The 57671-nt window shown below is 58.0% G+C and carries 50 protein-coding genes (2 of these 50 only partly in view); 12 read left to right on the top strand and 38 right to left on the bottom strand.

The annotated features are described in order from the left end of the window. Together DKW72_RS10380 and DKW72_RS10375 are read left to right on the top strand one after the other, a co-directional pair. Positions 1 to 308, top strand: the final stretch of a protein-coding gene (locus DKW72_RS10380) for a DUF432 domain-containing protein (RefSeq protein ID WP_111642283.1). 499 nt of this gene lie to the left of the window's left edge; 308 of the gene's 807 nt are visible here — the last part of the coding sequence; its start codon lies off the left edge, out of view; the stop codon is at positions 306 to 308. A 21-nt stretch (positions 309 to 329) separates the two neighbouring features. Next, positions 330 to 1214: a mechanosensitive ion channel family protein gene (locus tag DKW72_RS10375; RefSeq protein ID WP_111642282.1), complete on the top strand. Its 885-nt coding sequence runs from the start codon at positions 330 to 332 to the stop codon at positions 1212 to 1214. Here the strand turns inward: DKW72_RS10375 and DKW72_RS10370 are convergent, their stop codons facing one another. The 6 genes from DKW72_RS10370 to DKW72_RS10345 all read right to left on the bottom strand — a co-directional run bounded on the left by DKW72_RS10370 (position 1215) and on the right by DKW72_RS10345 (position 8084). After that, positions 1215 to 3956 (bottom strand): bifunctional diguanylate cyclase/phosphodiesterase, encoded by a 2742-nt coding sequence (locus DKW72_RS10370; protein WP_111642281.1) that lies wholly within the window; start codon positions 3954 to 3956, stop codon positions 1215 to 1217. 241 nt (positions 3957 to 4197) lie between these two features. Further along, positions 4198 to 5514 (bottom strand): outer membrane beta-barrel protein, encoded by a 1317-nt coding sequence (locus DKW72_RS10365; RefSeq protein WP_111642280.1) that lies wholly within the window; start codon positions 5512 to 5514, stop codon positions 4198 to 4200. Between the two features lie 33 nt (positions 5515 to 5547). Further along, positions 5548 to 5967, bottom strand: coding sequence for a hypothetical protein (locus tag DKW72_RS10360; protein ID WP_111642279.1), 420 nt, complete (start codon positions 5965 to 5967; stop codon positions 5548 to 5550). A gap of 67 nt (positions 5968 to 6034) precedes the next feature. Further along, complete coding sequence (locus DKW72_RS10355; protein ID WP_111642278.1) at positions 6035 to 6784, bottom strand: hypothetical protein; 750 nt, start codon at positions 6782 to 6784, stop codon at positions 6035 to 6037. Positions 6785 to 6805: 21 nt separating this feature from the next. Continuing rightward, positions 6806 to 7483, bottom strand: a complete 678-nt coding sequence (locus DKW72_RS10350) for a hypothetical protein (RefSeq protein WP_111642277.1) — start codon at positions 7481 to 7483, stop codon at positions 6806 to 6808. Between the two features lie 37 nt (positions 7484 to 7520). Next, complete coding sequence (locus tag DKW72_RS10345) at positions 7521 to 8084, bottom strand: RNA polymerase sigma factor (protein ID WP_111642276.1); 564 nt, start codon at positions 8082 to 8084, stop codon at positions 7521 to 7523. Between the two features lie 138 nt (positions 8085 to 8222). Between DKW72_RS10345 and DKW72_RS10340 the strand changes: the two genes are divergently transcribed. After that, positions 8223 to 8882: a DsbA family oxidoreductase gene (locus DKW72_RS10340; RefSeq protein ID WP_111642275.1), complete on the top strand. Its 660-nt coding sequence runs from the start codon at positions 8223 to 8225 to the stop codon at positions 8880 to 8882. Here DKW72_RS10340 and DKW72_RS10335 read toward each other — a convergent pair whose 3' ends face one another. From DKW72_RS10335 to DKW72_RS10325, 3 genes are all read right to left on the bottom strand, one after another. Beyond that, on the bottom strand, positions 8883 to 9419 hold the full coding sequence (locus DKW72_RS10335) for a GNAT family N-acetyltransferase (protein WP_157960458.1): 537 nt from the start codon (positions 9417 to 9419) through the stop codon (positions 8883 to 8885). Continuing rightward, on the bottom strand, positions 9416 to 10876 hold the full coding sequence (locus DKW72_RS10330; RefSeq protein ID WP_157960457.1) for an exonuclease domain-containing protein: 1461 nt from the start codon (positions 10874 to 10876) through the stop codon (positions 9416 to 9418). Before DKW72_RS10330 ends, DKW72_RS10335 begins: the two co-directional genes overlap by 4 nt. A gap of 98 nt (positions 10877 to 10974) precedes the next feature. Beyond that, entirely contained in the window at positions 10975 to 11877 is a 903-nt protein-coding gene (locus DKW72_RS10325; RefSeq protein ID WP_111642272.1) for a LysR family transcriptional regulator, read from the bottom strand. 144 nt (positions 11878 to 12021) lie between these two features. On the opposite strand from DKW72_RS10325, the gene DKW72_RS10320 reads away from it, so the two are divergent. Both DKW72_RS10320 and DKW72_RS10315 read left to right on the top strand, forming a co-directional pair. After that, positions 12022 to 12465, top strand: coding sequence for a DoxX family protein (locus DKW72_RS10320; RefSeq protein WP_111642271.1), 444 nt, complete (start codon positions 12022 to 12024; stop codon positions 12463 to 12465). 22 nt (positions 12466 to 12487) lie between these two features. Beyond that, the gene (locus DKW72_RS10315) at positions 12488 to 13300 is read left to right on the top strand and encodes a DODA-type extradiol aromatic ring-opening family dioxygenase (protein ID WP_111642270.1); all 813 of its coding nucleotides are present in this window, start codon (positions 12488 to 12490) and stop codon (positions 13298 to 13300) included. Here the strand turns inward: DKW72_RS10315 and DKW72_RS10310 are convergent. Next, a complete protein-coding gene (locus DKW72_RS10310) occupies positions 13297 to 14790 on the bottom strand; it encodes an FAD-binding domain-containing protein (protein ID WP_111642269.1) in 1494 nt (497 codons plus the stop codon). The genes DKW72_RS10315 and DKW72_RS10310 overlap by 4 nt on opposite strands. 148 nt (positions 14791 to 14938) lie before the next feature. Between DKW72_RS10310 and uvrA the strand changes: the two genes are divergently transcribed. Next, entirely contained in the window at positions 14939 to 20611 is a 5673-nt protein-coding gene (uvrA, locus tag DKW72_RS16710; protein ID WP_111642268.1) for an excinuclease ABC subunit UvrA, read from the top strand. Positions 20612 to 21044: 433 nt separating this feature from the next. Here the strand turns inward: uvrA and DKW72_RS10300 are convergent, their stop codons facing one another. Further along, positions 21045 to 21485: a hypothetical protein gene (locus DKW72_RS10300; protein WP_111642267.1), complete on the bottom strand. Its 441-nt coding sequence runs from the start codon at positions 21483 to 21485 to the stop codon at positions 21045 to 21047. A gap of 537 nt (positions 21486 to 22022) precedes the next feature. Here DKW72_RS10300 and DKW72_RS10295 point away from each other — a divergent pair. Next, a complete protein-coding gene (locus DKW72_RS10295; protein WP_232522372.1) occupies positions 22023 to 24041 on the top strand; it encodes a DUF2075 domain-containing protein in 2019 nt (672 codons plus the stop codon). A 65-nt stretch (positions 24042 to 24106) separates the two neighbouring features. On the opposite strand, the gene DKW72_RS10290 is transcribed toward DKW72_RS10295, so the two are convergent. The 5 genes from DKW72_RS10290 to DKW72_RS10270 all read right to left on the bottom strand — a co-directional run bounded on the left by DKW72_RS10290 (position 24107) and on the right by DKW72_RS10270 (position 27590). Further along, a complete protein-coding gene (locus tag DKW72_RS10290) occupies positions 24107 to 24670 on the bottom strand; it encodes a hypothetical protein (protein WP_111642266.1) in 564 nt (187 codons plus the stop codon). A 183-nt stretch (positions 24671 to 24853) separates the two neighbouring features. Beyond that, entirely contained in the window at positions 24854 to 25417 is a 564-nt protein-coding gene (locus tag DKW72_RS10285; protein ID WP_111642265.1) for a DUF6933 domain-containing protein, read from the bottom strand. 95 nt (positions 25418 to 25512) lie between these two features. Further along, a complete protein-coding gene (locus DKW72_RS10280) occupies positions 25513 to 26130 on the bottom strand; it encodes a virulence RhuM family protein (RefSeq protein WP_198411306.1) in 618 nt (205 codons plus the stop codon). A 22-nt stretch (positions 26131 to 26152) separates the two neighbouring features. Beyond that, positions 26153 to 26521 carry a DUF423 domain-containing protein gene (locus DKW72_RS10275; RefSeq protein ID WP_111642264.1) on the bottom strand — a complete coding sequence of 123 codons (369 nt, stop codon included), beginning with the start codon at positions 26519 to 26521 and terminating at the stop codon, positions 26153 to 26155. 163 nt (positions 26522 to 26684) lie between these two features. Then, positions 26685 to 27590, bottom strand: coding sequence for a LysR family transcriptional regulator (locus DKW72_RS10270; protein ID WP_111642263.1), 906 nt, complete (start codon positions 27588 to 27590; stop codon positions 26685 to 26687). 131 nt (positions 27591 to 27721) lie between these two features. Here DKW72_RS10270 and DKW72_RS10265 point away from each other — a divergent pair, with 131 nt between their 5' ends. Together DKW72_RS10265 and DKW72_RS10260 are read left to right on the top strand one after the other, a co-directional pair. Further along, a complete protein-coding gene (locus tag DKW72_RS10265) occupies positions 27722 to 28588 on the top strand; it encodes a pirin family protein (RefSeq protein WP_111642262.1) in 867 nt (288 codons plus the stop codon). A gap of 112 nt (positions 28589 to 28700) precedes the next feature. Continuing rightward, positions 28701 to 29603, top strand: coding sequence for a bestrophin family protein (locus tag DKW72_RS10260; protein WP_111642261.1), 903 nt, complete (start codon positions 28701 to 28703; stop codon positions 29601 to 29603). A gap of 134 nt (positions 29604 to 29737) precedes the next feature. Here the strand turns inward: DKW72_RS10260 and DKW72_RS10255 are convergent, their stop codons facing one another. Together DKW72_RS10255 and DKW72_RS10250 are read right to left on the bottom strand one after the other, a co-directional pair. Then, entirely contained in the window at positions 29738 to 32161 is a 2424-nt protein-coding gene (locus DKW72_RS10255) for an efflux RND transporter permease subunit (protein WP_198411305.1), read from the bottom strand. Then, positions 32139 to 32939, bottom strand: a complete 801-nt coding sequence (locus DKW72_RS10250; protein WP_232522371.1) for an MlaA family lipoprotein — start codon at positions 32937 to 32939, stop codon at positions 32139 to 32141. The genes DKW72_RS10255 and DKW72_RS10250 overlap by 23 nt, the downstream gene beginning before the upstream one ends. Before the next feature lie 138 nt (positions 32940 to 33077). Between DKW72_RS10250 and DKW72_RS10245 the strand changes: the two genes are divergently transcribed. Continuing rightward, positions 33078 to 33689, top strand: coding sequence for an exopolysaccharide biosynthesis protein (locus DKW72_RS10245; RefSeq protein ID WP_111642259.1), 612 nt, complete (start codon positions 33078 to 33080; stop codon positions 33687 to 33689). Between the two features lie 189 nt (positions 33690 to 33878). On the opposite strand, the gene DKW72_RS10240 is transcribed toward DKW72_RS10245, so the two are convergent. Continuing rightward, positions 33879 to 34901, bottom strand: coding sequence for an alpha/beta hydrolase (locus DKW72_RS10240; RefSeq protein WP_111642258.1), 1023 nt, complete (start codon positions 34899 to 34901; stop codon positions 33879 to 33881). Positions 34902 to 35117: 216 nt separating this feature from the next. Between DKW72_RS10240 and DKW72_RS10235 the strand changes: the two genes are divergently transcribed. After that, the gene (locus tag DKW72_RS10235; protein ID WP_111642257.1) at positions 35118 to 35711 is read left to right on the top strand and encodes a hypothetical protein; all 594 of its coding nucleotides are present in this window, start codon (positions 35118 to 35120) and stop codon (positions 35709 to 35711) included. A 133-nt stretch (positions 35712 to 35844) separates the two neighbouring features. On the opposite strand, the gene DKW72_RS10230 is transcribed toward DKW72_RS10235, so the two are convergent. The 9 genes from DKW72_RS10230 to DKW72_RS10190 all read right to left on the bottom strand — a co-directional run bounded on the left by DKW72_RS10230 (position 35845) and on the right by DKW72_RS10190 (position 48041). Continuing rightward, positions 35845 to 36615 (bottom strand): sulfite exporter TauE/SafE family protein, encoded by a 771-nt coding sequence (locus DKW72_RS10230; protein WP_111642256.1) that lies wholly within the window; start codon positions 36613 to 36615, stop codon positions 35845 to 35847. Between the two features lie 39 nt (positions 36616 to 36654). After that, positions 36655 to 37407 carry an META domain-containing protein gene (locus DKW72_RS10225; RefSeq protein WP_111642255.1) on the bottom strand — a complete coding sequence of 251 codons (753 nt, stop codon included), beginning with the start codon at positions 37405 to 37407 and terminating at the stop codon, positions 36655 to 36657. Positions 37408 to 37508: 101 nt separating this feature from the next. After that, positions 37509 to 38471, bottom strand: coding sequence for a DoxX family membrane protein (locus tag DKW72_RS10220; protein WP_111642254.1), 963 nt, complete (start codon positions 38469 to 38471; stop codon positions 37509 to 37511). Between the two features lie 167 nt (positions 38472 to 38638). After that, positions 38639 to 39169, bottom strand: coding sequence for a cytochrome b (locus tag DKW72_RS10215; RefSeq protein ID WP_111642253.1), 531 nt, complete (start codon positions 39167 to 39169; stop codon positions 38639 to 38641). A gap of 188 nt (positions 39170 to 39357) precedes the next feature. Continuing rightward, positions 39358 to 40185, bottom strand: a complete 828-nt coding sequence (locus DKW72_RS10210; protein WP_111642252.1) for a MipA/OmpV family protein — start codon at positions 40183 to 40185, stop codon at positions 39358 to 39360. Positions 40186 to 40667: 482 nt separating this feature from the next. Beyond that, complete coding sequence (locus DKW72_RS10205; protein ID WP_111642251.1) at positions 40668 to 42500, bottom strand: glycoside hydrolase family 9 protein; 1833 nt, start codon at positions 42498 to 42500, stop codon at positions 40668 to 40670. A 511-nt stretch (positions 42501 to 43011) separates the two neighbouring features. After that, positions 43012 to 44841 (bottom strand): glutamine--fructose-6-phosphate transaminase (isomerizing), encoded by a 1830-nt coding sequence (glmS, locus tag DKW72_RS10200; RefSeq protein ID WP_111642250.1) that lies wholly within the window; start codon positions 44839 to 44841, stop codon positions 43012 to 43014. 306 nt (positions 44842 to 45147) lie between these two features. Beyond that, complete coding sequence (locus tag DKW72_RS10195) at positions 45148 to 45912, bottom strand: DeoR/GlpR family DNA-binding transcription regulator (protein ID WP_111642359.1); 765 nt, start codon at positions 45910 to 45912, stop codon at positions 45148 to 45150. Between the two features lie 128 nt (positions 45913 to 46040). Continuing rightward, positions 46041 to 48041, bottom strand: a complete 2001-nt coding sequence (locus DKW72_RS10190) for a glycoside hydrolase family 9 protein (protein ID WP_111642249.1) — start codon at positions 48039 to 48041, stop codon at positions 46041 to 46043. Between the two features lie 216 nt (positions 48042 to 48257). On the opposite strand from DKW72_RS10190, the gene DKW72_RS10185 reads away from it, so the two are divergent. Then, positions 48258 to 49043 carry a GIN domain-containing protein gene (locus DKW72_RS10185; RefSeq protein ID WP_111642248.1) on the top strand — a complete coding sequence of 262 codons (786 nt, stop codon included), beginning with the start codon at positions 48258 to 48260 and terminating at the stop codon, positions 49041 to 49043. A gap of 17 nt (positions 49044 to 49060) precedes the next feature. Here DKW72_RS10185 and glmU read toward each other — a convergent pair whose 3' ends face one another. From glmU to DKW72_RS10135, 10 genes are all read right to left on the bottom strand, one after another. After that, positions 49061 to 50431: a bifunctional UDP-N-acetylglucosamine diphosphorylase/glucosamine-1-phosphate N-acetyltransferase GlmU gene (gene glmU / locus DKW72_RS10180; RefSeq protein ID WP_111642247.1), complete on the bottom strand. Its 1371-nt coding sequence runs from the start codon at positions 50429 to 50431 to the stop codon at positions 49061 to 49063. A 248-nt stretch (positions 50432 to 50679) separates the two neighbouring features. Continuing rightward, positions 50680 to 51111, bottom strand: a complete 432-nt coding sequence (locus DKW72_RS10175; RefSeq protein ID WP_111642358.1) for a F0F1 ATP synthase subunit epsilon — start codon at positions 51109 to 51111, stop codon at positions 50680 to 50682. 60 nt (positions 51112 to 51171) lie between these two features. Next, the gene (gene atpD / locus DKW72_RS10170; protein WP_111642246.1) at positions 51172 to 52554 is read right to left on the bottom strand and encodes a F0F1 ATP synthase subunit beta; all 1383 of its coding nucleotides are present in this window, start codon (positions 52552 to 52554) and stop codon (positions 51172 to 51174) included. Positions 52555 to 52624: 70 nt separating this feature from the next. Continuing rightward, positions 52625 to 53494 (bottom strand): F0F1 ATP synthase subunit gamma, encoded by an 870-nt coding sequence (gene atpG / locus DKW72_RS10165; protein ID WP_111642245.1) that lies wholly within the window; start codon positions 53492 to 53494, stop codon positions 52625 to 52627. A 53-nt stretch (positions 53495 to 53547) separates the two neighbouring features. Continuing rightward, positions 53548 to 55092, bottom strand: a complete 1545-nt coding sequence (gene atpA, locus DKW72_RS10160; RefSeq protein ID WP_111642244.1) for a F0F1 ATP synthase subunit alpha — start codon at positions 55090 to 55092, stop codon at positions 53548 to 53550. 16 nt (positions 55093 to 55108) lie between these two features. Continuing rightward, entirely contained in the window at positions 55109 to 55645 is a 537-nt protein-coding gene (locus DKW72_RS10155) for a F0F1 ATP synthase subunit delta (RefSeq protein WP_111642243.1), read from the bottom strand. A gap of 12 nt (positions 55646 to 55657) precedes the next feature. Next, positions 55658 to 56128, bottom strand: a complete 471-nt coding sequence (locus DKW72_RS10150; protein ID WP_111642242.1) for a F0F1 ATP synthase subunit B — start codon at positions 56126 to 56128, stop codon at positions 55658 to 55660. Between the two features lie 63 nt (positions 56129 to 56191). Next, entirely contained in the window at positions 56192 to 56410 is a 219-nt protein-coding gene (atpE, locus tag DKW72_RS10145; protein WP_111642241.1) for a F0F1 ATP synthase subunit C, read from the bottom strand. Positions 56411 to 56508: 98 nt separating this feature from the next. Beyond that, the gene (gene atpB / locus DKW72_RS10140) at positions 56509 to 57390 is read right to left on the bottom strand and encodes a F0F1 ATP synthase subunit A (protein WP_111642240.1); all 882 of its coding nucleotides are present in this window, start codon (positions 57388 to 57390) and stop codon (positions 56509 to 56511) included. A gap of 27 nt (positions 57391 to 57417) precedes the next feature. Further along, positions 57418 to 57671, bottom strand: partial view of a hypothetical protein gene (locus tag DKW72_RS10135; RefSeq protein ID WP_157960456.1) — the 3' portion only. The gene runs 85 nt beyond the window's last position; only the last 254 of its 339 coding nucleotides appear in the window; the start codon falls outside the window, past its right edge; it ends in the stop codon at positions 57418 to 57420.

Genomic DNA, 57671 nt, shown 5'->3' with positions numbered 1-57671 from the left:
CTGACGTCCCCCCCAGACCCCACCGGGTGGTGACGCCGGTCACCATTCACAACGAAGGCGAGCAGAATCTGACAATCGAAAAACTGAGTATCCCGGTACCTTATCTGGCCATTTACGGGCTCGACGATGGCACCCTCTGGAGCGACCCGGTGACCTTGGCGCACAGTGATGGCAACGCCCTCGCGGGGCTCAAGATTGACAGCCGGTTACCCGATGGCGTCAGCCCCGAACACCGTATTGCCGAGCCGCGGGTGGAGATGCCCAGGGGCAGTTTTGTGCGGGCGTTTACCAGTATTTTTTCCGATTAACACGCGCTCTAGGACAACCCCATGACCTGGTTTACCGAATTTGTCGCCTCCGAACAGTTTATGCAGTTTGTCCACGCCGGTATTCTGTTGGTGGTGGGTTTTCTGCTGGCAAGCATCGTGTCGCGCTTTGTGTTCAAGATGTTGTCGAGCCGCTTCAACACCCATCACAGCACCCTCTTTCGGCGCCTGACCTATTGGATAGTGCTTCTGCTGTTCCTGACGTCCGCGCTGCAGCAGTTGGGTTTCAGCATCGGCGTGCTTCTGGGGGCGGCGGGGGTGCTCTCGGTGGCAATCGGTTTTGCGTCCCAGACCTCGGCCTCGAACCTGATCAGCGGCCTGTTCCTGGTGGGCGAGAAGCCCTTTGAGCTGGGCGACATCATCACCATCGGCAACACCACCGGCGAAGTCCTTTCGGTCGATCTGCTCTCGGTGAAATTGCGCACCTTCGACAATCTGTTTGTGCGTATTCCCAACGAAACCCTGATCAAAACCGAAATGATCAATCTGACCCGCTTCCCCATTCGGCGCTTTGACCTGAAAGTGGGCGTGGCTTACCGGGAGAATATTGCCAAGGTGCGCGAGGTGTTGATGGCAGTGGCCGAAAAGGATCCCCTGTGTCTGGACGAACCGGCGCCACTGTTCTTATTTTTGGGCTTCGGTGACTCGTCGCTGGATATACAATTCTCCGTCTGGGCCAAACGGGAGAATTTCCGGGATCTGCGCAACACGATGCAGGAAGCGGTCAAGAATGCCTTTGACGAAGCCGGTATCGAAATTCCCTTCCCGCACCGCTCACTGTACACGGGCAGTGTCACTGACCCTTTCCCCATCCGTATTGTGACAGAAAACGGGGCCGCCACTGCGCTTGCCGAGCCACCTCATGGCGAAAGCAAAACCGAAGACTGATTACTCGGTGTCTTCTGACGGACTCTGCTCGCGACGCAGCAGAGTCACCAGGTCGGTATTGTTCAAGGGCCGGTGTATCCCGAAGCCCTGAGCGTAACCAAAGCCGAGGCCAAACACAAAAGCGCGCTGCTGGTCTGTTTCTACACCTTCCACGACAGACTCCAGTTTCAACACCCGCGCCAACTCCAGTATGGCGCGCACGATTTTCTGGTTTTTGTCGATGGTGTCAGTCTGGTTGATAAACGAGCGATCGAGTTTGATACCGTCAATCGGCAGGCGCCGCAAATAACTCAGGGACGAGTACCCGGTACCAAAATCATCCACATAAATCCGCACTCCCATGGCCTGCAGCTCGTTAAACACGGCGGCAGCTTCGTCATCGCGCTCAATCAATACACCCTCAGTAATCTCAATGGCCAGGTGCCGACCAGACAGGCCGAACTGCGCCAGAGTAATGCGGATATAGTCCACGAGATCCACCAGGAAGAACTCTTTGGGGGAGAGATTGACACTCATATAGAAATCATTGGATACCAGATTGCTGGCACGCAGATTGGCCAGTGTCCGGCAGGCGCGGGTAAGCATCTGTCGCCCCAGTTGCACAATCAGACCGCTGCTTTCAGCCACGGAAATAAATTGGGCGGGCTCAACTTCGCCCAGGTCGTCGTGGTGCCAACGTGCCAGCACTTCACAACCGACAATGCGGTTGGGGGCGACTTCAATGATGGGCTGATAGGCTGCACCCATACCCTGCCGCTGTAAAGTTTCCCGCAGCGCCTGTTCAATCGCGGAACGGTTGACCTGCTCGCACTGCATTTTTTCGTCGAAGATGACATAGCAGCCCTTGCCCCGATCTTTGGCCCGGTAGAGTGCCAGATCCGCATGGCGAATGATGTCATCCGTGTTGGTGTAGTGCGCACCCCCCAGGGCGATGCCAATACTCGACCCCAGTACCAGTTGGACGCTCTTAATCACGAACGGCTCTTGCAAAGCCGCCAGGATACGCCGAGCCAACCCGCGCAGATCCTCTTCGTTGCATGTATCTTCAATCAGCAACATGAACTCATCCCCACCAAAGCGGGACAGGGTATCTTCCGGACGCAATTGCCGCTCAATACGTTTGGCAAACTCCTGCAAGAGCGCATCGCCGACCAGGTGACCATAGCTGTCATTGATGGTTTTAAAATTGTCGATATCCATGACCATGATGGCGTAGTCAACCCGGCGACGACGCGAGCGCTTGATCAATTGATCCAGGCGGTCAATAAACACCGAGCGATTGTTTACCCCTGTCAGCTTGTCGTGAAAGGCGTTGTGATGCAGCTCGTGTTCAATGATTTTACGATCGGTAATGTCGCGGCCGTAGCCATAGAATACCGTCTCCCAATCCACCGCCACAAAGCTCCACTCGATCCAGCAGACTTCGTTGTTGGCGGTCAGACTGCGTGCTTCCAGGGTGATTTGCGGCAAGGATCGGTCGAGCAACTTTTGCAGACGCCCTTGGCAGGCTTCACGGTCGTCAGGGTGAAGGCTCTCGATAAAATAGGTACCTTCGAGCATTTCCGTGTCTTTGCGCAGGATGTGCTCTGCGGCGGGATTCACCTGTCGAAAGGTGCCATCCGGGGCGAGCGTACAGAGAATATCCGGGGAAATGGAGAAGAACTGGCGCAGCTCGGCCGTCAACTGCTGGCGGCGGTGACTCTCGCGCTGAAGACTGAGGTTCATTCGCATAAGCACGCGCGCGCGTCCACGGCTGTTGGCGAGCAGGGCGATAAAGCTGGCCAGAGAAATACTGAAAAGTATACCGGCGATCAAAAACCATTTCGGCAAGTTGGGCTCGATGCGTTGTTCAAAGGCGGGCAACGAAGAAAACCGTAGCAGCCAGTCCTGGCCACCAAAGCTGACCGACATGTCGGTATTAAACGCCGGGGTGTGCTGATCGATGTCGGGGTTGTCGTGTTGGCTGTCGTACACTCGGCGCAGGCGCTGAGGCGTTTCCGCGTCAAAAATTTCCAGGCGGTTCAGGCGCAGGCCGGGCTGGCGGAAAACGTCTTTCATCAGGCCTTCAACCCGAAAACTTCCGGACACAAAGCCTCGAATCTCGGTGGCATCCGCGTCGGTCGCGCTCAAAGGTAAAAACAGAAAGATCGTTGGGTGATACTGGCCTTCGTCATCGCGGGTCAGAATGGCGCTGGTCATTCCTATGCGGCCAGTCTCCCTTGCGTAGTCCATAGCCCGACGACGGGTCGGCTCCGAGTACATGTCGTACCCCAAGAACGCCAGGTTAGACTCGGTTTTTGGTGCGACATACACCAACGGCACATAGCGCTCACGGGGATATATTGGCCACACCCGCAACCCCTCCATCCCCCGGGCCTGCTGTTGCTGGATAAGACGTGGCAGCGCATCGGGTGTCACTTCCAGGCTGAGACCGATACCCCGAAACCCCGGAAGGTCATCCGCCAGCGCGCGGCGCTCCACATAGCCTGACCAGATCGTCTGATCAATGGCTTCCGGGGTGTCGGCCAGCGCCACGAGTGACTGCAGCGCTTGCTTGTAGGTCAGCAAGCGCTGCTCAATGGCAAACACGGCTTCACTCGCGCTGCGATCAAAACGCTGTTCGGCCGCGGCCAAGGCGCGCTGTTCGGCACTCAGCCAAAGGCCGAATACCACCGTCAACGACAACGCCAGCACCGCACAAAACGCGGCGGGGGCGGATTTCAGTTTCTTCGGGACGTACATTCGGCTATTGGCCTCCCATAGCGGGACAACACATTGAACTGAAATTCACGGGAGCCCTTGAACGGTGCGGCATGGCCACACTCACAAGCTTAGTCAATTCTGGCCGAGAGCGAATAAAAGAAGAGGTCTTCAGTGTACCACTATGTGGGATTATGCGCCACACCAATGACAAAGGCCAAGGGCTACACGATCAATGATCCCGCTATCATCAACCCTTCGACCACCTCTCTGCGAGGGTCAATTACTCATAACTGTATTCCAATTTGACGCCTATCAATTGCTTGTCATACCGGTACAGGTCGAAATTGTCATCGGCATGGGTGTACTGGTACTCCCCTTCCAGGTGCCAACGACCGGAGAGGCGATAGCGTGCGCCCAATGACAGCTGCTGCTGGGTATTGTGCCGACGCTCGTCCCGCAGTACGCCGCGCAGATCCCGCAAGCGGGTTTCGCCACTGTAGGTGGCCTCGCGCCACTGGTAGCCGCCGAGCAGGGTCCAGCTGTCGTTGAGGCGCCAGCGCGTGTCGAGCCCGACACTGATCACCGTCGGGGAGTAGCTCAGGCGGGCGGACTCGGTTTCCCGGTCGGCGCGGCTGTTGTTTTGCCAGCGCACGCTCGGTGTCAGGGTCCAGTTGCCCGGACGCAGGCGCCAACTCAGCTGCAGCTGTTGCTGCCAGCCCTGCAGATGGGCGTAACCGTCACCGGCGTCAAAGTAGCTCGCCTGGGCCGAGCCGGTCAGCCGGCTTGAGGTGAGATGCCGGTGTGCGCTGAAGGATGCCGTGTACTGGTTGATCAGCGCCGCACCATCGACCCGGGCGTGGGTCATGCGGCCGCCCCATTCGGTTGCCAAAGACCCCAGAGGCCGCTCATGGACAAACCCGGCGCCAACAAGCTCGGTATCGAAAATGTCATACTCAAAGAAATCACGGGCGTAGGCCAGGGCAAAGAGCCGGGTCCCCGCCCGGGGCTCACCACTGACGTAATGATGACCGTAGAGCAGGGCGTTGAGGTAGCTGTCGCCGGCTCCGGAGCGGCGGGCAGACAGTTCATCGGCGAGGTTAGCGGCGTTGGTGTCGTGGGCCAATCCGGCGCTGAACAGGAGTGCCTGACGCGAGGCCTGCGCCTTCGCGGAGGGTGCAGCAAGGGATTTCGCAATCAGTTGTTCCAGACGCTCGCTCGCCAGGGTCTGCAGGCGCTCGTTCGAGGTCTCCCGGGCGACCGCAAGGAAATAGCTCTGCGCTTGCGTCGGGTCGTCCTGCGCCTGGGCGATAAGGCCGAGGTTATAGCGGGCGAGGTCGCGCCAGCGCACGTCATCGGTCAGTTGTTCAAAGGCGTCGCGCGCCTCGTCCAGGCGCTCCAGCCGGTAAAGGGTAACGGCCAGGTTGTAGGTCAGGTTGGCCGAGTCATTGCCGGCGTCTTGTGCGTGTTCGAAGTACCCCAGGGCGGTTTCATAATCGCCGGCTCTGAAGGCCTCCGTTCCCTGGCGAAAAGGCGAGTTTTCGGCAACAGCCTGGGTGCCCGCACACAGTAACAGCAGGCCAATAAGGTAAGGCTTCATGGGTTTCCCCTTCTCTAGCGGTGGCCCAAAGGGTCAACGGCTGAGCGGCAAGGTCTCGATCAGCTCGTCGGTCAGGTCGTCGACATCACTGGTCAGGTCGTTGATAAGATCTTCCGGCAGGCTGTCGATGATGATGTCCGGCAGCCGGTCGAGTTCGCCCGCAGCGATGGCTTCATTGATCAGCTGGCTGAGCTCGGAGTCGGTATCCTGCAACAGACGGGTGACGACCGCCCGGACACGCTGCAGCTCCTCGGCCTCAACGCTGTCACGCTGCGGTTGAACACGGGTGCTGGGCATCGGCAGGGCAATGCGCTGAACGGCATCATCGGGGCTGTCGTCTTCGTCGACGATGGTCATGATCACATCCAGATCGTCATCCTCGGCCCACGCCAGTGGCCCGGCCAACACCGAGCTGACGACCACTAAACCTGATACCAGTAACTTGGCGTTCATGATTGTGCTCCTGAACTAAAAAACCGGGAGCGGGAGCCCGAAGGCTCCTGCGCCCCTGTGGTGAGTATTACAACAGGTCGCCGGTGATACTGCCGTTGACGCTGCCGTTGATCGTGGATTGAATGTCGGCGCTGAGATCCGCGGCCTCTTCAGCACTTTCACGGGCACTGTCGACGGTATCGCGCACCATTTCCCGGCTGTCGTCTACCAGCGTAGAGGTCAGTTCGCCGGTCAGTTCCAGGGTGGTCTCGCTGGTGACACTCACAGCACCCTCGAGCAGTTCCGCGGTTTCAACGGTATTCTCCAGCACCGCTTCGGTCGCGGCGGAGGCTGACCCGCTGAGCGCGCTGCCAAAGCGCTCGGCTTCTGCGCCGGTGCCTTCCAGGCTGGTGGCTACCGAGGCCGCCGCGTTGACCGCGTTGTCGCTGTTGAGGTCAAGCGACACACCGTCGGCGGTTTCCACCATCAGGGCGTTACTCTGCTCGGTATCGACGCTGCCGTCGGCCTCGGCGCTGGACGCCACTGACTCAGCGCTCTGCTCGGTTTCTCCGGCGGCTTCACCGCCCAGGTTAACCATCTGCTCCGCGGAGTTTTCTGTGCGGCCCTGGGCTTCATCGACCGCCGCGCGATCGACATCCACCTGGGTGCGGTTGCCCGCTGCCCCTGAGGCACTGCCTTCGGTTTGGCTATCGCGGGCTTCGGCGGCGACATCACCGCTACCCTGGCCGTTAATGTCGCTGCTGACTGACGCCGCCAGTACGGAGGTGGAGAAAGTGGCAGCAGTACCCATAATCAATGCAATCAGTGTCTTATTCATGGTCAGATCCTCGTCGTTCAGTTAGAGAGCAATCGACGATCCGGATTCAATACCCAGGTTGTTCTCCCGAGGCTCAACAGCGAGCTTCATGTGTCGCCGGCTGCTGCCCGATTGAATTTCAATCGTGACTTCGCCGCGCTCATCGCCCAGGAGGTGCAGGGGCAGGGCCAGTTCATTCGTTCCGGCGGCCAATGCCGTCTGCCAACTCAGGGTATCCGTGTCCGGATAGCCATCCAGCGCCAGATTACGGTCCAAACGGATGGTAATCGTGGCTTCAGGTAATGCCTCCTTGCTGACCAAGCGCACGTTCACAGGCCTGACTTCGTTGGGTGCCATCTGCACGACTTGAATGTCGGGCAGAGGAGCCTCGGGGGCCAGAGGTCCGTCGCCGCCAATCTGGGTGAAGAGTACGGCGGCCAAAAGTACACTGGCCGCCAATCCTCCCCAGGCGTAGGGCGCCGACGAGCGCTCTGTTCGAGGCTGTGCAGCATCCCAGGCTTGTGCCAGGGCTCGGTCGGCGAAACCTTCACTGGGCGGCGGTGCTGGCAGGGCGCGCAATAAGCGCGTCAAACGCAGCTCCTCAGCATAGTCCCGGCAGTTTGCGCAGTCCCGCAGGTGCGCAACCAGCGCCTGATCGGCGGCGAGCGCTTGCGGGTCGCTGGCAGTATCCAGCCGGGATTTAGCGTCTACACAGTTCATGGTTTCGTCTCCTTGCTCACTGACACGAGCGAGAGGGCTAAAAGGTTCCAGCCATTAAAAATTTTTTTAAGTGGGCGCGGGCCCGATGCAGCCGGGACTTCACCGTACCCACGTTCAACTCCAGAATATCCGCGACCTCCAGCGCTGTATAGCCCTCGACGTCGTGCAACAGCACAACGTCGCGCTGGCCCTCGTCGAGCTGGGCCAAGCCCTTGAGCAGAGCCCGTTGATCCTCCATCTGCCCGAGCGGGTCGCGCTGATCCTGGGCCCGTGCCACCGGCGACGAGAGGGCATCCTCGTCCGGCGTCCAGACCTCGTGCTCATAGGCCACAGGCCCATTGCGTTGGCGGCGGTAGAGGTCGACGTAACGGTTGTAGAGGATTTTGATCAGCCAGGGGCGCAACATGTCGACGCGCTGTAACTCATCTACCCGGGTGGCCAGGCGCGTAAGAATATCCTGGACAAGGTCTTCCGCATCGCTGCTCGACTGGGTCCAGCGATAGGCCATGCGGTACATGAGTTCGACGTGAGGGCGCAGCAGCTCGGTAAACACATCCTGCTGACGCTTACCCCGGCGAAAGAAATCGACAATGCCAGACACAGATAAGAACCTACTCTAGAGTGGGTATGGGGGCCGTTAACATAGCAACAGGGCGCCTGGCGTGCAAATTCACATCACGAAAATCGCGATTCAATCACAGATTGCTATACTTACACCCTGACTGATCAGGAGTTCATCATGAAACACCTCCATATCGACATCGTTTCCGATATTGCCTGCCCTTGGTGTGCGATCGGTTATGCCCGACTCGAGCAGGCCAAAAAGACGCTGGCCAATGAAATCGCATTCACTGAACAGTGGCGCGCCTTCGAATTGAATCCGGACGATAACGCCGAGCCCGAGCCGATTCTGCCCGCACTCGCGCGCAAGTACGGTCGACCGGAAACCGAGATGCAATCGGCGCAAGCGGATATGATGGCGATTGCCAAAGACCTCGGGATCGACTTCAGCAGGATGCAGGAGCGCTACACCTGCAATACCTTTGATGCCCATCGACTGGTGAAGTGGGCCGCGACCCGGGACAAGGCGACCGCCATGAAAAAAGCGCTTTTCGATGCCTACTTTGGACGCGCAGAAGATGTGTCGAAAGCCGGCGTGCTGATCGGTTGTGCGAAAGCGGCGGGACTGGATGCGGATGAGGCCGAACGGATACTCGGCAGCGATGAGTTTGCCCAGGCGGTGGTCGATGAAGAGCAGACCTATCAACGCGCCGGCGTCACGGCGGTGCCCGGTTTTATTGTCAACGAGAAGTATCTGATTTCAGGCGCGCAAGACACGGACACACTGGTCGATGCCTTTCGCACCATTGCCGATGAAAAAGCCGATACCCAGGTGTGATTATTGGTCGTACGGGTACTCGTCGGCGAGCAACACATAGAGTACGTGATCGATAGGGCGCCCGTGCAGATCTTCCCGTTGGTGCAGATGTTTGTCGAGGCGGAAGCCGAGACGCTCAGGCACCGCACGGCTTTTGTGGTTGTCCACGGCGCAGGAGACTTCGATCCGATGCAGTCGATGGCGGGTAAAGCCCCGATAGGCAAGCAGGTTCAAGGCATGAGTCATCACGCCCTGACCGGTATTTGACTGAGCCAGCCAGTAACCCACTTCGCCCACCCGTGTGCACGCATCAATGCGATGAAAACCGCATACACCCAAAAGCTGTTCGCGATGGGTGATGCCGAAGTGCACGGATCGGCCAGCGCTGTACTCTTCTTCAATCGCGGACAAAAACTTCGCCGTCTCATCAACGGAGGTCGTGCTATCCACCCAGGGTAGCCATTCGCGCAGAAATGTCCGGTTGCCGTCCACCAGCGCAAAAAGGGCGTCCCGGTCCTGCGCGCGCAGACGCTGGAGCGTTACCTGCTCGAGAATCACGACTCGGTCCCCAGGGGAACGACCCGCAAACCCGGCGCAGGTTTGAGCAGGGCCTTGACCAGATAACGATAGATGTCCTTGTCCAGCAGGGCCGGCTGGCTGTCGAGCAATTTCAAGTCGGCGAGCTGCGGTTCACCCACGCCTTCTTCGCTCGCCACCAGACACCAGTTGTCGATGATAAAAGCCGAGTAGCGATCGCTGTTGTCAGCGTGCTCGATCAGCGCCACCGGCCCGGCGTAGGGCCAGGCCTTGAGTGCCACCTTACCGAGCGCGTCCATCAATGCGGTGTTGTGCTGCAACACCGACCAGTCGCCGGTACACAAACCCCTGCAGCGTTTGAGCTGCCGTCCCATACAGGCGGAACCCGGTTTTGCGGGGCTGACCATCACGTGATCGCACAGACCGCGCTCGCGGCCGATGGCCGCCAGAGTTTCGCGCGCCTTTTGGGGCGCGGGGAAAAGTCCGTACAGGCGCTGACTGCGATCGGCCTGATTGACCGTACAGACTTCCGGACGCAGTACACCCTGTTCATCTTCGCGCAGTTGCAGGGTGTGCAACTGACTCACCCGACGCAGACGGCGGTTGAACAGCGGCTGCCGGGCTTTGATCTCCCGCGCTTCCAACAATAGCGCGCTCAACTCACCGGTGGTCTGGGTCACGCGCACGTCGCGCACCTGTTGGCACAGGTTCATCTCCCGTGCGGTGGCGTGATCGGCGGTGAAATGGGAGAGCACCCGCTTGCGTACATCCACGCTCTTACCCACGTACAGCAGACTCCTGCCTTCACCGTAAAAATGATACACCCCGGGGGCACTGGGCAGCGCGTCGAGCACGGCAATGTCCAGACCGGGAGGCAGGCTGGGGCGACGGGTCTGGTTCTGAATCGCTCGCGCAAAGTCTTCCGCCGGTTTGTCATTCCGCGCGCGACAGATAAAGGTCCAGGTGGCGCGGGCATCGGCCAGCGCCCGGTGACGGCTGTCCACCGGAATGCCGAAACGCTGGATGATTTTTTCAAGACTGTGGCGGGCCTCTTCCGGGTAGAGCGCACGCGAAAGTTTGACCGTACACAAGAGTTCCTGATTGAGCGCGAAGCCCAGATTGCCAAAGGCATTGCGCAGGAAACCGTAATCGAAGCGGACGTTGTGGGCGACAAACACCTTGCCTTCCAGGCGCAGGAAAATCTCTTTCGCCACCTGTTCAAAGCGGGGCGCGTCCGCCACCATGGCGTCGGTAATACCGGTAAAGCGCTGAATCGTATAGGGAATGGGGATCTGGGGATTGATCAGGGTACTCCACTCGCGCACACCCTCGGCATCCACCTCGACAATGCCGATCTCGGTGATCCGGTCCCGGGTGACACTGCCGCCGGTGGTTTCGATATCGACGATGGCCAAAGGGCGGTCCAAGCCGGGAAGCAATGACGGCGCAGGCAGCTCGGGGTCAGAAGTTGAGGTCACGGGCTCTCCAAAAATTTTTGTGCGCCGCTTCAATCATTTCGCCTTGGCGCTCACTCAACACTATACCGTCCTCGCCCGGCGGTGGCGATTCAGGATCCCTATCCGCGGAACGCGTCCCAGTATGGCGGGTCGCCGAAGTACCCCGCGATAAAGTCGACGAAGGCACGCACTTTGGTGGCGAGCATGCGCCGGTGGGCGTAGACGGCGTAAAGGGCCAGGGGTTCAGGCTCGTGCTCGGGCAAGAGCACCCGGAGTCGCCCGGCCTCGATCGCCGGGCCGACAATAAAGGTGGGCTGCAAAACCAGGCCTGCGTCGGCCTCGGCCAGGCGGGTGAGGACATCGCCGTTGTTGGTCACCAGTCCCGCTTGCTCGTCGGTCTCCGACGCCAACCATTTGAGTAGCGGCTCGCTCTCGTCCATATAACTGTAGCGCAGAAAGCGGTGTGCCTTGAGCGCGGCGAGGCTGTCCGGGGTTCCCCGGGCCGCCAGATAGGCGGGGGAGGCGCAGAGTACCATGCGCACCGGTGCGATGCGCTTGGCCACCAACGACGAGCTTTGCAGGCGACCGATGCGCAAAGCGATATCGAAGCCCTCGTCAACGATATCCACTTTGCGGTCGTTGAGCTGCAAGTCGATCTCAATGCCCGGATAAGTCTGCTGAAAATCCGCCAGTAGCGGCCCCAGATGCAAAGCCGCGAAAGACACCGGCGCACTGATGCGCAGGCGCCCACGGGCCTGATGCTGCCAGTTGCTCAACTGGCCTTCCACAGCCTCCAGTTCCTCCAACAGCTGGCGCGCCCGAAGGTGATAAGCGGTGCCCGCTTCGGTCAGATGCAGCTGGCGGGTGGTGCGGTTAAGCAGGCGCACACCCAGATGCCCTTCGAGCTGCCCCACATATTTGCTGACCAATTGGGTGGAAATTCCCAAGCGCTCGGAGGCGCGGGTAAAGGAGCCTTCGGCCACCACGGTGACAAAGGCGCGCATCGCGGTAAAACGGTCCATGGTAAGCCCCAGGTATTCAACAACACCGGATTATCAACATGCCGTTGCTAATAATGCAACAGAGAGCACCTTATTCTCCTAAATTATTGATAGTAATCTGGCCCTGTCAAGTAAACACAACCATCACTTATTTGGAGGCCTCCCATGTCACACACACTGATCAAGAAAGTTCTGCAATCCGACGCCGGTTTTGGCGCCCTGCTGCTGCGGATACCGGTGGGCATTATTCTCGCCGCCCACGGCGCGCAAAAACTCTTTGGCTGGTTTGGCGGCCATGGCCTGGAAGGCACCGGGCAATGGATGGCGAGCATCGGCTTGCAACCGGGCCTCCTGATGGCTCTGCTGGCGGGCAGCGCCGAGTTCTTTGGCGGTCTGGCGCTGGTGTTTGGCCTGCTCACCCGCCCGGCGGCGCTGGTGTCGGCCTTTACCATGGTGGTGGCAATTTTCAGCGTGCACATTGGCCACGGGCTGTTTATCGCCAATAATGGTTATGAGTTTGCGCTCAGCCTGCTCGCCGCCACCGCCGCCCTGACACTGCTGGGAGCAGGGCGCCTGTCACTGGATCGCGTGATCGCCGAGCGCATTTAACGGATAAACCGGAGGTAGCATCGTGACTGCGACACCCAACATTCTCTATATCTCCCACGGCGGTGGTCCGCTGCCGCTGCTGGGGGACCCGGATCACAGCGAACTGGTGACGCAGTTGCGCGGACTGGGGGAGCGCCTGCCCCGGCCCTCGGCCATTGTTGTGGTCAGTGCCCACTGGGAGGAACAGGCGCCAACCGTGACCAGTGGCGCGCAACCGTCGCTGATCTACGACTATTACGGCTTTCCGCCCGAATCCTACGAGATCCAGTACCCCAGCCCCGGTGCGCCCGCGCTGGCCGCCCAGGTGCATCAGGCGCTGGGTCAAGCGGGACTGGAGGCCGTGCAAGACTCTGAGCGCGGTTTTGATCACGGGCTGTTTGTCCCCCTCAAGCTGATGTTTCCGGCAGCGGATATCCCCTGCATCCAACTGTCGCTGCTCAAGTCCCTGGATCCGGCGGCCCATATCGCCCTGGGGCAGGCCCTGCAATCCCTGGAGTGGGAGAATCTGCTGGTGATCGGCTCGGGCTTTTCCTTCCACAATATGCGCGCCTTTTTTGAGCCGGCCACGGCGCAGAGTGATGCGCGCAATAAAGCCTTTGAGGATTGGTTGACCGAGACTCTGAGCAACCCTGCCTTGAGCGAAGCCGAAAGAGCGCAGCGCTTGGTAAACTGGAGCGACGCCCCCGAAGCCCGCTACTGCCACCCGCGCGAAGAGCACCTGCTGCCCCTGCATGCCTGCTACGGCCTGGCGCAGCGGCCGGCGGATGAGCAAGAATCGATTCGGGTATTGGGAAAACGGGCGGGGATGTTTTATTGGCGGGGTTACCAGGACTAGGCCCGTTCGGCGGCCGCCGGGGGGCGAACGTGGCGCTGGAGGATCCGGCGCGCCTCGCGCTGCACCTCGGGACGCGAGCGCCAACCCCAGAGTACTTCCCGGGCATGGCGGCTGGCGGCGGTCAGGTCGACCATCGGCGCCGGGTAGTCATGGTCCAGGCGGAAGGCGTACAACTGCTCTTCCATCGGGGTCAGGAGCGAAGGGTCATGAATCAGGGGAACGGGCAGGGCGGCCAGCTCGGGCACCCACTGACGGATAAAGTCGCCGTCGGGGTCGCGCTCCTGAGCCTGTTTGGTGGGGTTATAAAGCCGAATGGTGTGGGTGCCGATCACACCCGCCTGCATTTGCAGTTGGGGGTAGTGAATGCCCGGTTCAAAATCCAGAAACACCTGAGCCAGGTGGTTGGCGCCCACTCGCCAATCGATCCAGAGTAAATGACACAAAAAACTCACCAGCAACGCGCGCATACGAAAGTTGATATAGCCGGTGGCATTCAGGCAACGCATACAGGCATCCACCAGCGGGAAGCCGGTGTGTCCGGTCTGCCAGCGCTGCAGATCCTCGGCCACCCGGGCGTCGGTGCGGTAGGGAAAGTCGTCATAGGCCCGATTCACCGGCCGATGCTCCTGAACACACTCGCTCTCGAACTTCTGCATAAAGTGACTGCGCCAACGCACACGATCGGCAAAAGCCTGTAGGGGCGAACGCCAGTGGGGCTGTTCCTGCTGGACGCGCGTGCGCTGGTAAACGGTCCGCGCGCTGATATTGCCCCAGGCCAGATAAGGCGACAGGCGCGAGCACCCGCGTCGACTGGCGGAGGGGCTGGAAATGCTTTTGCGGTAGGCGAGGCCGCGCTCAGTCAGGAAGGACTCCAACGTACGCCGGGCGGCACTTTCGCCCCCGGGTTGCATCAGCGGATCCGGTCGCTGCCAATCCGGAGGCGGCGCGTAATGCCAGGCATCGTCCAGCAACACCGGGCGCAGGGCTGCCCAATCCGGCTCCGCCAGCGGCGCAGCCATCGTGGCAAGCCATTGGCGCTCCCAGCCGGTGCGGTTCACCGCGCCACGCACAATACCGTCGGTGGGAAACTCGCGCCAATCAACGGCCTGATCTCGACACCAGCGCGCCACGGCTTGGTCCCGCGCGAAGGTGATGCCCAGCCCCACCTCCTGATGACTGACCAGCGAGCGAATCCGATACGCCGATTGCAGCCGGCTCAGCACTTCCGGCACTTCGCCCTCAACCACCTGAACCCGCACCCCGGTAGGCGCCAACGCCTTGTTCATCGCCGCCAAGGACTCCCAGATAAAGCGCCAGTGGCGCAAGCTGTAATGGCCATCGGCCACCAAGCTTGGCTCGACCACATAGAGCAACAGGCAGGGCGTCGGCTGACGACTGGCCCAAGCCAACGGCTCATGATCGCGCAGACGCAGGTCACGCTTGAACCAAACGACAGTAATATCCGTGCGCGCCGGAGAGGTGCTGGGCATAGTCAGTCAGTGCGTAAGAAATGGGGTAGAAGATACGGAGGGGGAGGGGGTTTGGACGCTTCACACGTCCACGGGACACGGTTGGCCGTAAGTGTTCAACTGTCGTATATTGAATATCTTGAATCCACCCTGCCGGACGCACATCCCCATGCCCCATGAAACCCTCCGCATCCGCGGCGCGCGCCAGAACAACCTGAAGAACCTGGACCTGGATATCCCCCTGGGGGAGATGGTTGTGGTCACCGGGGTGAGCGGCTCGGGTAAGTCCACCCTGGCTTTTGATACGATCTACGCCGAGGGTCAACGCCGCTATGTGGAGACCTTCTCGGCCTACGCCCGGCAGTTTCTGGACCGCATGGACAAACCCGCGGTGGACAGCATCGACGGTATTCCTCCGGCGATCGCCATCGAACAGAGCAACACGGTGCGCACCTCCCGCTCCACGGTCGGCACCATGACCGAGCTGAACGACTACCTGAAGTTGCTCTTTGCCCGCCTGGCGCGGCTCTACTGCCACGGCTGCGGCCGTGAGGTGACCAGCGATACCGCCCAGGGCGTGGTGGCGGCGCTTTATGCCGACTGGCCCGCCGGGCAGCGGCTGATGGTGTGCCTGCCCATCAATGTGCCGGAAAAACTCAGCGACGACGAAGTGCTGCAACTGCTCAACCAGCAGGGCTACGCCCGCATGCATAGCCGCGACGGCAGCCGGGTGGAAGTGGTGCAGGACCGGCTCAAGCTCACCGAAGACAATCGTGGTCGCCTGACCGAAGCGGTGGAAGCCGCCCTGCATTACGGCAAGGGCCATGCACGGGTCTACCCGCTCAACGACGAACGGGAAGCCGGGCACCCGGCGCGCTTTTCCAGCCACCACCACTGCGCCCACTGCGACATCGACTACCCGGCCCCCAACCCCAGTCAGTTTTCCTTCAACTCGCCCCTGGGCGCCTGCGAAAGCTGTAAAGGCTTTGGCCGCATCATCGGCGTCGACTACGGCCTGGTGATCCCGGACGAGCGCCTGAGCCTGAAAGACGGCGCCATCAAGCCGATTCAGACGCCATCCTATAAAGAAGTGCAACACGACCTGCTGCGCTACGCCAAAAAACGCGGCATTCCCATCACCAAACCCTGGGCCGAACTCACCGAAGAACAGCAGCGCTGGGTCATCGACGGGGAGGGCGACTGGGACAAAGGCGTCTGGTACGGCATCCGCGAATTCTTCGACTGGCTCGAAAGCAAGTCCTACAAAATGCACATCCGCGTGCTGCTCTCAAAATACCGCGCCTACACCCCCTGCGGGGACTGCGGCGGCGCGCGCCTGAAATTTTCCTCGATGTGGTGGCGCACCGGCAGCCTGGAGGCCGCCAAGACCGCACTCGGCGAGCGCGCCCGCTTCGTGCCCGTAGGCTCGCAGCTACCAAAGCAAACCTTCGACCAGCTACCCGGCCTGAACATCGCCGACGTCATGCAACTGCCCCTGACCCGCTGCGCCGACTTCTTCGAACACCTCAACAGCGCCCAAACCGACGAACCCACCCAACTGCTGCTCGAAGAAATCCGCTCGCGCCTCGGCTACCTGTGCGAAGTCGGCCTCGACTACCTGACCCTCGACCGCCAATCCCGCACCCTCAGCGGCGGCGAAGTCCAACGCATCAACCTCACCACCGCCCTGGGCACCTCCCTGGTCAACACCCTGTTCGTCCTCGACGAACCCAGCACCGGCCTCCACCCGCGCGACATCGACCGACTGATCAAAGTCCTCCACCGCCTCCGCGACGCCGGCAACTCCCTGCTGGTCGTGGAACACGACCCCCAGGTCATCCTCGCCGCCGACCGCATCCTCGACATCGGCCCCGGCCCGGGCCGCAACGGCGGCAACATCGAATTCTTCGGCACACCCAAAGCCCTGCTCAAACGCAAAACCAACCTGACCGCGCGCTACCTGAACGGATCTGAGCAAGTGGCCGCTAACCACGAGCCGGGTTCGGGTATTGCTGTCCGGGACCGTGCGCAGCAAGGAAGCTGCGCTCGAGCCTACACGGACGTATCCACGGCGAGTCCCGGACAGCAATACCCGAACCCGGCGTCCCAATCCGAAGCACCAACGAGCCAGCAGGCCATCACCATCAAGGGCGCCCGCGAGCACAACCTGAAAAACCTGGATGTGCGCATCCCCCTGGGCCAACTGGTGTGCCTCACCGGCGTCAGCGGCTCCGGCAAATCCACCCTCATGCGCCAAATCCTCTACCCCGCCATCCTCAAACACCACGGCCAACAGACCGAGGCGCCGGGGGAACACCACAGCATTGAAGGCCTCGAACACATCGACCGCGCCGTCATGGTCGACCAAAGCCCCATCGGCAAAACCACCCGCTCCACCCCGGCCACCTACGTGGGCGCCTTCGACGCCATCCGCAAACTCTTTGTGGCCACACCGCTGGCCAAAGAGCGGGGCTACACCCCGGGCACCTTCAGCTTCAACTCCGGCAACGGCCGCTGCCCCACCTGCCAGGGCAACGGCTTTGAGCATGTGGAAATGCAGTTTTTGAGCGACGTGTACCTGCGCTGCCCGGACTGCGACGGCAAACGCTTTCGCAATGAAATCCTGGAAGTGAAGCTGCTGCAGGACGCCGACGACGGCCACAAGGCCCCGTCCATCGCCGACGCCCTGGCCATGACCGTGGCCGAAGCCCTGGAATTTTTCCGGGAACAACCCGAGGTACAACGCAGCCTGCAACCCCTGGCCGACGTGGGCCTGGACTATGTACAACTGGGCCAGGCCGTACCCACATTGAGCGGCGGCGAAGCCCAACGCCTGAAACTGGCCGGCCATCTGGCACAGACCGCCAGCAAAACCAAAGGCAAAGAAGAACACATTCTGTTCCTGTTCGACGAGCCCACCACCGGTCTGCACTTTGCCGATATCGCCACCCTGATGGGCGCCTTCCGCCAACTGCAGGCGGCCGGGCATTCGCTGCTGGTGATCGAGCACAACCTGGACGTCATGCGCGGCGCCGACTGGCTGATCGATATCGGTCCGGAAGGGGGGGATAACGGCGGCGAGTTATTGGCCGAAGGCACGCCGGCGCAGATCATGGTCCAGAAAAAAGGCTACACCGCTCAGGCCCTGCGCGATTACGACCAGGCCCTGACCCAAGGTGGCGCCGTGGCCGAAGCGGCCGCCAGCTACGCGGCAAAACCCAAACGCAAAAGCGATAACGTGATCAGTGTTCACCATGCCCGCGAGCACAATCTGAAAAATATCGACGTCACCATTCCGCGCGACAAACTCACGGTCATCTCCGGCGTCAGCGGCAGCGGCAAAAGCACGCTGGCTTTCGATCTGATTTTTGGTGAAGGCCAGCGCCGCTACCTGGAATCTCTCAACGCCTACGCCCGGCAGTTTGTACAACCCTCAGCCCGGCCGGACGTGGACGCCATCTACGGCATCCCTCCGGCCGTGGCCATCGAGCAGCGCACCAGCCGGGGCGGGCGCAAAAGTACCCTGGCGACCCTGACCGAGATCTACCACTACCTGCGCCTGCTCTACGTCAAGCTGGGCACCCAGCACTGTCCCAGCTGCGACGTGCCCATTGAGCCACAAACCCCCGCGGCCATTCTGGCACGCCTGCACAAAGACTATCGCGGACGCGAAGTCACTCTGCTCGCCCCGATGGTAGTGGCGCGCAAAGGTATTTACCGGGAACTGGCCGAATGGGCCGCCGGGCGCGGCTATCCGCACCTGCGGGTCGACGGCGACTACCAGCCCACCGACGACTGGCCCAAGCTGGATCGCTACAAAGAACACGATATCGAGCTGCCGTTGTTGAATGTAAAAGTCTCGCCCGACAACGAGCGCTCGCTGAGCGAAGGGCTGGAACAGGCACTGAGCCTGGGCAACGGTCTGGTGATAGTGGCCCCAGTAGACAAACGCACCGGCAAAGCCAACGCCAGCCAGGAGCGGCTCTTCTCCACCCAGCGCGCCTGCCCCAGTTGCGGCACCGGCTTTGACGAGCTGGACCCGCGCCTGTTCTCCTACAACTCCAAACACGGCTGGTGCGGTAGCTGCTTCGGCACCGGCAACAAAATCAAAGGCTTTGACGAAGAACAAACCGGTGAAGAAAAAACCTGGTTGCCCGAAGACGACGACAACACCGAAAAGGTCTGCCCCAGCTGCGACGGCCAACGGCTCAATCCTACCGCTCTGGCGGTCCGTTTTCGCGACCGTTCCATCGCCCAACTGGCGGCCCTGCCGGTAGACGACGCCGAAAAGTGGGTGGGCACCCTCAAGCTCAACACCAAAGAGCAGGCCATCGCCCGGGACCTGCTGGCAGAAATGCACAGCCGCCTGCAGTTCCTGCAAAAAGTCGGGCTCAACTATTTAAGCCTGGACCGCGCTGCGCCCACCTTAAGCGGTGGCGAAGCGCAACGCATTCGCCTGGCCGCGCAACTGGGTTCCAGCCTGCAAGGCGTCTGCTACGTGCTCGACGAACCCACCATCGGCTTGCACACCCGGGACAACCGCCGACTGATTGAAACCCTGCGCGAGCTGCAACAACAGGGCAACACCGTGGTGGTGGTCGAACACGACGAAGACACCATCCGCGAAGCCGACCACCTGATCGACATGGGCCCGCGCGCCGGCGTCAACGGCGGCGAAGTCGTGGCCTTCGGCAGCCTGAAACAGGTCATGGGCAACAAGCGCTCCCTCACCGGACAGATGCTCTCCGAACCCCTGCGCCACCCCATGCCCGACCTGCGCAACACCGACATGCGTGCGCTATGGGACAAAGAAAGCCTGCACATCGAAGGCGCCCACCAGAACAACCTGCGCACCATCGACGTGAGCGTACCCCTGCACCAACTGGTGGCCATCAGCGGCGTCAGTGGCAGCGGCAAAAGCACCCTGATCCGCGGCGTGCTCTACCCCAACCTGAAACAGGCCATCGCCCAAAAGCGCAAAGGCAAACACAAATGGCAGGGCGCCGAGCAGATCACCGGTTGGGAAGGCATCGACCGCATTCTGGAAGTGGACCAGACCCCCATCGGCAAAACCCCGCGCTCCTGCCCGGCCACCTACATCGGCATCTGGGACACCATCCGCAAACTCTACGCCGGCACCGTGGACGCCCGGCTGCGCGGCTACACCCCCGCGCGTTTCTCGTTCAACGCCGGCGACGGACGTTGCGGCGCCTGCGGCGGGCAGGGCGAACAGAAAATCGAAATGAACTTCCTCCCGGACGTGCGCGTACCCTGCGACGTCTGCCACGGCTGGCGCTTCAACGACGAAACCCTGAGCGTCACCTACAAAGACAAACACATCGGCGAAGTCCTGGCCATGAACATCGACGAAGCCGTCGACTTCCTCGCCCCCATCACCAAAGTCCACCACGCCCTGCGCCTGCTGCAAGACGTCGGCCTGGGCTACCTCACCCTGGGCCAACAAAGCCCCACCCTCAGCGGCGGCGAAGCCCAACGCATCAAACTGGTCGCAGAACTCGCCAAAGCCAACATGACCCCGGAAGACAACAAAGGCCGACGGTCAGCCCACAACCTCTACGTTCTGGACGAACCCACCGTGGGCCTGCACATGGCAGACGTGGACAAGCTGCTGCGCGTATTGCACCGGTTGGTGGATGCAGGTAACTCGGTGTTGGTGATCGAACACAACCTGGATGTGATTGCCGAGGCGGATTGGGTGATTGATATGGGGCCGGAGGGGGGCTCGGGCGGCGGCAAGGTCGTGGCTCAAGGAAGGCCGGAAACCATCACCAAACGCAAGCGGTCGCATACTGGGAAATACCTAGCGGAGATTCTGGAGTAATCGTCGGATTACGGCTTCGCCTAATCCGACCTACTCAAACAATAGCACAACGTTTCCCGAAGAGCCTCGATATCTCCAGTAGGTCGGATTAGCCCCGAGAGGGGCGTAATCCGACAAAACGCTCATCGCCTACAACACCGGCGCTCGAAGCGCGGGCAGGTAAACCACAACCTGAACAACAAACATTAATAACACTACAACAAAAAAGTAGGCTAGATCACCGAATCGACGCGCCTTTGTGGTTTCCATACGCATTCGAGAATACAAGTAGCCAACCATGAAAATTAGCAAAGCCACTGACAACCATGGCCGGAAAAGTGGGATCGTCAAAAGCGCCAAAGATAGAACAATCGCTGCCACCCTGGCGAGGAATAGTGCGCTGCGACCAAGCCAACGAGCTATAGGGAAGCTAGTAGACATGCTGTGCCCCTAATTAATGAACAGGGTTAATGACCCGTGCTCGCCCACGAACCTTTGTCGTCGCTACCTGTCCTCCGGATACATCAACATGCTTACGCTCGAGGACGGTCTCCGAACGGCCCTCACCATCAATAAAGCTAACGGCAACATCAGCCTTGCCAGATCCAATGATGGTTCCCTTAACCTCTACCTCAATGTACTTTCCACGTACATTTTCAAGAGAAAACTTTTTAAATTCTTCAGGGGTGACTTTTATGGGTCCGGTGTGCGCGGTACCGTAAATAAATGTCCCATTATTTCCGCCAGCCGAAAGGTAATCGACCACTCCGTACGTTCTGTGGGGTTTACCTGCGGTTGAGTTGACTTGAATGTAAGAGCCTGAGAAGGCATTTAACCCGAAACCTGTTTTTGGAATCCCTATCCCCAATCCATCTATTTTCACGATAACTTCCATCATTCACTCCTTTCATCGGTAAACTTCGATGCCGCACCCATCACAAGATGGCTGCGCATATTCCTTCGATTAACCTCGACAATTCTTCCACAACTGGCCCTTCAAGTGAATAAAAGCCAGAAAAGAATGTGGCGCATATCACAATTTCTCAAGCCTTTGACGCATATATCTACACAAATCCGCTTCCTTTCAATTAGAGCCTGGGCTTCATCGACCACCTGTAGATGAGGGCTCCCCGGCCCTGAGTCCGCCAAAGCCGACAGGACCTTCTTCCGGAGCTAGACGTCGTGCACGTCCTGATCGGCTGTAAACTCAGCGGGCAAGCCTCCTTCTTTACTGATACGGATGAGATTTTCGAGTATATTAGCCGAATGAATTGCGATATTTTATCCACCCAGAACGGTTCGAACTCTGTCTAGCCCGTTGTCGCATGATAGTCTTGGGATATTGAAAGACTTTCGAGAATAGCACTTAACTCGCGATCATCTTTACGTTTACTGCCAGAACTCATAAAGCATCAACAAGGGCTCACAACGCATGAATAACAGCGCAGAAATCCCAGGCCGCGCGATTCGCCGCTGGATGTATGGCGACAAACTGGCTCAATTCCTCCGGAAAGACAATCATGCAATTCTTGGCGAACTTCTTAAGGAATCGATCGGCAGTGTTGAGATCACTCAACGTAACGCATGGGACGAGCAGATTCGCATCCTGAAATCTGTGGCCTTCCCGGAGTCTCTGACGCCTGGCGCGCGCATCTACTTCGAGCTAACCGTGCCAAGACTGGGCCGCCGCGCCGACGTTGTGCTGATTATCGGCCACATCATGTTTATTCTAGAGTTCAAAGCGGGTGAATCTAGCTTTAATCATTCTGCGCTGGATCAGGTTTGGGACTACGCGCTCGACTTTAAAAACTTCCATGAGACCAGCCACGACCTCTACATTATACCCGTTCTTATTGCCACAGAAGCTCCTGAGCAACCTGTGCAGATTCATTCCAGTACCCATAACGATGGACTGACTCAACCAACCTGCGTAGCGCCCAGTCAGATAGCCTCCCTCGTCCAGGAGGGCCTGGCTCATTTTCACGCGCCACTGATTGATGCGGAGGCTTGGGAGTGTGGCCGATACATGCCCACGCCTACCATTGTTGAAGCAGCCCGCGCACTCTATGCCGGACATGCGGTGGAGGAAATATCACGCAGCGACGCCGGCGCGCAAAACCTACAAGTCACCGCAAAAAACGTCGACGACATCATTGAGCGATCGCGCAGTGAACGCCGAAAGGCAATTTGCTTTGTAACCGGAGTCCCCGGCGCCGGAAAGACCTTGGTAGGGCTGGATGTAGCCACCCGTCATCTCAACCCCGACAGCGAGACATACAGTGTATTCTTATCGGGCAATGGGCCGCTAGTAGCGGTATTGCGTGAGGCCCTCACCCGAGATCGAGTGGAACAGTCCCGCCAACAGGGGATGCTCATGCGCAAAGGCGACGCAAAGAAAGAAGTCGAAGCATTCATTCAGAACGTGCATCATTTCCGCGATGAGTACCTGCAAGATCCAAGCGCGCCTCACGAGCATGTCGTTCTGTTTGACGAAGCACAGCGAGCCTGGACACTCGCGCATACCAGCAGTTTCATGCAACAAAAGAAAGGGAAGGCGGACTTCAATCAGTCCGAGCCAGAGTTCTTAATCTCTTGCCTCGACCGCCACCATGATTGGTCGGTCGTCATCTGCCTGGTAGGCAGCGGCCAGGAAATCAATACCGGAGAAGCTGGCATTAGTGAGTGGTTCGACGCCATACTAAATCGATTCCAATCGTGGGATGTCTATTTATCATCGAATCTAACCGAGGCTGAATACCGTGATGGAGAAACGTTCCAGAGAATTCTTGGGCGCCCTAATACCTATGTAGACAGCAACCTACACCTCGCCACCTCCATGCGCTCGTTTCGCGCCGAAACACTGAGCCGCTTTGTGCGTGAAGTACTCGACCTTGAGATCGAATCTGCCAAAGACACCCTGTCGGGTCTCCAGGAGCGCTACCCTATTGTGCTGACTCGAAACTTGGCTCGGGCGAAGCAGTGGCTTCGCCAACAGGCTCGCGGGACAGAGCGCTACGGAATCGTGGTTTCATCACGCGCTGAACGTCTCAAACCTCATGCCATTGACGTCCGAGTAAAAACCGATCCCGTAAAGTGGTTTCTGGAGGGCAAAGACGATACACGATCCTCTTTTTATCTCGAGGACGTCGCCACGGAATTTCAGGTACAAGGCCTAGAACTGGATTGGGCCTGCGTTGTATGGGATGGCGATCTTCGTTATAGCGGAAATCAGTGGGCACATAACCAGTTTAGAGGTTCCCGTTGGACCCGGATAAATAAGACTGATCGACAACGCTACTTGGAGAACACCTACCGGGTGCTTTTGACACGCGCAAGACAGGGCATGGTAGTGGTCGTTCCCGAGGGAGACGACAGCGACCCCACTCGGCCCAATGATTACTACGACCCCACTTACAACTACTTAAAATCGCTGGGTTTACAGACTATTTAACGGAATACCGCAAAGCATCAAAGGACGTTTAGCCAGGCGTTTTGTAAGCCCAAGCAGATAAAGCCCTAAGCCCAGGCTCTAATTGGTCCTATTAACGATGCCGTTTCTTTATAGAAGTCTTGATCTCCGACACGCTCAAAAACGGCGCCAAGCGTTCTTAGCCTTTGCCACTTAGTCAGGCGTTCGTGAGGTTCTATAAGACGATTAAGATCCGAAGCCTTTAGGCACCGAACAAATTGCCGGATATCCGTCTCCTTTGAAGAATCATTAAAGCCTGGGGGATTCGGGCATAAAAATACGCTGACAAACCCCGGCCAGTAGTTTTCTTGACGTTGTAGTAAAGTATGCAATTTGGCAGCGACATCACACTCAAAACGGCGCCTAAACTTGACTTCTAAAAGGGTAGTATTGCCGCTGACAGGATCAACAACTAGAAAGTCAGGGGCCGTCCTTAGCTGATCAGGCAAAACCAACGCCTGTTCACCTCGCGAAACTCCCGCTTTTACCTCGCTAACCAACTCTTCCACGCCCAAGCGAAGCACACGGTAGCCAGCATGCTCCAAAAGAGTACTGATAACAGTTTCTGCGAAACGACCTTTTGCGTCGGTAAAGAATGAACCACTTCCCATTGTTCCACCTGCTGCAGAGTTACATTGTTAATATCTTAAAGCTGCCCAGGATATATAGAGAAAATTGGCTAGTCCAGCCAGTAGTCATATTGAAGGGTATGAGTTCGAAGGGATCCAACTCGGGCACTAAGAGAGCAGGGCTCTGATGCAGGCTGTTGTCGGGTTACGCTTCGCTAATCCGACCTACTCGGGCGGTGATGCCTTATCGAGCAGCGCCAACATAGCTCTGATCGGCCATATGCAGTCCTTCACCCCTTTCGCGGTGCAGGGTCGATCCGCCAGCCAGAGACTGGTGCTGTAGGGCAGAAGATCGGCGACCTTGGCGTTGTTGTACCAGAGACTGTGGCCCAGGTCTTGCGCCATCTGGTTCATGGTGCCCTGCACGGAACGATCGCACTGGCTGTCGAGCACCAGCGGTGCCAAGGCGTTGTGGGCGATCTGCATCTGAGCGTCAGTAGCGCCAGCCTTGAGCAGGGTGTTCATAAAGATATCGATAAACAGGTGGTCGAGGTGGGCGAAGTCGGCCTTCTTCAGGCAGGGAATGAACACCGGGAAGCGGGTGGCATCGTGCGCCATAAGCACACAGTTGCGGCCTTGCAGGATGATCAGGTTGGCGTGCCAGCCGGAGAGCAGGGTGTCCTGGCCGTCGTTGGCCGCATCCGTGCCGGGATGCGTCTGGATAATGCGGCCACGTTCGTCGATGGGCAGTTTGGTCAGCAGTTTTTTGGTGCTATGTACGCGGATCATGACTGTTGGCTACTTCAGCAGGATGAAATGTTCGATCAGCCGGATCATCAGGGTTTTCTGGTCCGGCAGGCTTTCCGCCACCAGTAGGGCGAGTGCTACCAGGGTATGGCGCTTAATGCGTTTTCAAGGGATATCGCGTGCATGCCCGGTTGGCCGGTGCTCACTTCGGACAGTGCCTGTTCGTCGTAGCCCTGTAACAAGCTCCAGGAGCGGGCATAGTCACTGATAACGCTGGTGACGGCTTCTCCTTCGGGTGATGCCAGGCCTTGATTGCTCAGGGTGCGGCCCAGCAGCTCTACCGCCTGCTCGAATTCTATGCCTCGTTCGGTCAGGCGGCGTTGGTTGAGGGTGTAACCTTGGACCAAGTGGTCTTTTAGGGTTTGGGTGGCCCATTGGCGGAATTGTGTGGCGCGCCTGGAGCTTACCCGGTAGCCAACGGAAATGATGGCATCGAGGCTGTAGTGCTTGATGCGGCGCTGCACCTGCCGCTTGCCTTCCTGACGAACTACCGAGAAATCCTCGGTAGTTGAGGCTTCCTCCAGCTCACCTTCCCGGTAGATGTTTTTCAAGTGCAAACCGACGTTATCGGTTGATGTATCGAAAAGAGTAGCCATCTGGTTTTGGTTTAGCCACACCGTCTCCCGATCCAGCGCCACTTCCAGCTGCGCTCGGCCATCGCTTGTGGTGAAGATCCGTATCTGTTGTTCTGTCATGGTCGACTCCTTGTGTTCGGCGTCACAGCCGTAACGCGCTCCATAATAACCCCAGCCACCCCAAAATGAACGCGACTCCGCCGATGGGGGTTATGGGGCCAAGGAAGCGCCAGTCGGTGAGTACCAGCAGGTAGAGGCTGCCGGAGAACAAGAGGATACCGGCCAGGAACAGGCCGCCGATCCAGTGCAGCCCACCCATGGCCGGGAACTGGGCCATCAGCACGGCCACCATCAGCAGGGCGAGGGCGTGGATCATGTGGTACTGGACGCCGGTCTGCCAGGCGCTGAGGGCGTCGGCACTTACCCGGGCCTTGAGGCCGTGAGCACCAAAGGCGCCCAGTATGACGGCCAGGGCCATGGCGAAGGCGCCGAGTATAAGGAGGTGTTTCATGGGGCTCCTTAGCGATTCTCTGTATTGAACGGGTTGTTGCACCAAGGCTACCGGATTACGGTGGAAACGCCCATAGTACCCGGGGATTTTGGTTTCTGGGAGCGATTGTCGGATTACGCCCCTACGGGACTAATCCGACCTACTGAAGCGCTACTACCAATCCTCAATCCTCTTCAATCCGCGCGTACTCGTCCGCCATAAAATCAATCAGCGCCCGCACCGCTGGCAACATGCCCCGGCGGGAGGGGAACACGATGTGGATCACTTCCCGGGGTGGGCGCCAGTTGGGCAACACCGGTACCAGTTTGCCCTGGGCCAGCTCCTCGGTGAGCATCAGGACCGGTAGCTGGACGATGCCTACGCCGGCCAGGGCGGCGCTTTTCAGAGCCAGCATATCGGTGGTCAGGTAACGGGGTTTGTGCCGCACCTGCTGCCGTTCGCCTGCGTCGTTTTCCAAAACCCATAAGGCCGACTCCTCGGACGTGCCCCGGTAGAGGGTGGGCCAGTCCGCCAGCGCCTGAGGTGAGTCCGGCGTGCCGCAGCGGGCCATAAGCGCCGGGCTGGCCACCAGGCACTGGCCCCGATCGGACAGGGTCTTGAATACCAGCTCGCTGTCTTCCAGGGGCAGGGGGCGCACCCGCACGGCCAGATCAATCCCTTCCGCCAGCACATCCACCCGCCGATTGGTGGCCTCCAGGTGCACCGACACTCCCGGACACTGGGCCATAAACAGGGCCAGCATCTCACCCACGTGAAAATTCAGCAGGCCGACCGGGCAGGTCATACGCACCTTGCCGCGGGGTTCAGCCTGCACACTGTCGATCACCTCCTGCGCTGCCTGGGCTTCGATAAGCATGGCCTTGCAGTGGTCGTAGTAGCGCTGGCCCACATCGGTGACCGTGAAGTTGCGGGTCGAGCGGTAGATCAGGGTGACCTTGAGCTGGGCCTCCAACTGAGCGACCCGGCGGCTCAATTTGGACTTGGGTACCCCCAAAGCCCGGCCCGCCGGGGCGAAACCGCCGTGCTCCACCACCTGGGCAAAGTAGTAGAGGTCGTTCAGATCCTGCATGGGGCGTCACCTTTTTGTGAGTTCGTGAGTTCCATAAATAGAACGCTGAGTGTCATTTTTGCAGTCTACCCTCAATGTCGTTCCAATTGTACTCTATACCCAATCCCACAAACCGATTGAAGGAGGTTGTGATGAAAAGAGTGATTGAACGTGTGACCTCAGGTGCCGGCCACTGGGTGGGCGACGGTTTTCCGGTGCGCTCGCTGTTCAGCTACAGCAGCCATGCCCAGGCCTTGAGCCCCTTTCTGCTGCTGGACTACGCCGGTCCCCGGGACTTCAGCCCGGCGGTGCGGCCGCGCGGGGTGGGGCAGCATCCGCATCGGGGTTTTGAAACCGTCACCATCGTCTACGCCGGCGAGGTGGCCCACAAAGACAGTGCCGGCCACGGCGGCGTGATCGGCCCCGGCGATGTCCAGTGGATGACCGCAGGCGCGGGCATTCTGCACGAGGAGTTTCACAGCCCGGCCTTTACCGAAAGCGGTGGCACCCTGGAGATGGTGCAGCTGTGGGTCAACCTGCCCGCGAAGGACAAGATGACACCGCCGCGCTATCAGGGCATTACCGATGCCCAGATACCCAGTGTCGAGCTGGCGGACGGTGCCGGCCGGGTACGCGTCATTGCGGGGCAGTACGGCGATGTGGCCGGTCCGGCGCAGACTTTTTCGCCTATGAATGTCTGGGACTTGCGTCTGAACGGCGGCACCAAAACGACCCTGGCGCTGCCCGACGGCTGGACCACCGGTGTAGTGGTGTTGCGCGGCACGGTGCAGATCAATGGCGAGCAGCTTGCCCGCGACGCCGATCTGGTCACCCTCAGCCGGGAAGGCAGTGAGCTGGTGATCGAAGCCAACAACGATGCGGTGGTGCTGCTGTTGAGTGGCGAGCCCATCGACGAACCCATCGTGGGTTACGGCCCCTTTGTGATGAACACGCAGGCCGAGATCGAGCAGGCAGTGCGCGATTATCAGACCGGCCGGTTTGGCCAGATTGCCCGGTAAATCCAACCACCGCCCCGTCGATTCCCGGCGGGGCTTTTTGAGCTGAGGCACTGGCGGTGCGCCGTGAGTTTGTGCGCTATCATGGGCGCCGACAGGCTTTTCGGGAATCGTTATGATCATTACTCGCCGTATTTCATTGACCAAGCTGGTGTGTTTCACCTGGCCTCAGCTGCTGGCGCTGGCCGGCTTTATCCTTTTAGCCTGTGTGGCCATGGCGCAGATACCGCAGGAAGGGCTGCGGGCGCTGTCGTTTGCGGCGGGTTTTTTGGGGACGGCCTTGGCGTTTCTGATTGGCTTTCGCAATAACACCGCCTACAGCCGCTGGTGGGAAGGCCACCAGATCTGGTCACAACTCAAATACCATTCGCGCAGCTTTGCGCTATTGGTTCAGGGGCTGGTGGCTGGCAGTGAGGCTCTGGATCGGGAGCAGCGCGCCCTGATTTACCGCCAGATCGCCTTCGCCTGGCGGCTCAACCAGTACCTGAGAAAAATCCCGGCGGGTGAGGAGCAGCGCGAACTGCTCGCGGACGACGAAAGTGCCTCGATCGAACAGCAGGCGACGCCACCCCTGGCCATACTGCATCGACAGAATCAACGGCTGCACGCACTGCTGGCGCAGGGCGACCTGGATTCCTACCAGCACCTGCGTCTACTGGATAGCCTGGAAGCGTTCAATCAGGTTCTGAGCAGTTGCGAGCGCCTGAAGAAGACGCCCTTTCCCATGCAGTACACCTGGTTTATGAATTACACCCTGACGGTGTTTTTGTTTGTCCTGCCTGTCAGCCTGGCCGGACACCTGGGCTACCTGTCCATTCCCTTTTCACTGCTGATCGGCTACGCCTATATTATGCTGGAGTATGTCGGCCGCCATATCGAGCGACCGTTCGACAACACGGTCAACGATGTGCCCATGGATTACATCGCGCGCACCATTGAGATTGATCTGCGCCAGTTGTTGGGTGAGAGCGATCTGCCCGCGCCCATCAAGCCGCGGGGGAAGGGTTATCTGTATTGAATGGTTGTCGGTTTTTGGGTGTGTTGGGAAGCATTGCGCAAACGTCGGATTACGCCCTTCGGGCTAATCCGACCTACTCGGACATTGGTGGGGTGGGTGCCACATTGTCGGGTTACGGCTGCGCCTAACCCGACCTACGCGGGCTGGTTGTCGGGTTTGTGGGAACCGGGGACGAACTTGGCGAGCAGTACCGGCAGCAGCGTCAGGTTCCAGACCAGGGCCATGAACATGGCCAGGCTGGCGAGCAGGCCGAACTGGACGCTGGGGATGAAGTCGGAGAAGGCCAGCTGGGAGAAGCCGAGCATGATGATGACCGAGGTAAAAAGCATGGCGTAGCCGACGCTGAAGTTGGTGTTGCGCAGGGCGGTGTTGGCGGACTCTTTCGACAGTTCTTCGCGATAGCGGTGGATATAGTGGATGGTGTCGTCCACCGCTATGCCCATGGCAATGGAGGCAATGGTGATGGTCATCAGGTCCAGCGGTACGCGCAGCCAGCCCATGACGCCCAGGATACCCACGGTGGAGAGTATGTTGGGGGTAATGCCCACCAGGGCCAGCCGCACTGAGCGGAAAATGGCAAAGAACGCCAGGGTCAGGGCGATGTAGACGATGCCCAGAGCCAGAATCTGGGAACGGAACAGGCGTTGGAGTATGTCCTGGTAGAGTACAAACAGGTTGGTGAGGGTGTAGTCGTCTTCGGCTATACCCAGTTCCGCCATTTCGTTCTTGATACTTTCCATAAGCTCGGCCCGGTTCAGCCCTTCGGTCGCGTCCTGAATGCGTGCGCTGATTCTCAGCTGGGAGTGCTCCTCTGAAAAATAGGAGCCGATCAGATCGTCCCGCAATTCGTCGTCCACCATTCGATAGGCGGCGGTCAGTTCGTATTCGGTGAGTGGCCGCCCATCGTTCAGTTCCATGGCGAGCTGGGTAAAGTTGACGATCGACAGGATCTTGCCCATACCTTCCTGCTCCTGCAGCATTTCCTGCACGCGCTGCGCTCGCTGCACGTCTTCCGCGGTAATGATCAGATCGGGCTGCTCGACCTCGGGTATGGTCAGGACCACATCCAGGGGCGTGGATCCGCCGAGCTCCTGGTCGATAAACGTCAGCTCGCGATGGGCGTCCGTATCTTTGCTGAAGTAGTCGATAAAGCTGTTTTCCACATCCAGCAGAAACAGTCCTCCGACACCGAGCAGGAAGGCGCCGCCGCACAGCCACAGGGTCAGCGAGGGTCTGTTGCGGGCGACGGTGTCAAAGCCGCGCATGGTCCAGAACGCCAACTTGCGCTGCTCGCGCCCCGATTCTCGGGAAAACAGCGCCAGCATGGCCGGGAACACCGAAAGGCTGACCAGAATGGAAATTGAAACGGCAATGATCATCATCCAGCCGAAGGAGATCACCGGCTGAATACCGGTAAACAGCAGGGAGGCAAAACCCACGGAGGTGGTCAGACCCGCGTACAGGCAGGGCGCGAATTTTTTGACAAACGCCGCTTCGATCAGCTGCTTCTGGTTCCAGTCCGGGTGGCTGCTGCTGTACTCGCGATACTGCACGATCAGGTGGACCACGATGGCCAGGGTGAGAATAAGTTGTAGCGCGATAAAGTTGGCCGATATCACTGTGGCCCGCAGCCCCAACATGCCAAACAGGGCGATGGTCAGAAAAACGCTGAGACCACAACAGACCACGGTGATCAACACCCACCGGAAGCTGCCGAACAGCAGGAACAGCACCAGGCAGATCATGCCCGCAATCAGGCCGCCGAACAGATAGAGGTCATTCTGGATGATATCAATCAGTTGGTAACCCAGCACATGGGCGCCGCCCAGGTAGATGTCGGCGTCCGCTTCGTAGTCGGCAATAATGCTCCTTATCTGGTCGATCTCTTCCAGGCGGGTGTTGCCCAGTTCGTCCTGTAGCGATTGCGCTTGTTCCTGCAGCTGCTCAACGCGCTCTTGCTCCTCGCGATTGAGATCCTGATCCAGGGACTTTTTCTGCAGGGCGGTGATTTCACTCTGGATTTCGGTGAGTTCTTCATGAGGCTGGAACAGAATCTGAATGGCGGTGGCGGTCTGCCCCTGATTGACCAGCAGGTCCTCGTAGATGGGGTTGCCGGAAAAGGCCTCTGCCAGCTGCTCGTTACTGAAGCCCTGCCGCTCATGGGTCCAGTCCTCAGGGTTGCCTCCGGTCCAGTCGCCCTCCATGAGGGAGAGTATGGGGACATTGAGCAGGGAGCGCACCGACTCTACGCGCTCGATATTGTTCAGCCGCTCCGTCAGGGACTCTAAGTTGGTGTAGGTTTGCTGGGAAAACAGATCGGTGTTTTTGGGTTCATAGGCCACCAGGATGAACTCCTGGGGCGAGAAGCGCTCATTCATCACCTGGGTTCTGATGTAATGAACGTTATCCTGAGTCAGCAGGGTATCGGCAGACGCATCAATTTTGAAATGCTGCGCTTGCCAGCCCAGGGCAATGGCGATGATGACAAAGGCTGATAACACCACCAGGTGATAATGCGTCAGTAGTTTGGCCAGTCTATTCACCGGGGTACTCGGCATCCCGCTGTATTCCTTGCAGGTAAAAGTTGCGCATAAAAATATAGGGGTCATCTGATTCTTTCATCAACGCTTCAAAACTTTCTGCTTCGGGTGCAAATTCCTGAAAGTAATCAAAGCCCTGAATAAGAATGCGTTCACGGTCATCGGCGATGTATGTGACGGGGTGGAAAATGCCTTCAACCAGTACCGAGGTACCACTGCGCAAGTCAGACGGCCCCAGGAATGGAATCACAATGTATATGCCGTAGCCGGCACCATACTGTGCCAGGGTATCGTTAAACGAGGTGTCTGCCCGCTCGATTCCAAACCAGCGTGTTGCCGGATCGAAAAGACCCAAAATACCGATGGTGCTATTGATGGTAAAGCGGGCGATGTTGGTCCCCGCGTCCTGGGGCTTGAGTTGCAACGCGTTGTTGACGATGTAAATCGGTGTTCTCAGATTATAGAAAAAATTGCTGACCCCACGCTGGACCGGATCAGGGGTCACATGGGTGTACCCCTTTCCGAGAGGGAAAAGGACGTATCGATAACTGACATCATTAAAAGAAAAAATGGCGCGGTTGATACCGATCAGCGGGTCTCGGTAATCACGGTCTGCTACAACCGTGGGTTCGAAGTCGTCGTTTTCGTTGTCAGACGACGCCTGCGGCTCATCATTCTGTGGCTGACTTTCCTGGGGATTGTTGGACGCGCAACCACTGGCAATCGCTGTAATAAGCGCCACCAACGCGATATAACGGCTGAGTCCTGTTCCCATCATCGGCCCTTGTTTTCCCACGGCGTAATCTTGACAATGCCACACTTGCGCAGTGGTGTAAAACGGGTTTTTAGCGCCAGATGTTCGTTGCCGCACAGATAAATCGCAAACGCGTCAGTACGCTAAGATGGCACTGTACTCCATTGGGATTCCCCCTGTATGTCTGAAAGCGAAAGCAGCACCGGGCGCGACGAGCTTACAGATGTTGAGGGTATGCTCGACGTCATGCAGCAAGCGGCCGAAGAAAACGAACAGGTGTCGCTGAAAACCATTCTCGACATTACCGGTAGTCGTTCGTTTGGGCCCTTCATATTGCTAGCGGGGTTGTTTGCCCTGGCACCCGTGCTGGGTGATATCCCCGGCTCGACGATCGCCATGGGTGTGGTAGTGATCATTACCGTTGCCCAGTTGGTACTGCACCGTGATCACTTGTGGATGCCCAAGTGGATACTCAATCGGTCCATTGCGGCGAGTAAGGTATCGAAAGGTGCCGGCTGGCTACGCAAGCCGGCACGATGGGTAGACAAGTTGCTGCGCCCGAGGTTACCGATGTTTGTGCAAGGGGCTGGCCTTTATGGCATTGCCGTAGCGTGTCTGGCGGTGCTGCTGGTAACGCCGGTACTGGAAGTGGTTCCTTTTTCTGCGCATGGGGCCGGACTTGCGTGGACGGCTATTGGACTTGGGTTGGTTGCCCGGGATGGTTTGGTGGCGCTTATTGGTTTGATTGTTGCGGCGATTACCATTGCGCCGGCGATTTATTATTTGCTTTGATTTTTTCTTGCCTGGTCGCGTTATTGTCGGATTACGCCCCTGCGGGGCTAATCCGACCTACTCGCACATTGGCACATTTTTTATGTAGGTCGGATTAGCGCAGCGTAATCCGACAATCACACATCGGCGCATATTTTCATGTAGGTCGGATTAGCCGAAGGCGTAATCCGACAAAAACGCGCCCGAACTTTATAGCTCAAACACGTCTTCCAAAAACGCCACCATATCCTTCACCGTCTCCTCGGCCAGGTCTTCAAAACAGCCACCCGTGTAATCATTACAGCCGGTATCGAGGAAACCGTGACCCAGGTCATCGTAAATGACCAGACGCGCATGCTGGCCCAGCTCGGTGAGTCGGTCGACATAAGCACGGGCGCTCTCAGGTGGCGTGACATCATCGTTTTCACCGACGTGAACAAATTGCGGGGGCAGAGGGTACTCGTCGGCGCTGACCAGGTAGGGCGCGGCGGAGACCGCCTGGTAGTATTCGGAGTGATCGTTGACGTTGCGTTCGTTACCAAAGATACCGCGCGCTTCCGCATCGGCCCAGCCCCAGAAGGGATTGTCCGCGCTTTCAAAATTGCCTTGCGCGGCTTCCAACATACTGAAGGCGGCATAGCTCAGGATGGCCGCCTGTACTTTGAGCCCATCTTCTTCGGCCACTTGCTCGGCGGTTCTTCCGTCGGGCAGGTAGGTCGGGGTAAAGCGCTGAGTTTTGTCGTTAAAGCCATCGCTCCCCAGGTTACGCCCCGCCAGGGTGACCATGGCCGCGAGGTGGCCACCCGCGCTGTCACCGGTGACCGCGATCTGTTGCGGGTCGCCGCCGTAACGGTGGATGTTGTCCTTTACCCAGAGCGTCGCGCCCATGGCGTCTTCAACAATTTCGTTGATCGTGACGGTGTTATCCCGATCCGGAAGCAACCGGTAGTCGACATTGACGGTGATGATATCGGCGCGGCGGGGAACGGTCTCGGCGAGGTCGTTCATGATGGATTTGTCATTGATCAACCAGCCACCGCCGTGAAAGATGACCAACACCGGCTTGGCCTCGGTGGCGGTTTGGGGGACGGCGATATCCAGGTGCAGGTCATGCCCGTCGGGGCTGGCCCAAACGATGTCCCGATGGTGTTTGAGATCGTTTGCCGCCAGGGCGGGGAGGCAGACAAGAACAGAAAACAGCAAGAGACCGATGTGACGGATGGTTTGGCGCATTATTAGAGGTTCTCCGGTTGAGCGATGTTTCATTATGGGAAGGGTGTGGTGTTGAGTCAATTAATAGGCGCGACTTTTACGCTTTCAAGTCGTATAGCGAAGCATTTTTTATAAATTCTGATGGTTAAAAACTCGCCAATCTTATGGAATTTAGCTAACCATTGCGCTATCTAAGTAGGATGGCACCATAATTAGCAACATCCATGGAGATACCCCATGACCTTAGTGACTTCCTCCGATCATCTCACCCTGTCTGACTATTTTCGCCGCGAGCTGGAAGCCTCCTCTGAACACCTCCAGTCGCCCCCCCAAACCGATACCCTGTGGTATCTCGGGAGTCTAATGGCCCGTTTCAGCGACAGCGAAGAGCTGTTCGGTTATGACGCGGGGGAGGTGAGCATTCGGCCTTTGGCACTGCTGTATAAAGATGCTCACGAGGCGCAGAACACTCGCGAGCGGTGCCTGATTTTGCGCCAGCTGGGGGATCTGGCATTGTTTATGGGGGCGCTCTTTCCCGGTAACTTCACCCGGCGCGGTATCCACAAGGATTATTTTGTCGGTATGGGTGGTGGAGCCTATGACTATCTCTCTGAAAACGCCCATCAGAATCGGCATATTTTTTCTGAGCTGGCGACCACTTTTGTGCACATGCTGGAACTGATTGCGCTGGCGTGTTCACGCGAGCGGGTGTTTGATGCGGAGGCGATTGTGCAGCTGTATCGGCGCTGGCAGCTGACCGGTGATGAGCGCCTGGCGCGGCAGTTGCGGACATTGGGGGTTGAGGTGGTGCCGGCAGGGGAGTGGCATTGATTGCGTGGTTTTGTGCCTCAGGTGTCGGATTACGCTGCGCTAATCCGACCTACTCGAACAACGGCACCTTTTCCCCAGCAGATCGGATTGGCCGGCAGGGCGTAATCCGACAATGAGGCACCGATGTTCTGCCTTACGCTGCCCCCATCAAACCCGTTGCGCCGTCGATAAGCAACCGAATGCCCGCCAGGGTCAGGATGCCGTAACAGGCCCAATAAAACCAGCGATCCGACAATCGGTGATGCAGGTGGACACCGAGTAACACGCCGAGCGGCGCCAGGGGCAGAAGTACCAGCGAGGTCATAAAGCTGCCGGTATTGAGTTGCCCGAACCAGGCGTAAGGCAGCAGTTTGGCGTAGTTGACCGCGGTGAAGAAAACCACGGTGGTGCCGACGAACAGGGTTTTGGGCATCCGTTGGGGCAGCAGATAAATGGCCATGGGCGGCCCGCCGGCATGGGCGATGTAGCTGACATAACCGGATAGCGTACCCCAGAAACCGCCGCGCACGACGCTCGGTGAGTGGGCATGCAGCTGTTGAATCACATGCTTGCCCCACAGGTAGTGGCCGACAAAATAGAGGGCCATCAGGCCCACCATCAAGCGGATCATATCCGGACTCATGTATTGAAAGGTGAGGGCGCCGCCCACCAGGCCGAGCATGGCCCAGGGGAGAATGATCTTCAGGTTGGTCCAATCCCAGCTGCGCCGGTAATTCCACAGGCTGACCAGATCCATGGTGCACAGAATGGGCAGCAGCACAGCGGCCGCAAGGCGCGGGTCGATCAATAACGAAAGCACCGGCACCGCCAAGGTGCCCAGGCCGCCGCCAAAGCCGCCTTTGGACATGCCCACCAGGAGCACAACCGGAATGGCCAATAGATAGAAGGCCCAGCTTTCGATCATGGTGTCCGCGCCGTCAGTGAATGAGGGGCGGGCATGGTATCAGTTTTGGGTCGTCGCGCGCAGGCTTTGGCCACGATAGCCACGGATGATCAGCGCACCGCTGTTGTCCAAACGGAAGTTGCTGGCCCCTTCCAGGACCTTCATCATGTCGCTTTCTTGTTGCATCAACGCCGCCTCACAGGCCCGGCGCGTCAATGCCAGCGGACCAAAACTGACGCCTTCACCGGTAATTTCGTAGCGGCCGTTGAAGCGGTTACAACCGGCACTGCCAGACACCCGATGGTCGGTATCAAAGCTCAGGGTCAGCGGGGTATCGTCCACCAGCGCGCGGCCATTGATGTCCTCTACCGCCCAGAGGCGATCCACCAGCAGGGATTGTGTATCCCCGCCGCACCCGCGTAAGAGTTCACCGTTAATGGTGATCTCCACCGTGTAGGGAAACGGGCGACCGCTCATAATATCTTCACAGTAACCCGGCTTGATCTCGACAAACAGGGTTTCGCCATCGGCACGGGCGTTGTAACGGATGATGTCTCCCTCCATGGAAGCTTCCGGCGTTGGAGCGCTGAACTGGTGCTGGCCGTACTGATAGTCCAACTGCAATTGCTCGTCGTCCATCTGCAATATCCAGCCCGGCTCCTGCCCCAGGGCTCGCAGTGGCAGCGCGGGCTGATCACTATCACTGTCGGGGGTAACCGCATCGGTGCCGGGTGTCTGACAGCCAGCGAGGCTCAGTAGCATAAACACCGCCAAGGCACTGACTGAAAGGTTGTGTCGAAACAGTATAGTCATCGAATACCTGTGTTATGTCTGAGTGGCCATTCTCACAAGCCTTGAAATAGGGTTAGCTCGACAACAAGCTTAGCCCATAATAGCCTCCGCGATCCACGGACTTACCAATAACCCACGCGCGCCGGCGCTATGCCGTATACGGGAGATCTGTGCGCCACGGGGTGGTAACACAGCACCAGCAGGCACGCAGCAAAGATCGGCAGGTGACCGATCAGTTCGACCCAGCCCAGGTAATACTCTCCCAATGCAAAAAAGAAGCTGTTAGTGGCCACCATAAAGGCAGCGAGCGCTGCGACCGCCAAGCGGGGTACCCAGCCCAACACCAGGAGTAGGCCCAACTGCAACTCCACCAGTCCCGCTGAGTAGACAAATAACCCATGGCTGTAGTTAAAGCCCAGCAACTGCATAAAATTGAAGTTGTAGGTCTCAAGCAAGATCAGCGCACGGGTGGGATCGGCCAGTTTTTCGGTAAAGGCAAGCGTCACCAGCGATACACCCAAGAGCACGCGGACGATGGCAACGTCGACCGGTGTCGGCCGATGTTTGGCAAAGGCGATGACCCAGGCCACACCCAACAAAAGCGGATACTCGAGTGCAAAAATAGGATCCTGCCAGCTCGCCACGACGAACAACGCAACCAATAGCAGTCCCGCACAAAGCCGGGCCCGATTCAACAACAGCGCGCTGTAGATAAAGAGCTGTGCGGCAATACCGGCATAAGTCCAGTGGCTGCATACGGCAACGTGCGGCGCAAGGAAGGTGTGAGTCAGTGCCGCCCCCAGAAAGTAGAGCGCGATCAGACCATACACCCCGTGAAACGGCTGGTCAGACCAGAGGGGCGTAAGCGCATGGTGGCGCGTCGCGCCGTCGAGCCAGCGTGCGGTCGTCAATGCCGCACTCAACGCTATCAGCGAACCAACCAACACATAGGTGTCCAGCGCTAACGGCGTAACGTCCGTGGTCGGTTCGGTAAACCATTTAACGTGCGCCTGCGCAGGCAGGGCAATGAGCAGACCGGGCACCGAAACAACCAACGCCCGGGATATTATCGTTATCGTCCCCATGGTATCCACCTCGTGCGGATGTCTGTCTAGCGAGGCGGATGTTAAGAAAGGGGCGCGAGGGTCGCAATACGCTGATCAGGCTATTGCGCAATCAATTCTCTAGGTTGTGACTCCTTTATCGCAACGATCATCGTTAACACGGTGTCCGACGCCAGCCTTTGGCGGCGTCAGTCCTTACGCCCCCACATGCGCGGCAGCACGTCGGGCTGCGCGGGTTGTTTTCGATGCCAATAGGCCATGGCGATATGGCCCACCACCAGGGCCATCAGGGTCCAGCCCAAAGAGCCGTGAAGCAGGTTGCCCGGTTCCACCAGCCAGTCGATACGACCTTCAAATCCGCTGAACAGGGGAATGCCGAAGGGCTCAAAGGTGCGCCCGGAGCCGTATTGACGCGCCAGACCCAGGGCCGGCACCACGAACAGCAGGACGTAGAGCGCGATATGACCCGCCTTGGCGAAGGGGTTTACCGCTGGCGGCCGGTGGCGCAGGTTGATCAGGGCCCAGACAATGCGAATGCCCACAAGCACCAGCAGCATTGCACCCAACGGCCGGTGGGTGGCCCACATAAAATCATCCAGCGCCGAGTCTTCCGCCAGCGTCCGGGCACCAACGGTAAGAAATTGCCAGAGTATCAGTAGCGCCATCCCCCAGTGCAGGGTGCGGGTGACGGTGCCGTAACGGTTTCGATTGTCAAACATGGCGATATCTCTACGCAAGTGATACAACGGTATAGCGGTAGGATAGACCAAAGATACCGATAGTGACCACCGACGTGCTCCAGAGAGAGACATGAGACGTTGCCGGGGAGCTTACACACCCTAAACGCGGTGTCCAGGATTGTTGGTGGGGATCACTCACGATAGTCGCTGTTTGTAAGCGAAGCCGTCTAGAATACGTAAATAAAGCCGATGCCTACTTCGGCCTCGTAGTTACTACGGGCGATTGGGCTATCTCGAACCTCACTGCCAAAGTATTCAAAAAGCGCTTCGCCGTAAATCTGCCAGTTCTTATTGATGTAATGGCGATAATTGTAGTCAATACCAATCGAGCGTAATCCACCGCTCAGCCTGGTCTCATCCAAGCCGGATGCAGCCGCTTGGTCTGCGTCTATACCGAAACCTTTGTTGGCGTATTCGCTGTCGTGAACAACCACAACGAAATTGAGTTCAGAACCGGTGCCGTCGAGCTGCTCGCCGAAACGACGGCCCAGTCCAAATAGACCCAGGTTTCCGTCACCACCGGCTACGACACGACCAACCAGCCAGTAGCGCCAATCGGAGTCGAAAGCCCGACGCGCTTGCAGCACGAGTTCAGCGCCCTCATCCTGATCACCAAGTCCATCCAATCGACCGTCGTCGGAATCACTTTCCTGACGACCTTCATCGAAGCCGATGAGCGCCTCGAACAACCAGGTATTCGCACGAACTCCACGCCAGCCGAGTACTTCGCCGGCAAAAAAGAAAATATTGTCGCCGTTACGCCATTGCAAACCGCCAGCTGGCTGAATTTCGAACCCAAATTCGTCTGATCCTTCGTAGGCAGTTTCATATTCAACACCAAAGCCTAATCCTAGGCTCCAGCCATCCTTGCCTCTGGAAAAATCGTCAACTGAGGGCAAAGGCACCAGCGCTGTCTTTTTGTCCTGAGCTAGTGCTGTTGGAACAAAAAATCCAAAGATGAAAATGATCAATAAGAAGTAGTTAAGGTTTTTCATAGAGATACCATTTTCGTTTTACGTGAGACAGCTTGCTGAGCCATGTTAGTTAATCTGAGCTGAGCTAATCATACGCAAGATTTCATTAAAGAGATCAAACTCAAAGAGACAGCCACTCTAGCTTGTGGCATAGGCGCGATAGGGGAGATTTTTGAGTTTGGGTGCCTGGTTGGCGTAATGTTTTTGGGTTGGGTGCCACAGTGTCGGATTACGGCTTCGCCTAATCCGACCTACTCGTACAATGGCACCCTGTTTCCTGTGGGCCGGATTAGGCAGAGCCGTAATCCGACAGAACCACACCCAACCAGAAAAGAGCACCCGAGTTCACGTAGGTCGGATTAGCTCGCAGGGCGTAATCCGACAGAACCACACCCAACCAGAAAAAAGCACCCGAGTTCACGTAGGTCGGATTAGCCCAAAGGGCGTAATCCGACAAAACGGCACAGCTCTCAATCAATGCTGCGCCGCCGACACAACCGGATTTACTCCGCCTGCGCCTGTGACAACGCCTGCAATGCACCGGTTACATACACCAGGGGCGCATTCCAGTTTATGGCGACCTCGTTGGTGGAGTAACTGCAGTAGTCGTCCAGATAGGCCTTGGCCGGTGCGCTGGAGGGGTAACGGCTGGCGCCGCAATCCTGATCCATATTCTGGGGATTGGCCCCCCCGGCCACCAGACCCGGTACCGGCTGTTCGTTGTCGTCGGCTGCGGATACCCGGTGGTGGATGTCCATCGGCGTTTGACTGCCAAAGCCGGTCACGAACGAATAGTCGGTGGCGTTGCGGCCCAGAATATAATCCAGGTGCGACTGGGCGGCATTGAGGTAGTCATCGTTACCAGTCAGTCGATAGGCTTTGATAAAAATGAAGGCCCGGTTCAACACGTTGGCGTTGCTGCCCCAGTAAAAATCACCGTTGGTCATGGCGACCCGGTAGGCAGAACTGTTGTGCATATTCAGGAAGTCGTTCGCCAAGTTGGTGATTCGACTGTTGATGAGTTCGATATCAGCGACCTCTGACAAATGCTCCTGATGAGTGGCCAGCGAGATCCAGGCCGAGGCGCGACTGTCGGGCCAGGCCGGGTGCCAAATTTGAGTATTGGCAAAGTTCACAGCATTATAATAGTTGTCTTCACCGGTAGTAATAAAGAGCTCTGCCGCCGCCCAGGCGCGGTTGGAGGCCAGGTCATTGCCGCCGTATTCGCCGGTGAAAACGTTGTCCCCTGGACTATCTTCATAAACCGGGTTTGTAAACCGCACTTCGGGGTTCTCTTGTGCCCAGCCCCAGGCCATCACGGCCGCATCGAGCATCTCAGCAGCAAAATCTTCGTCGTAAGCCTCCCAGATTCGGCTGGCCTGAGCCATCACCGCCGCAAAGTTCAGGGTCGCCGACGTCGCCTTACCGATGACATAGCGGGTCGCGGTGGCCTGATGAGGCATCAGGGTACCGGCGAAGTTAAGGGTGGTCAGCTTGTGGTAAACACCGCCATCCTCGTCCTGCATGGCCAGCATCCACTCGATATTCCAGCGGGCTTCGTCGAGAATATCCGGTACATCATTGACACTTTCGGGAATATTCAGGTTTTGAGCGGCGTAGTACGCGGGAAAGTGCTCGTAAGCGGCCAGCAGGGTGTAGGTGGAGACGCCGGAGTTGACCACGTACTTGCCAAAGTCACCGGCGTCATACCAGCCCTTGGCGGCACTGATTTGAAAGCCCGCCGGGCGCGAATTACTGGCGGCGGATCGGTGTACCAGCACCTCGTCGTCCGGGTGACCCTCGGACCGGGCATAGTCACCGGCGTATTCCGGCAGCAATTCAATACTGGCGCGGTTGAGGTAAAAGGCCTTGAGGCTCGCCGCGCTCAACTCTGCGTAGGCATCGGCGGCAACGGTGAAGGCCGGGGAGTCGTCCAGACCCTCAACCCGAATCCGGTAGCTGCCCTCATCGGACAGGCCTGAGAAATCCGCCAGACGCACGGATTCCTGCGCAGGCGCCCAAGTGGCGGCACTGCCGAGTTCACCGGTATAAACCACGGTTTCCCCGTCTGCGGTGACGACCTCGAAGGCATCCACTTCTACACCACCGGGCACCACCGCCAGCTTTTGCGCCTCAGGGAGAAAGCCGACCTGATTGACTTTGATCATCCCTTCGGCGTCGCCAGACGCGCTTGAAGAGGAACTGGACGATGCACCGTTGCCCGAGCCGCCGGGTGGGGGGGTAATGAGGCCATTGTCGGCGCTGGAACTGCCGCAAGCGCTTAAAAACAGCGCTGTCATAGCGGGCAGGAAAAGACGGGTAAAACACTTACTCATGGGACACCTCGTTGTTATTTATACGTGTTGAGAGCGGCGCTGGTGCCGCCTCTGCCAGTGATGTCAGGTCTCGAGGGACTGCTTGTCCTTGGTATTGTTAGTCGACATTACCATAAGTCGGGGGCCGGGGGTTAGCGCGCGGGCCGTTTTTGGGGTTGAGCGTTTTGGGATGCCGGGTGGTGGTTCGCAGGGACGGGGGGGTGTGGTGTTGTTTGATCGGTGCGGTTTTGTTGGGGTTTGGGTGCCACAGTGTCGGATTACGCCCTTCGGGCTAATCCGACCTACACGAACAGCGAGCCATTGCTGGAGTAGGTCGGATTAGGCGAAGCCGTAATCCGACAAAACCGCACAATCCCCGAATAGCATGCCATTGCCCAAGTAGGTCGGATTAGGCGGAGCCGTAATCCGACAGAACCGCACAATCCCCGAATAGCATGCCATTGCCCAAGTAGGTCGGATTAGGCGAAGCCGTAATCCGACAGAACGGCACAATTCCAGAACAGCGCGCTTTTTACTCCACCGTCACGCTCTTCGCCAGATTGCGCGGCTGGTCCACATCCGTGCCTTTGATGATGGCGACGTAATAACTCAACAACTGCAGGGGCAGGGTGTAGAGAATCGGCGCGAGCCAGGGGTTGGTGTGGGGCACGTTGATCACGCGCATGGTGTCGTCGGACTGGAAGTTAGCTTCCGCGTCGGCAAACACATACAGGATGCCGCCGCGCGCACGCACTTCTTCGACGTTGGATTTGAGTTTTTCCAACAGGTCATTGTTGGGTGCGACCACGATGATCGGCATGTCCGCATCGATCAGCGCCAGCGGTCCGTGTTTGAGCTCGCCGGCAGCGTAGGCTTCGGCGTGAATGTAGGAAATTTCCTTGAGCTTGAGCGCGCCTTCCATCGCGATCGGATACTGGTCACCGCGGCCGAGAAAGAGTGCATGCTGTTTGTCCGCGAACTCCTCCGCCAGCGCTTCGATCTGCTCGGCCAGTGTCAGCGTCGCCTCGAGTTTTTCCGGAAGCTGTTTGAGTGCGACGCTCATGCCCTGCTGCTCGTCATCGGCGAGACCGTGGTACTTGCCGAGGGCCATGGTCAGCATCGCGAAACCGACCAGTTGGGTGGTGAAGGCTTTGGTGGACGCCACACCGATCTCGGCGCCGGCGCGGGTCATAAAGGCCAGGTCCGACTCACGTACCAGGGACGAACCGGCGACGTTGCAGATCGCGAGGCTGCCCAAGTAGCCCAGATCTTTGGCCAGACGCAGCGCGGCCAGGGTATCGGCGGTTTCACCAGACTGGCTGATAGTGACGATCATACTGTCGGGCTGAACGAAAGATTTCCGGTAGCGAAATTCGCTCGCAATTTCGACGTTGCACGACACACCCGCGAGGGATTCCAGCCAATAACGAGCGACCATACCGGCGTGATAACTGGTACCGCAAGCAACGATCTGGATGTGTTTCACTTGCTTGAATAACTCGGTGGCACCGGTGCCAAAGGTCTGATCGAGTACACCCGCTTCGCTCAAGCGACCATCGAGGGTGGAGCGCACCGCGTCGGGCTGCTCGTGGATTTCCTTGAGCATAAAGTGGCGATAGCCACCTTTGTCACCTGCGTCATAGCTGACATTGGATTCGTGCGCCGGACGATCGACAGCGTTGCCGTCCTTGTCGAACACGCGCACGCTGGTACGGGTGATTTCCGCCACGTCGCCTTCTTCAAGGAAGATAAAACGGCGGGTTACCGGCAGCAAAGCGAGCTGATCCGAGGCAATAAAGTTTTCCCCGATACCCAGGCCGATGACCAAAGGGCTGCCCGAGCGGGCCACGACAACGCGCTCAGGGTCGTTGGTGTCCATCAGAACTGTGCCGTAGGCACCGTCCAGTTGTTTGACCGCAACCTGCACCGCATTCAGCAGTGAATCAGCATTTTTGCGCTCGCGCTGTACCAGGTGGGCGATGACTTCAGTATCGGTGGCAGAGGTGAAGACATAACCCTCGTCCTGCAGCATTTTACGCAGGGGCTCGTGGTTTTCGATGATGCCGTTGTGAACCACGGTGATGTTGCTGGAGACGTGGGGATGGGCGTTGGCTTCGCTGGGTTCGCCGTGAGTGGCCCAACGGGTGTGGGCGATGCCGGTGCCGCCGGGGGTGGGTTCTTCGGCTACCGCGTCGGCGAGTTCTTTGACTTTGCCGAGTCGTCGCAGGCGTTGAAGCTGGCCTTCCGGGTTGATGATGGCGACGCCGGCGGAGTCGTAGCCCCGGTATTCGAGGCGACGCAGGCCTTCCAACAAGATGTCGACGACGTCACGTTGCGCGACTGCTCCTACAATTCCACACATGGTTGTTCTCCTTTCGGAACGTTCTTAATTAGTTTGGGGCAGGCCTCGGGGTAGGGGGTTCGAGACACGCCGTGAACCCATCCCTGGGGGCTCGACACCGACATCCTGTCGGTGACGGTCTCGAACCCCCTACCCCGAGGCCTTCGTACCACTTCACTCCATCCCGTTTGACGTGCGCGATGGAGCAGTTCCGGGACGGACTATCCAGGACCGTCGCCGACAGGACGTCGGCGTCGAGCCTACAGGGAAGTATTTACGGCGTGTCCTGGATAGTCCGTCCCGGAACTGCGGATTCCCCATCCGCACTCAAACCCTTATTACCTTGACGTTTTGTTGTTGCAACTGCGCCACCGCCTCATCCGGGAAGCCAGTATCCGTGACCAGTACGGCGATCTGCTCCCAGGGGAGTTCGAGGTTGTGGATTTTGCGATCCAGTTTGTCGGACTCGGCCATGACGATCACTTCCCGAGCGACCTCAGCCATGACGCGGCTGAGGCTGAAGAGTTCGTTGAAGGTGGTGGTGCCGCGGGCCAGGTCGAGGCCGTCGGCGCCGATGAAGAACTGGTCGAAGTTGTAGGAGCGCAGAATCTGCTCCGCCAACTGGCCCTGAAAGCCCTCGGATTTCGGGTCCCAGGTGCCGCCGGTCATGAGCAGGGTGGGCTCGTTTTCCAGTTCCCGCAGGGCGTTGGCGACGTTGAGGGAGTTGGTCATGACCACCAGCCCCTGTTTGTGAGACAGCTCCGGGAGCAAGGCAGCGGTGGTGGTGCTGCCGCTGTCGAGGATGATGCGGTTGTGATCCAGGATCAGCTCGGCGGCGGCTTTGGCCAGGGCGATCTTTCGATCTGAAACTTTGTCTGTCGCCGGGTCAGCGATCATTTCCTGGGGCATGGGGACGGCACCGCCGTAGCGGCGCAGTAGCAGGCCGTTGCTTTCCAGGGCCGCCAGGTCTTTGCGGATGGTCACTTCGGAGGTATCAAAACGCTGGGCCAGGCAATCGACGCTGACCTCGCCGGACTCGGCAAGCAGTTCTACGATGGCGCGGCGGCGCTGTTGGGTGTTCCGTTTGGTCATGGCAAGCATTCGCTAAGTTTCGATATGAAAGATAGTTTACCGAAACGTAAGCTTATAGCAAGTAGAATTCGCACAATTGCCACAAGTGAAAGATAAGACGAGCCCCGTCACCGGGGCTAAGAAGGCAGCTAGCGGACGAATTTGGAGAGCAAGCGGATGTAGGCGACCTGGTAGTCATTGTGATTTTCAGTCACGGCCCAGGAGTTGATAGGCCAGCTGTGATTGAAGTCTTTGTAGGATTTCATTTCCGGCTGATCACGGGGCGGCTCTAGATCGAGTATCGTGCACTGGGCGTTGTTGGCCGCACTGCCACAGGCATTGTTGGCGCAGCAGCCGTCGACGTCGTAGCTGGGATTGGGGCCGCCCACCAGGAAGCCCGGCGCCGGGCCGTAGGTGGATTCACCCACGCGATCCCATTGAGGGCTGCCGTGAGAGAACCAGCTGTGATAAAAACTATCCACAGAGTTATCCACACCCAGCGCATACATATTGCTCAAGTAGACCTTACCCAAGGGATTTACGCCGTGGAGGTAGTTGAGATAGCCAAGGGCGGCGTTGCGCAACAGTGCGTGGTCGTCGTCGGTGACTTGATAGGTGATCATGTTGTAGAAGGTGGACCCCTTCTTGGCCATGGTGCGGTTACTGCCCCAGGTAAAATTATTGGCGCCGATATAGGCCCGGTAGGGGTCGTCGTTGTTGCTAAAAGCGCCGATATTGGTGCTTCCGTGCATCTGGGTCCGGTAGTCGTCGCGGACCTGATCACGCACCGACACGGTGGCGTTGGGGAGGCTGGCGTAATAAAGATAAGCCATTGCCCGATGCTCCTGCCAGGGATCAATCCAGCTCAGGCGATCCTGTTCATAGGCTTGATCCACAATGTCCCGGTAGGCGCTTTCACCGGTCGCCGCAAACAGGTAGATGGCGGCCATCCGGCGCTTGAGCGCGCGTCCATTGTCCCCGACTTCCTGCTCACCCGCGGCGACGCCATTGTCTGAGTTGCGGAAGGTAACTGACGGATTGGCTTCGGCCCAGGTCCAGGCGGTCTGGGCCCGAGCCCGTAAATCATCGGCGTAGGCCTGCCATGCCTCACCCTCCAGCTCTCCAAATACCGTCGCCCCCAGGGCAAACGCCTGGGCCGAGGTCAGGGTTGCGGCGGTGGTCGCCGGGCCATAGACACTGGGCCCGGTTGCGCTCGACGGGGGACTGGCGTGAGCCAGCCCCATCACCGACAACACCGAGCCATTGTCTTCCTGCATGCGAATCAGCCAGTCCATGCCCCATTTGATCTCGTGCAAGAGGTCGGCGACCTGCCCATCTGACTCGGGAATATTCAACGCCAGACTCCAGGCCTCAGGGTTTTCGAGGTAAGCGTGGAAGAGCACCACCAGATAGTCGGCGTGCCAGTTGGTGTATTTGTTGTAATCCCCAGCGTCATACCAACCCCCGCGAAGGTCGCGCTCGGTGGCGGCATCATGGGTCGCACTGTATAACCGCGCTTCAGGATCCTGACCTTCACCCAGATGACTGGCGGCGTCGGTCCAGCCGGCCTCCGCATAGGGTGTTTCCTTGGCAAAACCGGCCCGCTGGTAATAGAAGGTGCGTACCGCGTGCATCAACACGTCCCGGTAGACCGTGTCATTGATGTCAAACGCAGGCGAGGCCACGCCCTGTTCAACATCCAGAACGTAGTAGCGACCCGGCGCCGAGACGCTGCTGAAGTCAAACCACCAAACGCGATCCCCGGCAATATCGGCGGTGCGACCCGTATCCCAGGCCGTCGGCGCCGACTCGTACACCACCTCATCACTAACCACATCGATCAGTTGGTAAGTGGCGCCTGGAGAGAAGGACTGATCCGCGTCAAAACCCACCTGAGGGTCGCGAATGACAGCGATCTTGTCGGCTTCTGGCAGGTAACCGAACTGATCGACAACAATTACCGGCGTGACGAAATCGGCGGGGTCTGTGGAGCCTGGCGGTTCTGAACTGGTACTGCTGTTGCTACTCGCGGACGACTCGCTGCTTGAACTATTGTCCGGTATTTCCACAGTAGGATCTGAGGCACTGCCGCTGCAACCAATGAGCAGCGCGGCGAAGATAAATGCAATGATGCGATAGGGGGTAGTCATGTTTATTCCCATTATTGGCGTTATCATTGGGGTTTAATAAGTCATATATATCTTATGAGGTATTTTACAGCATTGCCAGTGATTGGCTCACAAAGTGTGAATCCAAATCCGGTCTTTAGTGCATCTAAGAGGTTACCGGCCTGGATCACGTGTCGTTTCCTTGCTCGGAAGCGCTTTGAACAAGCGTCCTTCAAATTTTTATAGGGTAGACCCACTATGAAAAGCCAACTGATACTGTTTGCTGGCCTGTGCTTGCTGGTTTGTTCCTCAGCACTGGCCGATGGGGTTGTCACTCAGCCCTATCCCATTGAAAACATACGCTATATCGAAGCCGGTCAGGCGATCCGCCTCGATATCCGGCAGGGCGATAACGAATCCCTCAGCGTCGAGGGTACTCACGATATTCTGGAGAGGGTGTCAATTACAGTTCAAGGCGAGCGCCTGATTCTGGGGGTCAAAAGGAAGAAAGGTGGCTTCTTCAACTGGTTTGGTGAGCGCAACAACGATCACGCCCGTTTTGTCATTGAGCTCCCGCAGCTAGCCAGCCTCGAATTGTCGGGCGCCACTCATGCGCGGTTGGGTGCTTTCGATCTCGCAGATCTGAAACTCGAGGTCAGTGGCGCCAGTCGCGTCCAAGCCGGAAAATTGACCTTCGACAACCTGGAGCTGTGGCTCTCAGGCGCCAGTCGGATTGAATTCGAGGGATTGCAGGGTGACTCATTGGGTGCCCGGATCTCCGGGGCTTCGCGCGTCGAGGTCCGAGATGAAGGGCAGATCCACACCTTGACGCTCCATGTCAGCGGCGCGAGCCATTACCAGGGTACACCCGTGAGCATGGAGCAGGCAGTGGTCGATGCCAGCGGCGCTTCTCGGGCTGAGCTAGGTCGGACCGAAATGCTTGAGATAAACGCCAGTGGCGCGTCCAATATCGACTACCGAGGCGAACCCCGCATCACACAAAGAACCTCTGGTGGAAGCAATATCCGCTCGAGGGGAGATTGAACCCCTCGGTTAACGCGCTATTGGTTCTTTGTGGGCCTCTGCCACCCCGCAATATTGCGCTGCTTACCCCGGGCCACCGCCAACTCCTCGTCGGGGATGTCCCGGGTGATCACAGAACCGGCGCCGACGGTGGCGTTTTTACCCAGTGTGACCGGCGCCACCAGTGCGGTGTTGGAGCCGACGAAAACACCGTCGCCAATCCGGGTTTGAAACTTGTTCACGCCGTCGTAGTTGCAGGTTATGGTGCCGGCGCCAACGTTGACGCCGCTGCCAATGACCGCGTCGCCGATATAGCTCAGGTGGTTGACCTTGCTACCGGTGCCAATGGAGGCTTTTTTCACCTCCACAAAGTTACCGATTTTGACACCGCTGGCGAGTTTTGCCCCGGGGCGTAGGCGACCAAAGGGTCCAACCTCACAGCCGTCTTCCAGGGTAGCGTCTTCAATGACGCTGTTGGCTTTGATCACGGTGCCAGGTCCAAGACGGCAGTTTTTCAGGAGACAGTTGGGTCCAATCTCGACGCCGTCAGCCAGCTCGACAGTGCCTTCAAACACACAATTGATATCGATCACCACATCCCGACCCACCGACAGCTCGCCCCGGCAATCAAAGCGCGCCGGATCGAGCAGAGTGACACCCTGAACCATCAGTGCCTCCGCCTGCCGGCGCTGATAAAACCGCTCGAGCGCCGCCTGTTGTTGCCGGTTGTTGATGCCCTCAACTTCTTCCACCGTTTCCGGCTGCTCCACCGCAATAGCGATGCCATCACGGCGAGCAAAGGCGATAATATCCGTCAGGTAATATTCACCCTGAGCGTTGTCATTGCTCAACGTCGGCAACCAGGTCTGCAATTGTTTCGCGGTGGTGGCCATGATCCCGGTATTGATCTCGGAAATCTGTCGCTGCTCGTCATTGGCATCCTTGTGCTCAACAATCGCTTCCACCTCACCCTCGGCATTGCGCACAATACGGCCATAACCGCCGGGATCGGGCAGGTTGACCGTGAGTAACCCCATGGTGCTGTCGTCAACATGAGCCACCAGCTTCTTCAGCGTCTCAGCCTGCGTCAGCGGCACATCCCCATAAAGGATCAACACCCGGGCATCATCCCGCAAATGCGGCAAAACCTGCTGCACCGCATGACCAGTGCCCAGCTGCTCGGTCTGCATCACAAACGTCACATCATCAGCGGCCAGACGCGCCTGCACCTGCTCCGCGCCATGCCCAATCACCGTCAACATCTGCTGACCACCCACCACCCGCGCCGTGTCCATCACATGCTGAAGCAGAGGGCGTCCACCGACAGGATGAAGAACTTTAGGCAGATCCGAACGCATCCGGGTACCTTTACCGGCAGCCAGTATCACAATATCCAAGGGCTTACTCATAACACAATCATCCTTTAAAGGGCCAAGCAACTCTCAGTTGGCACAGAGGGCGGTAAGGGAAATGCACTTTTGAAACCCTGACTTCAGGGATGAAGTCAGGGAGCTACACGGATGTATTCATGCGGTTTCAGAAGTGCATTTCCCTTACCGACCGGGCCTGCTAAACCGAAATGCCATTTAAATAACAAAAAAGGGCAGCCGAAGCCGCCCTTTCCATACTGCAAAACAATCCGAAAACCAGCCAACAACTACTTGTTCTTGCCCAGCTTCTTCCGAATCGACTGCAGAGTACGCAGCTGTGCCGCGGCTTCGGCCAACTGTACTGCCGCGCGGGAATAATCCAGCTCGGCGCTCTGATTGGCCAGGGCTTTTTCCGCCTGATCTTTCGCTGCCTGAGCAGCCGCCTCATCCATATCACCGGCCCGCAACGCGGTGTCCGCCAATACAGTGACGTGGTAGGGCTGCACTTCCAGGTAGCCACCGGAGACAAAGAAAATCTCTTCTTCACCCCCCTGTTTGACCACGCGGATAGGGCCGGGCTCGATACCGGTCAGCAGCGGCGCGTGGCCATAGATGATACCCAAAGGACCTTCGGTACCGGGGGCAACCACCATTTCCACCAGGCCGGAGAAAATCTCCTGCTCGGCGCTGACAATATCGCAGTGGACCGTCATAGCCATAATCAAACCTTTGTCGTCATCAGGTTCAGGTGCCGCCGGACTCAAGGTCCGGCCGCCCACTTACTTCTTCATTTTGTCCGCTTTGGCGATAGCTTCGTCGATGGTACCTACCATGTAGAAAGCCTGCTCCGGCAGATGGTCGTATTCACCAGCCAGAATGCCTTTAAAGCCGCGAATGGTTTCCTGCAGCGAAACGTAAACACCGGGAGAACCCGTGAAAACTTCCGCCACGTGGAACGGCTGAGACAGGAAACGCTCAATTTTACGGGCGCGGGCAACGGTCTGTTTATCTTCTTCAGACAGTTCATCCATACCCAGAATCGCAATGATGTCTTTCAGCTCTTTGTAACGCTGCAGAACCGTCTGGACGCCACGCGCAACGTCGTAGTGATCCTGACCAATCACCAGCGGGTCAAGCTGACGTGAGGTGGAGTCGAGCGGATCAATCGCGGGGTAAATACCCTTGGCGGCGATGTCACGACTCAATACAACGGTCGAGTCCAAATGCGCAAAGGTGGTGGCCGGTGACGGGTCAGTCAAGTCATCTGCCGGTACGTAGACCGCCTGGACCGAGGTGATTGAACCGGTCTTGGTGGAGGTAATACGTTCCTGCAATACACCCATCTCTTCTGCCAGCGTAGGCTGGTAGCCTACCGCCGACGGCATACGGCCCAGCAGGGCGGATACTTCAGTACCGGCCAGGGTATAACGGTAGATGTTGTCGATGAACAAGAGTACGTCTTTACCTTCGTCGCGGAATTTCTCCGCCATGGTCAGACCGGTCAAGGCGACGCGCAGACGGTTACCCGGCGGCTCATTCATCTGGCCGTAAACCATCGCTACCTTGTCCACAACCTTGGACTCGGTCATTTCGTGGTAGAAGTCATTACCTTCACGGGTCCGCTCACCGACACCGGCGAACACGGACAGACCGCTGTGCTCTTTGGCGATGTTGTTGATCAGCTCCATCATGTTGACGGTTTTACCGACACCCGCACCACCGAACAGGCCAACCTTGCCGCCTTTGGCGAAAGGACAAACCAGGTCGATCACTTTAATACCGGTTTCCAACAGTTCGTCGGACGCAGACAGCTCTTCGTAAGCCGGGGCGTCGCGGTGAATCTGCATACGCTCCTGCTCACCGATGGGGCCGGCTTCGTCGATGGGACGACCCAGCACATCCATGATGCGGCCCAGCGTCTGGGTACCGACCGGAACCTTGATAGGCTCCTTGGTGTTGGACACGTCGAGACCACGACGCAGACCTTCAGAAGAACCCAGGGCAATGGTGCGTACCACACCGTCACCCAACTGCTGTTGAACTTCCAGAGTCAGGTCACCCTCGGTGACTTTCAATGCGTCATAGACCTGCGGTACGTCGTCGCGCGGAAATTCCACGTCGATAACGGCACCGATAATTTGTACGATACGTCCGCTACTCATTTCCGGATCCTCTTGGTTTCAGGCCGTTGGCCTGAAGGTTTTAACTGAAAATTGGTTACTGGCCAGCCGATCAGGAAGAGACCGCGGCGGCACCGCCCACGATTTCTGACAATTCCTGCGTAATAGCAGCCTGGCGCGCCTTGTTGTAGACCAGCTGCAAGTCACCGATAAGATCGCCGGCGTTGTCACTTGCGCTCTTCATCGCGACCATCCGTGCAGCCTGTTCACAAGCAACGTTTTCGACCACGGACTGATAGACCTGGGACTCGATATAGCGAATCAACAGACCTTCGAGCAAGGCTTCCGGGCTGGGCTCATAGATGTAGTCCCAACGATGTTTTTGCTCGACGTCGTCCGTTGCTTCCAAAGGCAGCAACTGGCTGACTTTGGGCAGCTGGGTCATGGTGTTTACAAATTCGTTGCTCACCAGGTACAGCTTATCGATTTTGCCGTCACTGAAGGCGTCCAGCATCACTTTGACGCTACCGATCAGGTCATCAACTGATGGGTTTTCGCCGATATCGCGCACACTCGCGACGACGTTGCCACCGAAGTTGTTGAAGAACGACGCCGCTTTCGCGCCAATCAGACACAGGTCAACATCGACGTTGAGGTCGTGCCAGGACTTCATGGATTTGAGTGCAGCTTTGAACACGTTGACGTTCAAGCCACCACACAAGCCCCGATCGCTGGATACCAGAATGTAACCCACGCGCTTGGTTTCTTCGCGCTGCTCCAGATACTGGTGTTTGTAATCCGGGTTGGCATTGGCAATATGGCCAACCACTTGGCGCATACGGGTGGCATAAGGCTTGCCCACTTGCATACGCTCTTGAGCACGGCGCATCTTACTGGCAGCCACCATTTCCATGGCGCTGGTAATTTTCTGCGTGCTCTTGATACTCGAAATCTGCGTTCGAATTTCTTTTGCGCCTGCCATAACTCAAAGGCCCTCAAGCGAAGTGTTGCGGCGCGCAGTGCGCGCCGCGTGGCTTACCAGGACTGGCTCTCTTTGAACTTTTCCACCAATTCTTTGAACTTGGCTTGCAGTTCTTCGTTCCAGTCGCCCGTCTCATTAATGCTTTTCAACACATCGGCGTAGTCGCCTTTGGCGAAAGAGAGCAGGGCCTTTTCGAAGTCCAGGATCTTGTTCACTTCAATATCTTCCAGGTACCCTTCGTTGGCGCAGAACAACATCAGACCCATCTCGCCAATTTTCATGGGTGAGTACTGATTCTGTTTCATCAACTCGGTGACGCGCTGACCGTGATCCAGCTGAGCCTTGGTGGCCTCATCCAGATCTGACGCAAACTGGGAGAAAGCTGCCAGTTCGCGGTACTGGGCCAGAGCGGTACGGATACCACCAGAAAGCTTTTTGATGATCTTGGTCTGGGCAGAGCCACCGACACGGGATACCGAGATACCGGCGTTCATCGCCGGGCGAACGCCGGAGTTGAACATGTCAGTTTCCAGGAAGATCTGACCATCGGTGATCGAGATCACGTTGGTCGGTACGAAGGCAGAAACGTCACCTGCCTGGGTTTCAATGATGGGCAGGGCGGTCAAAGAACCGGTCTTGCCTTTCACTTCGCCATTGGTGAACTTCTCAACGTACTCTTCGTTAACCCGTGCAGCACGCTCAAGCAGACGCGAATGCAAATAGAAGACGTCACCCGGATAGGCTTCACGGCCGGGCGGACGACGCAGCAGCAATGAAATCTGGCGATAAGCCCAAGCTTGCTTGGTCAGGTCATCATAGATGATCAACGCATCTTGACCGCGGTCGCGGTAGTACTCACCAATAGTACAGCCGGCGAAGGCCGACAGGTACTGCATGGAAGCCGGGTCAGAAGCGGTGGCGGCAACCACGACCGTATGATCCATGGCGCCGTGCTCTTCGAGCTTGCGCACAACGGCCGCGATAGAAGAAGCCTTCTGGCCAATCGCGACGTAGATACACTTAATACCGGAATCTTTCTGGTTGATGATGGCGTCGATGGCAATGGCGGACTTACCGATCTGGCGGTCACCAATGATCAGCTCGCGCTGACCGCGACCGATCGGCACCATGGCATCAACGGCCTTCAGGCCGATCTGCACCGGCTCATCAACGGATTTCCGCCAGATAACACCCGGAGCCACCTTTTCGATAGCGTCGGTTTCCTTGGCGTTGATCGCACCTTTACCGTCGATGGGGTTACCCAGCGCATCGATAACGCGACCTTCGAGTTCCGGACCGACCGGCACTTCCAGGATGCGGCCGGTGCACTTGCACTTCTGGCCTTCGGCGATACCTTTGTAATCACCCAGAACTACGGCGCCTACGGAGTCGCGCTCAAGGTTGAGCGCCATACCAAAGACGCCACCTTCAAATTCAATCATCTCACCGTACATCACTTCGGTGAGACCATAGATCCGCACAATACCGTCTGATACGGAAACGACCGTACCCTCTTGACGGGCTTCAGAGGACACATCGAGCTCGTCGATGCGCTGTTTGATAATGTCGCTAATCTCGGATGGATTCAGCTGCTGCATGCTTGTTTCCTCAATCCTACGAATTGATTGCTCTGGCGAGTTTCTCTAACCGACCGCGCACCGAGCCGTCGATGACCAAATCACCCGCTTTAATGACGATGCCGGCCAACAAACGTTGGTCGACAACCGTATGAAGGTTTATCTTTCGCGCCAGCTTCTCACCAAGGCTCTGAACAATTTTCTGTTCAGCGGCTTCATCCAGGGCAATAGCGGTGGTCAATTCAACATCGACAGCCTGCTCTTGTGCGGTTTTGAGTTCACCAAACTGTCGGTGGATCCCAGGCAACAAGGACAGACGCTTGTTCTGCGCCAGAAGTTGAACAAAATTACGGACGGGCTGGCTCAGCTCATCGCCACACAAATCACTGACAACGTTGGCCTGCTCGGTACCCGAGTAAGCCGCAGAATCAATAATACCGCGCAGTTTTTCATGCTGGCTGACGCCGACAAGAGTAGCCAGCTGTTGACTCCAACCGGCCAGATCCCCGTTGTCGCGGGCGTATTTAAACGCCGCCTGCGCGTAGGGTCTTGCAACAGTACTCAGTTCAGCCACAGGTCACCTCGCTCAAAGATTGGCAGCCAGTTTATCGATCATGGCCTTGTGAGTGTTGGCGTCAACCGAGGACTCGAGCACTTTTTCAGCACCGGCCAGGGCGAGCACAGCCACTTGCGAGCGCAGTTTTTCACGCGCGCGTTCCACATCCTGGTCAATCTCGGCGTGGGCGGCCACTTTGATGCGCTCCGCTTCGGCACGAGCAGACTCTTTGGCTTCGTCGATGATCTGAGCGCCACGCTTGTTGGCAGACTCGATGATGCCGGCAGCCTCTTTGCGCGCTTCGCGCAACGTCTTGGTCGCCTTCTCTTGAGCCAGTTCCAGATCGCGACCGGCGCGATCGGCAGCTGCCAAACCTTCGGTAATGGTTTTCTGCCGCTCTTCGATGGCGTTCATTAACGGCGGCCATACGAATTTGATGCAGAACCAGACAAAGACCGCAAAAGCGATCATTTGCCCGATAAAGGTTAAGTTAAAGTTCACGACTTTACCTCGTCTATTGTTGGTTTACGCAAGCGAAGAGCCCCGAGAGGGGCCCATGCGTCATTAAGCAACAACGAAGACAAGTACCAGAGAGATACCAACGCTGATGATCGGAATCGCTTCTACCAGACCAGCAATAATGAAGAACTTGGTCTGCAGGGCCGGAGCCAGTTCGGGCTGACGGGCAGAAGTTTCCAGCAGCTTGCTGCCCAGGAAGGCCATACCCAAGGAAGCACCCAGTGCGGCAGCAGTCAGGATGATAGCAACGGCGATAAAGATCATAGTTTTCTCCTAAGACTTACGTCAGTTCAAGTTTAAGTGGTTAAAGGTGTTACAAAATCTTTCAAAGCGAGCGATCCGCGACCGCTCCCGTTCGAAAATCAGTGGTCTTCATGGGCCATCGAGAGGTACACGATCGTCAGTACCATGAAGATGAATGCCTGCAATACGATGACCAGAATATGGAAGATCGCCCACAGTACCTGCAGACCAGCCGCCAGGGGCAGGAAGAACAAGCCCGCGCCAAACAGTGCTGCAATCAGCAGGAAGATGACTTCACCGGCAAACATGTTGCCGAACAGACGCAAGCCGAGACTGATCGGCTTGGACAAAAGACCAATAATTTCCAACAACAGGTTGACCGGAATCAGTACCCAGGTGTTGAACGGCGTAAAAGACAGCTCCTTGAGGAAGCCCCAGCCTTTCACCTTGATGGAATAGTAAATCACCATCAATAACACAAAGAACGCCATACCCAAGGTGACGTTGGGATCGGTAGTCGGCGCCATCTTCTGGTATTCGACGCCCATCAGCTCAAGCGGGTAGGGAATCAGATCCACCGGCACCAGCTTCATCAGGTTCATCATGAACACCCAGGTGAAGATGGTCAGGGCGATCGGAGCAATCGGCTGCACACGCCCATGAAACACTTCCTTGGTGGTATTGCCAACGAAGTCGACAATCATTTCAATAAAGCACTGGAACCGGCCGGGCGCTACAGGCGACGCTTTGCGAGCCGCGGTAAACAGGAGCCCCATGGTGATCAACCCGAGTCCGACGGCCCACACCAGGCTGTCCACATGAAAAGCCATAAAGCCCATGGCTTCGGCTTCGGCGGCACAACCGGCAAATGTCCAGTGTGTAGTTTCGACCACACCGCCGCCGTAGCAACGTTCAGCGCCTTCCTGCAGACGTCCGTAGGTCAGGTTTACCAGATGGTGGGCAATATATTCGCCCGCGTCGTTGTATTCACCTGCTGCCATGATTTCAAAGTACCCTGTTGCCGCACATCAGCGCGGACGTGAAATTAAAATCGGTGCTGCCAAGGCGGCCAGCGTGTTCAAACCGAACACGGTGATAAAACTGACCGCTACAGAAAATTCGGGCTGGCGCTGCCACAGAAGCACCAGCCCAACAGAAATAATGACCCACTTGCCGATCAGACCGGCCGTGGCGCCCGCCAAATAGGCGGAACTGCGGGGATCGCCGTAGGTTCTGAGTGTCCGCCAGATCCAGAAGGTCTGGGCGGCAAGGGCGATCAACC

Origin of the sequence: Marinimicrobium alkaliphilum (assembly GCF_003259155.1) — a bacterium.
In the GTDB taxonomy this organism is placed as follows: Bacteria; Pseudomonadota; Gammaproteobacteria; order Pseudomonadales; family Cellvibrionaceae; genus Marinimicrobium_A; species Marinimicrobium_A alkaliphilum.
Note: the sequence above shows the minus strand (reverse complement) of the source record. Positions and strands in the feature narration are given on the sequence as shown.

What these genes read in the sequence shown, in the direction of transcription:
- uvrA (WP_111642268.1), top strand. Translation starts at nt 14,939, where the DNA reads ATGCCCCATGAAACCCTCCGCATCCGCGGCGCGCGCCAGAACAACCTG.
- DKW72_RS10275 (WP_111642264.1), bottom strand. Translation starts at nt 26,521, where the DNA reads ATGAAACACCTCCTTATACTCGGCGCCTTCGCCATGGCCCTGGCCGTC.
- DKW72_RS10290 (WP_111642266.1), bottom strand. Translation starts at nt 24,670, where the DNA reads ATGGGAAGTGGTTCATTCTTTACCGACGCAAAAGGTCGTTTCGCAGAA.
- DKW72_RS10220 (WP_111642254.1), bottom strand. Translation starts at nt 38,471, where the DNA reads ATGGGGACGATAACGATAATATCCCGGGCGTTGGTTGTTTCGGTGCCC.
- DKW72_RS10375 (WP_111642282.1), top strand. Translation starts at nt 330, where the DNA reads ATGACCTGGTTTACCGAATTTGTCGCCTCCGAACAGTTTATGCAGTTT.
- DKW72_RS10280 (WP_198411306.1), bottom strand. Translation starts at nt 26,130, where the DNA reads ATGACAGAACAACAGATACGGATCTTCACCACAAGCGATGGCCGAGCG.
- DKW72_RS10185 (WP_111642248.1), top strand. Translation starts at nt 48,258, where the DNA reads ATGAAAAGCCAACTGATACTGTTTGCTGGCCTGTGCTTGCTGGTTTGT.
- DKW72_RS10215 (WP_111642253.1), bottom strand. Translation starts at nt 39,169, where the DNA reads ATGTTTGACAATCGAAACCGTTACGGCACCGTCACCCGCACCCTGCAC.
- DKW72_RS10355 (WP_111642278.1), bottom strand. Translation starts at nt 6,784, where the DNA reads ATGAATAAGACACTGATTGCATTGATTATGGGTACTGCTGCCACTTTC.
- atpG (WP_111642245.1), bottom strand. Translation starts at nt 53,494, where the DNA reads ATGGCAGGCGCAAAAGAAATTCGAACGCAGATTTCGAGTATCAAGAGC.
- DKW72_RS10270 (WP_111642263.1), bottom strand. Translation starts at nt 27,590, where the DNA reads ATGCAGGATCTGAACGACCTCTACTACTTTGCCCAGGTGGTGGAGCAC.
- DKW72_RS10300 (WP_111642267.1), bottom strand. Translation starts at nt 21,485, where the DNA reads ATGGAAGTTATCGTGAAAATAGATGGATTGGGGATAGGGATTCCAAAA.
- glmU (WP_111642247.1), bottom strand. Translation starts at nt 50,431, where the DNA reads ATGAGTAAGCCCTTGGATATTGTGATACTGGCTGCCGGTAAAGGTACC.
- atpE (WP_111642241.1), bottom strand. Translation starts at nt 56,410, where the DNA reads ATGATCTTTATCGCCGTTGCTATCATCCTGACTGCTGCCGCACTGGGT.
- DKW72_RS10260 (WP_111642261.1), top strand. Translation starts at nt 28,701, where the DNA reads ATGATCATTACTCGCCGTATTTCATTGACCAAGCTGGTGTGTTTCACC.
- atpD (WP_111642246.1), bottom strand. Translation starts at nt 52,554, where the DNA reads ATGAGTAGCGGACGTATCGTACAAATTATCGGTGCCGTTATCGACGTG.
- atpB (WP_111642240.1), bottom strand. Translation starts at nt 57,390, where the DNA reads ATGGCAGCAGGTGAATACAACGACGCGGGCGAATATATTGCCCACCAT.
- DKW72_RS10340 (WP_111642275.1), top strand. Translation starts at nt 8,223, where the DNA reads ATGAAACACCTCCATATCGACATCGTTTCCGATATTGCCTGCCCTTGG.
- DKW72_RS10210 (WP_111642252.1), bottom strand. Translation starts at nt 40,185, where the DNA reads ATGAAAAACCTTAACTACTTCTTATTGATCATTTTCATCTTTGGATTT.
- DKW72_RS10245 (WP_111642259.1), top strand. Translation starts at nt 33,078, where the DNA reads ATGTCTGAAAGCGAAAGCAGCACCGGGCGCGACGAGCTTACAGATGTT.
- DKW72_RS10320 (WP_111642271.1), top strand. Translation starts at nt 12,022, where the DNA reads ATGTCACACACACTGATCAAGAAAGTTCTGCAATCCGACGCCGGTTTT.
- DKW72_RS10310 (WP_111642269.1), bottom strand. Translation starts at nt 14,790, where the DNA reads ATGCCCAGCACCTCTCCGGCGCGCACGGATATTACTGTCGTTTGGTTC.
- DKW72_RS10195 (WP_111642359.1), bottom strand. Translation starts at nt 45,912, where the DNA reads ATGACCAAACGGAACACCCAACAGCGCCGCCGCGCCATCGTAGAACTG.
- DKW72_RS10285 (WP_111642265.1), bottom strand. Translation starts at nt 25,417, where the DNA reads ATGATCCGCGTACATAGCACCAAAAAACTGCTGACCAAACTGCCCATC.
- DKW72_RS10190 (WP_111642249.1), bottom strand. Translation starts at nt 48,041, where the DNA reads ATGACTACCCCCTATCGCATCATTGCATTTATCTTCGCCGCGCTGCTC.
- atpA (WP_111642244.1), bottom strand. Translation starts at nt 55,092, where the DNA reads ATGCAGCAGCTGAATCCATCCGAGATTAGCGACATTATCAAACAGCGC.
- DKW72_RS10350 (WP_111642277.1), bottom strand. Translation starts at nt 7,483, where the DNA reads ATGAACTGTGTAGACGCTAAATCCCGGCTGGATACTGCCAGCGACCCG.
- DKW72_RS10225 (WP_111642255.1), bottom strand. Translation starts at nt 37,407, where the DNA reads ATGACTATACTGTTTCGACACAACCTTTCAGTCAGTGCCTTGGCGGTG.
- DKW72_RS10175 (WP_111642358.1), bottom strand. Translation starts at nt 51,111, where the DNA reads ATGGCTATGACGGTCCACTGCGATATTGTCAGCGCCGAGCAGGAGATT.
- DKW72_RS10255 (WP_198411305.1), bottom strand. Translation starts at nt 32,161, where the DNA reads ATGCCGAGTACCCCGGTGAATAGACTGGCCAAACTACTGACGCATTAT.
- DKW72_RS10365 (WP_111642280.1), bottom strand. Translation starts at nt 5,514, where the DNA reads ATGAAGCCTTACCTTATTGGCCTGCTGTTACTGTGTGCGGGCACCCAG.
- DKW72_RS10360 (WP_111642279.1), bottom strand. Translation starts at nt 5,967, where the DNA reads ATGAACGCCAAGTTACTGGTATCAGGTTTAGTGGTCGTCAGCTCGGTG.
- glmS (WP_111642250.1), bottom strand. Translation starts at nt 44,841, where the DNA reads ATGTGTGGAATTGTAGGAGCAGTCGCGCAACGTGACGTCGTCGACATC.
- DKW72_RS10370 (WP_111642281.1), bottom strand. Translation starts at nt 3,956, where the DNA reads ATGTACGTCCCGAAGAAACTGAAATCCGCCCCCGCCGCGTTTTGTGCG.
- DKW72_RS10230 (WP_111642256.1), bottom strand. Translation starts at nt 36,615, where the DNA reads ATGATCGAAAGCTGGGCCTTCTATCTATTGGCCATTCCGGTTGTGCTC.
- DKW72_RS10240 (WP_111642258.1), bottom strand. Translation starts at nt 34,901, where the DNA reads ATGCGCCAAACCATCCGTCACATCGGTCTCTTGCTGTTTTCTGTTCTT.
- DKW72_RS10325 (WP_111642272.1), bottom strand. Translation starts at nt 11,877, where the DNA reads ATGGACCGTTTTACCGCGATGCGCGCCTTTGTCACCGTGGTGGCCGAA.
- DKW72_RS10265 (WP_111642262.1), top strand. Translation starts at nt 27,722, where the DNA reads ATGAAAAGAGTGATTGAACGTGTGACCTCAGGTGCCGGCCACTGGGTG.
- DKW72_RS10235 (WP_111642257.1), top strand. Translation starts at nt 35,118, where the DNA reads ATGACCTTAGTGACTTCCTCCGATCATCTCACCCTGTCTGACTATTTT.
- DKW72_RS10205 (WP_111642251.1), bottom strand. Translation starts at nt 42,500, where the DNA reads ATGAGTAAGTGTTTTACCCGTCTTTTCCTGCCCGCTATGACAGCGCTG.
- DKW72_RS10295 (WP_232522372.1), top strand. Translation starts at nt 22,023, where the DNA reads ATGAATAACAGCGCAGAAATCCCAGGCCGCGCGATTCGCCGCTGGATG.